The organism is Agaribacillus sp. DX54 (assembly GCF_056858335.1).
The window spans coordinates 1-54898 of sequence record NZ_JBXEQE010000040.1 but is presented as its reverse complement, the minus strand read 5'-3'; the positions used below and the strand labels follow the sequence as shown (position 1 = coordinate 54898).

Annotated in this window: 43 protein-coding genes, 1 tRNA gene and 1 pseudogene; 13 read left to right on the top strand and 32 right to left on the bottom strand. The window is 40.1% G+C overall.

All coding sequences use genetic code 11. From position 1 onward, the window contains the following. The 6 genes from istA to AC04NP_RS27105 all read right to left on the bottom strand — a co-directional run. On the bottom strand, positions 1-1298 hold a 1298-nt coding region (gene istA / locus AC04NP_RS27130), incomplete at its 3' end, for an IS21 family transposase (protein ID WP_482863217.1). Positions 1299-1342: 44 nt separating this feature from the next. Beyond that, positions 1343-1714, bottom strand: coding sequence for a DUF5712 family protein (locus tag AC04NP_RS27125; RefSeq protein ID WP_482863216.1), 372 nt, complete (start codon positions 1712-1714; stop codon positions 1343-1345). 5 nt (positions 1715-1719) lie between these two features. After that, positions 1720-2304 carry a BfmA/BtgA family mobilization protein gene (locus AC04NP_RS27120; protein WP_482863215.1) on the bottom strand — a complete coding sequence of 195 codons (585 nt, stop codon included), beginning with the start codon at positions 2302-2304 and terminating at the stop codon, positions 1720-1722. Positions 2305-2566: 262 nt separating this feature from the next. Next, complete coding sequence (locus AC04NP_RS27115) at positions 2567-3592, bottom strand: site-specific integrase (protein WP_482863214.1); 1026 nt, start codon at positions 3590-3592, stop codon at positions 2567-2569. Next, on the bottom strand, positions 3558-3803 hold the full coding sequence (locus AC04NP_RS27110; protein ID WP_482863213.1) for an Arm DNA-binding domain-containing protein: 246 nt from the start codon (positions 3801-3803) through the stop codon (positions 3558-3560). The genes AC04NP_RS27115 and AC04NP_RS27110 overlap by 35 nt, the downstream gene beginning before the upstream one ends. A gap of 217 nt (positions 3804-4020) precedes the next feature. Beyond that, a tRNA-Pro gene (locus AC04NP_RS27105) sits at positions 4021-4094 on the bottom strand. Between the two features lie 227 nt (positions 4095-4321). On the opposite strand from AC04NP_RS27105, the gene AC04NP_RS27100 reads away from it, so the two are divergent. Then, on the top strand, positions 4322-5671 hold the full coding sequence (locus tag AC04NP_RS27100) for a metallophosphoesterase family protein (RefSeq protein ID WP_482863212.1): 1350 nt from the start codon (positions 4322-4324) through the stop codon (positions 5669-5671). A gap of 23 nt (positions 5672-5694) precedes the next feature. Here AC04NP_RS27100 and AC04NP_RS27095 read toward each other — a convergent pair whose 3' ends face one another. Then, positions 5695-6948, bottom strand: coding sequence for an LruC domain-containing protein (locus AC04NP_RS27095; RefSeq protein WP_482863211.1), 1254 nt, complete (start codon positions 6946-6948; stop codon positions 5695-5697). Between the two features lie 232 nt (positions 6949-7180). On the opposite strand from AC04NP_RS27095, the gene AC04NP_RS27090 reads away from it, so the two are divergent. After that, the gene (locus AC04NP_RS27090) at positions 7181-8083 is read left to right on the top strand and encodes an IS982 family transposase (protein WP_482863210.1); all 903 of its coding nucleotides are present in this window, start codon (positions 7181-7183) and stop codon (positions 8081-8083) included. A gap of 20 nt (positions 8084-8103) precedes the next feature. Here AC04NP_RS27090 and AC04NP_RS27085 read toward each other — a convergent pair whose 3' ends face one another. The 5 genes from AC04NP_RS27085 to AC04NP_RS27065 all read right to left on the bottom strand — a co-directional run bounded on the left by AC04NP_RS27085 (position 8104) and on the right by AC04NP_RS27065 (position 11662). Continuing rightward, positions 8104-8817: a hypothetical protein gene (locus tag AC04NP_RS27085; RefSeq protein WP_482863209.1), complete on the bottom strand. Its 714-nt coding sequence runs from the start codon at positions 8815-8817 to the stop codon at positions 8104-8106. A gap of 148 nt (positions 8818-8965) precedes the next feature. Continuing rightward, complete coding sequence (locus AC04NP_RS27080; RefSeq protein WP_482863208.1) at positions 8966-10015, bottom strand: hypothetical protein; 1050 nt, start codon at positions 10013-10015, stop codon at positions 8966-8968. A gap of 114 nt (positions 10016-10129) precedes the next feature. Next, on the bottom strand, positions 10130-10441 hold the full coding sequence (locus AC04NP_RS27075) for a hypothetical protein (RefSeq protein WP_482863207.1): 312 nt from the start codon (positions 10439-10441) through the stop codon (positions 10130-10132). A gap of 120 nt (positions 10442-10561) precedes the next feature. Further along, complete coding sequence (locus tag AC04NP_RS27070; RefSeq protein WP_482863206.1) at positions 10562-10963, bottom strand: hypothetical protein; 402 nt, start codon at positions 10961-10963, stop codon at positions 10562-10564. 201 nt (positions 10964-11164) lie between these two features. Continuing rightward, on the bottom strand, positions 11165-11662 hold the full coding sequence (locus tag AC04NP_RS27065; RefSeq protein ID WP_482863205.1) for a ClbS/DfsB family four-helix bundle protein: 498 nt from the start codon (positions 11660-11662) through the stop codon (positions 11165-11167). A gap of 378 nt (positions 11663-12040) precedes the next feature. Here AC04NP_RS27065 and AC04NP_RS27060 point away from each other — a divergent pair, with 378 nt between their 5' ends. Beyond that, positions 12041-12319, top strand: coding sequence for a helix-turn-helix domain-containing protein (locus tag AC04NP_RS27060; RefSeq protein ID WP_482863204.1), 279 nt, complete (start codon positions 12041-12043; stop codon positions 12317-12319). Positions 12320-12484: 165 nt separating this feature from the next. Here the strand turns inward: AC04NP_RS27060 and AC04NP_RS27055 are convergent, their stop codons facing one another. The 7 genes from AC04NP_RS27055 to AC04NP_RS27025 form a co-directional block, all read right to left on the bottom strand. Further along, positions 12485-13930 (bottom strand): sugar porter family MFS transporter, encoded by a 1446-nt coding sequence (locus AC04NP_RS27055; RefSeq protein ID WP_482863203.1) that lies wholly within the window; start codon positions 13928-13930, stop codon positions 12485-12487. Further along, positions 13927-15123: an AGE family epimerase/isomerase gene (locus tag AC04NP_RS27050; protein ID WP_482863202.1), complete on the bottom strand. Its 1197-nt coding sequence runs from the start codon at positions 15121-15123 to the stop codon at positions 13927-13929. Before AC04NP_RS27050 ends, AC04NP_RS27055 begins: the two co-directional genes overlap by 4 nt. Positions 15124-15155: 32 nt before the next feature. Continuing rightward, on the bottom strand, positions 15156-17330 hold the full coding sequence (locus tag AC04NP_RS27045; RefSeq protein ID WP_482863201.1) for a hypothetical protein: 2175 nt from the start codon (positions 17328-17330) through the stop codon (positions 15156-15158). Between the two features lie 113 nt (positions 17331-17443). Continuing rightward, positions 17444-19153 carry a RagB/SusD family nutrient uptake outer membrane protein gene (locus AC04NP_RS27040; protein WP_482863200.1) on the bottom strand — a complete coding sequence of 570 codons (1710 nt, stop codon included), beginning with the start codon at positions 19151-19153 and terminating at the stop codon, positions 17444-17446. A gap of 10 nt (positions 19154-19163) precedes the next feature. Continuing rightward, a complete protein-coding gene (locus tag AC04NP_RS27035) occupies positions 19164-22607 on the bottom strand; it encodes a TonB-dependent receptor (protein ID WP_482863199.1) in 3444 nt (1147 codons plus the stop codon). Between the two features lie 175 nt (positions 22608-22782). Continuing rightward, positions 22783-23865: a FecR family protein gene (locus tag AC04NP_RS27030; protein WP_482863198.1), complete on the bottom strand. Its 1083-nt coding sequence runs from the start codon at positions 23863-23865 to the stop codon at positions 22783-22785. 273 nt (positions 23866-24138) lie between these two features. After that, positions 24139-24834, bottom strand: a complete 696-nt coding sequence (locus tag AC04NP_RS27025) for an RNA polymerase sigma factor (RefSeq protein ID WP_482863197.1) — start codon at positions 24832-24834, stop codon at positions 24139-24141. Positions 24835-24928: 94 nt separating this feature from the next. Between AC04NP_RS27025 and AC04NP_RS27020 the strand changes: the two genes are divergently transcribed. Further along, on the top strand, positions 24929-26266 hold the full coding sequence (locus AC04NP_RS27020) for an IS4 family transposase (protein ID WP_482863220.1): 1338 nt from the start codon (positions 24929-24931) through the stop codon (positions 26264-26266). Positions 26267-26563: 297 nt separating this feature from the next. On the opposite strand, the gene AC04NP_RS27015 is transcribed toward AC04NP_RS27020, so the two are convergent. From AC04NP_RS27015 to AC04NP_RS26990, 6 genes are all read right to left on the bottom strand, one after another. Then, positions 26564-26887 carry an IS66 family transposase gene (locus AC04NP_RS27015; RefSeq protein WP_482863196.1) on the bottom strand — a complete coding sequence of 108 codons (324 nt, stop codon included), beginning with the start codon at positions 26885-26887 and terminating at the stop codon, positions 26564-26566. Between the two features lie 22 nt (positions 26888-26909). Beyond that, complete coding sequence (locus AC04NP_RS27010; RefSeq protein WP_482863195.1) at positions 26910-29315, bottom strand: TonB-dependent receptor domain-containing protein; 2406 nt, start codon at positions 29313-29315, stop codon at positions 26910-26912. Further along, on the bottom strand, positions 29316-30689 hold the full coding sequence (locus AC04NP_RS27005) for an HTTM domain-containing protein (protein WP_482863194.1): 1374 nt from the start codon (positions 30687-30689) through the stop codon (positions 29316-29318). It lies immediately after the preceding gene. A gap of 15 nt (positions 30690-30704) precedes the next feature. Beyond that, the gene (locus AC04NP_RS27000) at positions 30705-31793 is read right to left on the bottom strand and encodes an imelysin family protein (RefSeq protein ID WP_482863193.1); all 1089 of its coding nucleotides are present in this window, start codon (positions 31791-31793) and stop codon (positions 30705-30707) included. Positions 31794-31863: 70 nt separating this feature from the next. Then, positions 31864-32952: a hypothetical protein gene (locus tag AC04NP_RS26995; RefSeq protein WP_482863192.1), complete on the bottom strand. Its 1089-nt coding sequence runs from the start codon at positions 32950-32952 to the stop codon at positions 31864-31866. A gap of 383 nt (positions 32953-33335) precedes the next feature. Next, entirely contained in the window at positions 33336-33569 is a 234-nt protein-coding gene (locus AC04NP_RS26990) for a hypothetical protein (RefSeq protein ID WP_482863191.1), read from the bottom strand. A 998-nt stretch (positions 33570-34567) separates the two neighbouring features. On the opposite strand from AC04NP_RS26990, the gene AC04NP_RS26985 reads away from it, so the two are divergent. Further along, entirely contained in the window at positions 34568-34795 is a 228-nt protein-coding gene (locus tag AC04NP_RS26985; RefSeq protein ID WP_482863190.1) for a hypothetical protein, read from the top strand. Between the two features lie 231 nt (positions 34796-35026). Here the strand turns inward: AC04NP_RS26985 and AC04NP_RS26980 are convergent, their stop codons facing one another. Then, positions 35027-35806 carry a hypothetical protein gene (locus tag AC04NP_RS26980; RefSeq protein ID WP_482863189.1) on the bottom strand — a complete coding sequence of 260 codons (780 nt, stop codon included), beginning with the start codon at positions 35804-35806 and terminating at the stop codon, positions 35027-35029. A 301-nt stretch (positions 35807-36107) separates the two neighbouring features. Continuing rightward, positions 36108-40196, bottom strand: a complete 4089-nt coding sequence (locus tag AC04NP_RS26975; RefSeq protein ID WP_482863188.1) for a HigA family addiction module antitoxin — start codon at positions 40194-40196, stop codon at positions 36108-36110. Between the two features lie 212 nt (positions 40197-40408). Here AC04NP_RS26975 and AC04NP_RS26970 point away from each other — a divergent pair, with 212 nt between their 5' ends. Continuing rightward, positions 40409-40786: a hypothetical protein gene (locus AC04NP_RS26970; RefSeq protein ID WP_482863187.1), complete on the top strand. Its 378-nt coding sequence runs from the start codon at positions 40409-40411 to the stop codon at positions 40784-40786. Positions 40787-41017: 231 nt separating this feature from the next. Here AC04NP_RS26970 and AC04NP_RS26965 read toward each other — a convergent pair whose 3' ends face one another. Further along, positions 41018-41257: a hypothetical protein gene (locus AC04NP_RS26965; protein WP_482863186.1), complete on the bottom strand. Its 240-nt coding sequence runs from the start codon at positions 41255-41257 to the stop codon at positions 41018-41020. Positions 41258-42247: 990 nt separating this feature from the next. Here AC04NP_RS26965 and AC04NP_RS26960 point away from each other — a divergent pair. Beyond that, positions 42248-42823, top strand: a complete 576-nt coding sequence (locus AC04NP_RS26960) for a M48 family metallopeptidase (protein ID WP_482863185.1) — start codon at positions 42248-42250, stop codon at positions 42821-42823. Between the two features lie 901 nt (positions 42824-43724). Here AC04NP_RS26960 and AC04NP_RS26955 read toward each other — a convergent pair. The 3 genes from AC04NP_RS26955 to AC04NP_RS26945 all read right to left on the bottom strand — a co-directional run bounded on the left by AC04NP_RS26955 (position 43725) and on the right by AC04NP_RS26945 (position 45674). Further along, positions 43725-44579, bottom strand: coding sequence for a helix-turn-helix domain-containing protein (locus tag AC04NP_RS26955; RefSeq protein ID WP_482863184.1), 855 nt, complete (start codon positions 44577-44579; stop codon positions 43725-43727). Between the two features lie 88 nt (positions 44580-44667). Then, positions 44668-44973 (bottom strand): putative quinol monooxygenase, encoded by a 306-nt coding sequence (locus tag AC04NP_RS26950; protein WP_482863183.1) that lies wholly within the window; start codon positions 44971-44973, stop codon positions 44668-44670. A 467-nt stretch (positions 44974-45440) separates the two neighbouring features. Further along, a complete protein-coding gene (locus AC04NP_RS26945) occupies positions 45441-45674 on the bottom strand; it encodes a T9SS type A sorting domain-containing protein (protein WP_482863219.1) in 234 nt (77 codons plus the stop codon). Between the two features lie 47 nt (positions 45675-45721). Here AC04NP_RS26945 and AC04NP_RS26940 point away from each other — a divergent pair, with 47 nt between their 5' ends. Genes AC04NP_RS26940 through AC04NP_RS26930 form a run of 3 tightly spaced genes read left to right on the top strand, consistent with a single transcriptional unit; the run spans position 45722 to position 49140 of the window. Continuing rightward, positions 45722-47149, top strand: a complete 1428-nt coding sequence (locus tag AC04NP_RS26940; RefSeq protein WP_482863182.1) for an RNA-binding domain-containing protein — start codon at positions 45722-45724, stop codon at positions 47147-47149. Positions 47150-47163: 14 nt separating this feature from the next. Beyond that, positions 47164-48762, top strand: coding sequence for a TOTE conflict system archaeo-eukaryotic primase domain-containing protein (locus tag AC04NP_RS26935; RefSeq protein ID WP_482863181.1), 1599 nt, complete (start codon positions 47164-47166; stop codon positions 48760-48762). A gap of 9 nt (positions 48763-48771) precedes the next feature. After that, positions 48772-49140, top strand: coding sequence for a helicase-related protein (locus AC04NP_RS26930; RefSeq protein ID WP_482863180.1), 369 nt, complete (start codon positions 48772-48774; stop codon positions 49138-49140). A 177-nt stretch (positions 49141-49317) separates the two neighbouring features. On the opposite strand, the gene AC04NP_RS26925 is transcribed toward AC04NP_RS26930, so the two are convergent. Beyond that, on the bottom strand, positions 49318-50106 hold the full coding sequence (locus tag AC04NP_RS26925; RefSeq protein ID WP_482863179.1) for a TlpA family protein disulfide reductase: 789 nt from the start codon (positions 50104-50106) through the stop codon (positions 49318-49320). A gap of 1755 nt (positions 50107-51861) precedes the next feature. On the opposite strand from AC04NP_RS26925, the gene AC04NP_RS26920 reads away from it, so the two are divergent. From AC04NP_RS26920 to AC04NP_RS26910, 3 genes and pseudogenes are all read left to right on the top strand, one after another. Next, positions 51862-52626: a BspA family leucine-rich repeat surface protein gene (locus tag AC04NP_RS26920; protein WP_482863178.1), complete on the top strand. Its 765-nt coding sequence runs from the start codon at positions 51862-51864 to the stop codon at positions 52624-52626. After that, positions 52580-54323 (top strand): annotated as a pseudogene (locus tag AC04NP_RS26915) (BspA family leucine-rich repeat surface protein). The gene AC04NP_RS26920 and the pseudogene AC04NP_RS26915 overlap by 47 nt, the downstream one beginning before the upstream one ends. A gap of 110 nt (positions 54324-54433) precedes the next feature. After that, on the top strand, positions 54434-54898 hold a 465-nt coding region (locus tag AC04NP_RS26910; protein ID WP_482863218.1), incomplete at its 3' end, for a type IX secretion system membrane protein PorP/SprF.

Sequence of the window (54898 nt, the reverse complement as noted above, 5' to 3'; positions counted from 1 at the left end):
ATAAAATCACGCGGGGTATCCTTAAAGTGATCCGTATAGATTTCCTTAACGGCCTTATCGGCACGATGTAAGGCCACACTGCCAGGCAGAGCCCCGGGCTTTTTGTGAAGGGTCTCAAGATAGTGCCCCAGCTCAATGATCCACTCATGCTTACCAAAGCAGCGCGCATGTTCGGCCACTACTTCCTTATCAGCATAACACCGCACCCGCCGGGCATAGACTTTAACACCAATCATTTTACCGACAAGATGGTCGGGCACCGAATAACGATTACTGCTTACAGTCACCGTTGCATATTTATCCACACGGCATTGTTCCAGACTACAACACTCAAACGGGGCCGGCACCGCATACAGGTGGCTGCTTTCCTGGTCCACCATGGCTGTTTGGCTGCGAGAGCCATTGAGCTGTACACAACGGCTTATAAGCCACTGGTTAGCCTCCTGAAGGGTTAAAAAGCTTTCCTGCCTGCTGAAGGCTTTAAGGCGAAGGTATTCTACGCTGCGCTCTACGTGACCCTTTTCATTGCCCCTGCCTGCATTGCAAAAACGGTAGTCGAATGTATAATAGGTAGCCAGTTGTAACAAGGCTTCGGTAGGCTCTTTTTCTGTGGGCCCCACAAACCTGCGCACAGCCACACGCATGTTGTCATAGACCAGTTGATGGTATACGCCCCCCAGGTGTCGAAAAAAGTTCACATGGGCCTGCTGAAAACTAATGCTGTCCTGACGTTCAAACAACTCTGCGTAACGGTAGTTGCTGTAAGCTGAGGTGAATACGGCCAGGTAATAGCTGCGCTGTCGTCCGTTTATCTGCAACTTTACCTCCCCCCAGTCAAATTCACAAACAGCGCCAGGAAGGTACTGCTGCCGTATATAAGCTTCTTTAAGCTGATGGCTTTTATAGCTGATGTAGTTGCATACAGTGGTGTAGCCAATCTGAAAGCCTTCCGATTGCAAGGCCTCATAAATGTCAATCTTTTTCATCACCTGTTTATGAAGGCCGCTCTGACGCTTACGAACATTCTCCCGAACAAACCCGTCAATACGGTGAGTGATCTCTACGGTAAGCCTGCGCTTGCCCCTGTTGCTCGAATCATACCTGCGTGGCGCCACTATGGAGTCTATCAGCTCTTCATGTTCTACTGAGCCTTTTAGCATTGCTTGATCATGTATCCGGCGGTAGGACTCTATATATTTCCTTACCCTCTTGCGACCGATGTGTAATTCACGGGATATCTGTCTTTGTGATTGACCATCTCTGAAATAGCGTAATATTATTTTTTGTTTAGTACTCATGGTTATCATTTGTTAGGTTTTGGGATCTTTAAAAAATCACAAAACTAAGCATTGGTAACTGGTACCTTTTTCAATTGAAATGTGGCGCCCTTTTCAATTAATATAGACAACCGATTGAACTTTCTTGTATATTCCCTTAGCATGTTGGGGTCATTGCCTATGGCCTTAAGCTCCCTTTTGTTGGGACTTACCACTATGGAATAGAATTTCGGGTCCTTCTGTCTCAGTTTGGCGGTATAGGCATCTATTTCCTCGATGACCTTTTCAGGACTTAGGCTATCGTTTTCTTGGTCAAAGAATTCCTCCCTCTGTTCGGGTAACCTATCCTCGTTCTCCTTTTCCAGATAGTCCACATAGTTCCCTACACTGGAGTTGTAGGTGCCGCCCATTTTCTGTGCTGATATGGTAAGGTACATGGTTGCTATTTTAATTGGTATTTCAAGCTTTCAAAGTCTCCGATGTCCATATTGATTTTTAGATAGGGCTTTCCCATCATCGGCTCCACCTTTTCAACGCTGTTGAGGATTTCATTGCAGTGTTTTTTATATTCATTGAATTCTCGCAGTATTCTATCATGATCCACTTTTGGAACGGTATTCCTTGGCTCCAAAAAATCCATTCGCTCTTGCTGTATTTTGACTGGTTCAGGTCTCGGTTTCCTCCCATCCTTTACATAGGCCTCGTAAAGAATGAGCACCATTTCATAGGTGGGCCGGATACTGGTCTTTTCCATGTTCTTGATAATGGCTATGATCCTATCAAATTTTTTCATCATCCTCACTTCCATCTTTTTGATACTGTCAAGGATGATCTTTGTTCCCTCTCCAAAAGGATCAAGTTGGTTCTCCTTGAAGTGGCGTATCATTCCATCCAATACCTCACTATGTGATTTGCTGAACTTTTTGGAATAAGTGTGAAAGCGCAAGGCCGTTTCTTTCTTTACCGTGATGTTGGAATAACCACCGACTCCTTTCTTTGTTCTGCCGTTTGTAGATTGCTTTTCCATAGGTGCGATTTTGTTTTTTCGTCAAATTGCGTCATTTTTTTCGTCAAAAATTTCCCGTGTTTATAGGGCTTCCCAAAGGGTTTACTGTAGATTTAGCAAAAATTTACTGTAACCTCCTTTTTTGTACAGTATCCCTAAATCATCCCAGTTAACTGGTTTTCAACGTGTTGAATACCCGAAAACAACCGTAATGGCGCAATCTGCGCATCACCCTCTTGCTATTCCTACGTCCCGCAAGCGGGACCGAATAAATACTACCTGATCATCCTTCGGCTGCTTTTTTGGTCTGCATATGATTTATCAGATTTTGCATGTCCTCCCCTATCTTATGCTCCAATACCCTTGCATAGATTTGGGTAGTGGACAGTTTGGTATGGCCGAGCATTTTTGAAACTGTTTCTATCGGGACTCCATTGGAAAGGGTTACCGTTGTTGCAAAAGTGTGTCTGGCTGAATGAAAGGATATGGTTTTGTAAATACCACAGGCCTTGGCAATCTCTTTTAGATATTTGTTTGTCTTCTGGTTGGAGAGCACAGGTAGTATTTTTGTATCGGTCTCTGGACTGTCCCAATACTTTTCAATGATTTCTTTTGCTTTGGGCAATAAGGGCAGTTTTACACTTTCCGATGTTTTTTCCCTCTTGGTATAGATCCATTGGTTTCCATCAATACCAAGTACCAATTGATTCTTTTCAAGTTCCCGGACATCAATATAGGATAGGCCTGTATAACACGCAAAAAGGAAAGCATCCTTGACCTTTTCATAACCTGCTCCAGTGAAATCCGTTTCTTCAATGTGCCTAAGTTCCCTTTCCGTAAGATAACTTCGTTCAGTTTTATGAAATCTGAGCTTATAGTTAATGAAGGGGTCTTTCTCCAACCATTCCAACTTAACGCCCAGCTTGACCATTTTCATCAAACGCTCTAAGTGTTTCATGGCCCCATTATTGGTACACTTCTTTCCCTTTTGCAGTTCCGGGCCGTTCAGTAGATAGTGTTCAAAATCGGTAATAAACTTATAGTTCAATTGTTTCAATCGGATGTCGGGGAGTTTGTATTTGGATTCCAAAAAACGAAGGAGATACTTTTTGGTCCCATAATAGTTCTTCATCGTTCCCGCTCGGAGTATTCCCTTTTGGGTATCATTATGGTATTGAATAAGTTCTCGAAGGGTATTGTGTTGCTCGTCCTGCCCTAGATAACGGGCCTTAATGGCCTGTGCCGTGATCACCTTTTCTTCCCGCAACAACACCTTATTGGGTGTCCATGATTGCAGCATAGACCTCATCAAGGTAGCTGTTCAACAAACGAGCCCTGTTGGTCAGACCATGGAGCCTTCCCTTGTTTTCGTACCATTCATTCACCGAAACATATCGTTTCAGACTGATTTCTGCCCTCTTCCCATTGACGGTGATACGGGCATAAATGGTCAACTTTTGGGGATTATTTGAAATGTCCCGCGTGAAGAGAAGTACTTTTAAAGTGTTGGAATTGCGCATAATACATAACTTTTGGGTTTGACAAAACAGGTTTGCAAAACACCCTTGAACAGCGTCAAACGCTATCTAAATTATGCACAATGAACGTACCGAACCATTCACCGAACTCTACACCTTTTATATGGTTTTAAATGAATTCAATTGAATACAATAAAAACAAAAAGCACTGTCAATCAGTCAGTTGACAGTGCTTTGATACCACCTATTTAGTGGTTCGTCGGGATGACTGGATTCGAACCAGCGGCCTCTTCGTCCCGAACGAAGCGCGCTACCGGGCTGCGCTACATCCCGCAAAATTGGGTGGTGCCCGGATTCAAAGATAAGACTTATATGGCTTGTTGTAAAGAATTTTAGATGGCAATTAAGCAGACAAATGTTATAACCCGGCAGTTATGAGATGGCTCTTGAGGCATGCTATGAATCCAGAAATTGAATTCTTAAAGATTTGTCAATAAAAACACATTGTTTTTAATCCTGAAAAGTTTTAACTAAGCGCCCAGAAATTAACCAGATATATAATGCGAAATACACCTATGCCAACTCAAAGCAATATTTTTAATTTTTTGCCTGTACTTCTTGCCGTGGTTCTATGCAATTTATCAGGCTGCAAATCCCAAAGTCCACCTGAAATAGCTAAGATCGATCAATCTGCACCAACCAATCCCTGGACAAACCTGGAATGGAACAACGATCCCACAAATTTCCAATTTGTGGTGGTTACCGATCGCACCGGCGGTATGCGCCCCGGTATCTTTGAGCAAGGGGTGGAAAAGGTCAATCTCCTGCAGCCGGAATTTGTGTTAAGTGTCGGTGACCTGATCCAGGGGTACACCGAAGACGTTGATGAAATTAAAAGGCAATGGGATGAATTCGATGAATTTGTAAACCGCCTGAACATGCCGTTTTTTTATGTCGTCGGCAACCATGACATCACCAATAAGGTAATGGAGGACATCTGGAAAGAGCGCTTTGGATCGACTTATTATCATTTTGTCTATCACGACGTGTTGTTCCTTTGCCTTAATAGCGAGGAGGGATTGGATGCACACCGCAGTTCATTCTTTTCTGAGCAGCAGCGGGCATATGTTCAGCAAGCACTTGCCGACAACCCGGATGTTCGCTGGACGATGGTTTTTTTGCATAAACCTGTGTGGCTGGCTCAGGAAAGTGAGGATCAAGATGTTAAACAAGAGATTGAAAAAAGCGGCTGGAGTGCAATAGAGTCAATGCTCCAGGGACGCAAACACACCGTTTTTGCAGGCCATATTCATCGATATACGCACCGGGCCAGAAACAACAGCAAATATATTACACTGGCCACAACCGGGGGAGGCAGCAGGTTAGGCGGGCCAATCTTTGGTGAGTTTGACCATGTGTTATGGGTGACGATGACAGATGAAGGCCCCGTTATGGCCAATCTGATGCTGGAAGGAATCTGGGATGACGATTTCAGTCGCGAAGATGTTGAAAACTACTTAACAATGGACTTAAAACGTAAGTCGGTACTTATTGAAAAGGATTTTGACGATGAGAAACCACTCGGCAATGAGTCATTCGATATCCGGCTCTTCAACGCTCATGAGGTGCCGATGGAAGTGACGGTGATATTTGACCAGGGAGAGCACATTAGTTTTAGCCCCGACAAAATTACAGTAACTGTTCCACCCAATTCGGTCGAAAAAACAGGCGTTCAGCTTAAAGTCAAAGCACTCGCTGTTGCATCCACCGAGGCCGCCAGCAGTGATGAGGAGCCTGCATGGGCAAAACTATGGGACGAATTGGAGGATCTTCCCGCGCACTGGGAAATCGCCTATGATTTTGAAAAATATGGTAAAATTTCAGTCAAAGGATCGGCTGAAATTTACTAATTCTCCATACTTTAATTCCATTATTAAGGCCTGTATATCTTGTTGCTATCTCTGTACCCAAACACATCAAGGTACCAGTCCTGGCGGCTGAATCCGTCACTTTGCACCCATTCTCCAAACCTTAAATGCACAGAGAGAATGTCTGCCTGCTCAATAGGATAATCAAAGGTTTCTGGGAAATTGATGGCCCAGGGAAGGTTGCCATTGGATTTATAATAATTTCCACCAATTAAATCGGTATTGTCAATACCGGTTTTAAAATATTGATTATCTACCAAAGAAGTAGGCGCATAACCCGGAAGATGCACTTCTTTCCTACGCTCTTTGTTCACGATCAAGAATGGATTGTATGGCGCCAATCCGGTGTTGGCGACGGATTGTGGGCTGGAAAGCCTGATGTTTATATTCAGCGTATCCGGAGTGACATGTGTGCCGGAAAGCTCGGTATTAACAAATTTCTGATTTCCACCCGGATGTCTTAAGATATCGTAGGCATTATCGAAAACAATAATAGTGGCCTTTTGCTGACCTAATTCGGTATTGTTTGCATTTAAATCAATAAAACCTTCTTTAAGGGAAATCCCGGTTACCCCGGCAACTTCGTTGGATGCCAGATCCATTTGAAATCCGAAACCATTTTTGAATCCTGCTCCAATTGCTTTAACAACAAACTTTGCATTAACCTCCGCCACTCCGTTGTTGCCATTGCTAATCTGGTTAAACTGATAATCTACCACCAGATCATTAAAGTCGTAATCTCCCTTCTTAGGCCATAGATCTTCAAAGGCGAGCGTACCGAAGGCATTTTCATTCGGATAATAATTGTCAAATGCTTTATCAATATCCTGCGGATAGTCATCAAAAACATCTACTACACCATCCCCATCGGAATCCTCCTGATCGGAAGTAACTGTTCGCAGGTTACCCCCGTCAATAGCAGAATAAGGACTGGCGGTGATATAAAACACCGCGTCATTAAAATCTTCATCGCTGTTTACATCTCTTTTCAAGTCCTCAAGGCCCAATAAAACAAGGTTTCTCCCATCATCTTTGAGCAAAACGTTGTGCTGTTTCAGAGATGGGTCGGTTTCCGGATTGAAGTCCGGATTTGAGTAAAAGATATTTTTCCCATCACCCACCGAGCTTCCATTCCATCCATTGGCTACGATAAACCAGCCAATGCCGGTTCCGGGCTCAAATCTTCCAAGTTTCACTTTATCGCCTGAGCTCAATCCGCCGCCGCTTCCGTTAAAAAGATGTATTCGGAAAAATAACATTAAGTGAAGTGATATCATCTGGTGTAGCAGGTGGATTGTCAATATCATAAGTGTAAAATCCCAGTACATTGCGATACCCTGCACCCTCGTGCACAAACGTTACCCAGATATCGGCTTTCTCCTTTAATTTAACCTGAGTTCGATATAATTCTGAGTTGATTATTAACAAAAATAAGCGGGGATTTAGTATATTAAAGTGTTGCAATTCAATATATTATCTAAATACCTGCTTATGCTATCTAGTTTTAAAATTACTGAAATTTTCTGTTCTATCGATGATTTTTGTTTAGATTTCTTGCCCACTTTCCAAAAGAGGCTGATCAGCAACAAGAGGCGTATGAGAGCTTCTAAATTGAACTTATCCGAGATAATGACTATCCAGGTGTTATTCCATTTCTCCGGTTATAGAAATTTTAAGACATTTTACAATGGGTATGTTTGCCAGCATTTACGATCCTACTTCCCCAATACGGTTAGTTATAATAGAATGGTAGAGCTAAAAAGAGATAGCCTGGTCTCCTTAGCTATTTACCTGAAGAGAATGGCTACTGGTCAGTGTACCGGGATCAGCTTCATTGATAGTACTCCGCTTAGGGTTTGCCACAACAGACGTATCCATTCTCATAAAGTTTTTGATGGATTGGCACAAAGGGGCCACTGTTCGATCGGCTGGTTCTATGGCTTTAAATTACATATTATTACCTCTGAGACCGGGGAAATCATTGATTTTATGCTTACCCCTGCCAATACAGATGATCGCAAACCACTGAAAATGGAAGGGTTTATCAAAAAACTATTCGGTAAACTTTTTGGTGATAAAGGCTATATTAGTAAAGAATTATTTAGCCAACTATTCTTTAGAGGTATACACTTGGTAACTAAATTGAAAAGGAACATGAAATCTAAGTCTATCACCACGGTAATGGACGCTATTTTATTAAGAAAAAGGGCAATTTGCGAGACCATCATAGACCAATTGAAAAACATCTTTCAAGTAGAACACTCCAGACATAGAAGCCACGCCAACTTCTTTAACAATATATTTGCAGCATTGATAGCTTATAACTTTTCTGAGAAAAAGCCTTCGCTTAAAAAACAGTTAAATGACACAAAACAACTCATCTTGCCAATATAAAGCATCATAGTACCTCGAACTCAGGTTAATTTAACGTCTGTTTCGGCACCTTCAGCCAGGTACTCAGGGTGGGCCTGCGGAACAGGATTTCTCTCCGGTAACGACTGGTTAACGTCGTACAGGAATATTGCATCTATTTCATCAGATTCTAATTCCAGGTAATCAGGTACACCCTGGCTGTTAAAATTCCCTAAAAATGAGTACTCTCTGTTTATTCGCGCCGTCGAATAGTTGTCCGGATAGCTTTGATTTATCCTCCCCTGGGCAGCGCTTTTCTGATCATTAATTTCTATAGTAACAGTTCTATTGTTCACCGGGGCCACGGTGACATCCGGAATCCCGATAAAATCGGTCTGTATATATACTTCTTCCAAATAGGCGGGCAGATGTATGTCTGATTGGTAAAACCCATTTTCATCGGTTATGCCTTTAACAAGTACACCCCCGCCTATGTTGGGATCCTCATTATACAAACTCGCCGGAGCGGAAGTATAAATCACCAACGGCACACCTGCGAGGGGGTTTTCCCCTATGGAGACCGTTACATTAATGTTTGTGGCCTGAATTGTTTCGTATTTGAAGTTGTCGTTGATCGTCAATCCTTCTATTCCCTCCTTTGCTTTATCCGGAGGGGAAATATCTTTGTCGGAAACGCAGGAAAAAAGAAAGGCAGCTACCAAAATCAAAAGATAAGTCACTACCTTGCCCTTGCTTAAATTATATATAACGCTCATGGAATTTCAATTTATTCCGTAAAATTAGGGGCTTATTCCAGGGCTTTCAATAGAGGTAATTCCAAAAAAATAAATTAGGAAATTTCCTTACTTTGGTAGAGGTATTTTTGTAAAAAATTCAATATCAGTAGGCTACTATATCTATTGGTTAAATATTGCCAAGCTTGCCAAAATGATTCAACACATAAATCGCAGCATAGGTGATCCATTTGCTGGGTTTTCCTTTTTGTTCTACATCTACCAGCATTTTGCCATTTAATGAGTTTTCCATATTCCAGGTAAAGTCCTGGTTCATTTTGTTTTCAATGATGTTAAGTGGGTTTTCGAGTCGCGAATTCATAGGTGCACCAACTTGTGCCAATGCATACATAACTTCCAGTATATCCGAATTATAATGTGATGGAAATCCAAACTTTAGCCAGCCGGGCTTCGGATCTCTATGTCCTATTCCATTTGATGCAATGAATGCCTCTTTTTGATCAAAAACCCAGTCTTTGACTGCCTTTTGACCCCCGGATAGATCCGAACGTTTTGGTGCTGTAGCCAATACTGCCTGCCATTTCTTGCGATTGCCGGGAACGTATTCGTGTATTTTATTCTGCAATAATGATTTGGTGACCAATTCAATGGCCCGGCTGATAACAGGAGTCCTCTTTTCCTGAGGAACCTGTCCAAAGCATAATAGCAATTTTGGAAGTGCCATTTGACAACGTGGAAGCAGGCTATAATCCATCATCGTACATTTTATCCCATGATCATCCAAAATGCGTTCGGCCAAAGTTGCTGTTTCTGCAACCACCACTGGGTGATCATCATAACCCAACTGCACCAGTGCCCGCAAGATATTTGCTGTAAGGCACTGCATACCCGTTTTGGAGATCCATTTACGGCTATTGAGTATATTGTCTGCTAGTTCCGCAACCTTGGGATATTTACCATCAGCCAAAAAATAACCAAGAAATATGAGTTGCCAATATTTTCCATTGTACTTCCAGGATGCCCGGTCGTCATCTTTTATAAAGTTATGAAAATGATCCAGTATTCTCTGAGTAACCTCATATTCTTTGATTTGCGACTTGGCATCTTTAACTTCCGAGGTGTCAGAAGACTTTTTCAGGATATTCGTTAAGGTAAGGTAACGAACCGGAGGATTATCCTTTTCCAAAAGCCAGGCGAGTGTTTTATGGTGTGGTTGCATATTTCCAAATAAGCAGATTCGTTGACAAAACTTCCATGATTTCTATCACTGCCCAAAACAATTTAACAGGCCATAGGCACTTAGATTAAAATCTTTAAATCAAAGATCGGATCTTTACAAGATCTTTTCATCACTTTTTAATCTACTATAAATATGTATCGGTTGTGCCAATCCAACCTGTTCCTTCAAAGTTTTGGCCAAACAAGCAAATAGCCAAACCTTGATTAATTCATTTTTATCCGATTTACTGGCTTTTGCTAAAGATTTAAGCGAATCATTCACTACTGAAAACTCTTTTTCAATAAATGTTTTGATATTTGAATTAAATGAACCACATCCCTCAAATGGCTCAACCGGTTTCAAACCGCCAATTCCCTGCAACAGCAAGTCAAGGTGAGCGGGAAAACTGTAATGACAAATGTCCATACGGCAAATTTGCGACTCAAACTCCTTATATTCTCCGCCAGACTGCAATTCTTCCAGTGATTTCCAGTCCCATAGCAACCTTGCCAATAACAAACGCACCAATCTTTCTTTATCGGGCGTTTATTCGCCCAGCCATTTTGTGATTTGTAAACCTGGTTCCTCATCATACCCACCCGGATCCCGGACCTGTGCGCTATCATCAAGCCAATGACTTAACGCCCACAAATACTTTTGTCCTGACAAACTCCGCCCCGTTTCATCCTTTTTCCAGGCATCTTGCCCGTTTTTAATATGATTTGCGCCTATTTTTTGTGGGTCGATGCCTAGCCTTAGTTGTAAGATTGAAGTTTTAACATTTTCAATATGATGTTGGTATTTAAAATGACACACCTCAAATCTTGTAATAAGCTCACGAATTTGCCTGACCTCAGGAGTCAGATCCCCCAACGTTTTTTCAAGCTCATCTATTTCGATAACCTCCGGATCTTCAGGCGAAATTTCTATGTTAGACCAGGTGTTCATTGGTTGTTATGCATTTTCAGTCGGCCTGTAAAGCCGGTAATACTTAATATGATGAATGATTTTAGGAACTTATTTAGGTTTATACTTTGCAAATTGTTAATAAACCCTAAAACATTCAATGACCTGAATCATCATATGAGATTCCGCTACAAATCCTGGCAATAATTTTGACTTAGCAGTTTTAGCAAATCGCAGTTTTCACTATTTTTTGCACCGTTTTATCAGCTTATATGCCCAGTTATAATGACTTGAAGTTGCCCCTATGAAATATGCACCAAGAGAGGTTGTCCCCGTCCACTTATATCTTTTCTTTTCAAAAAGCTCTTCGTCGCTATGCTTTTCAATGATTTTTTGCAGTTCGTTAAATGAATCGTCATACAACTTTCTTACCTGCTTCAAATCCGTATTGTTATATTTCTCCTGTATCTCCTTGTTAAGACCCGGAAGTGTTCTCCAGGTATATCCTTTGCCGGGGATGTCGGGCTTATCACCGGCCATACCGACTTTGTACCAATCCAACACCATCAAATGCCAATGGTGGAGATGTGCCAAAACATCTCTGATATTTCTGTTCAAGGTTCCCTGTGGAAATTCGGCATGCACTTCTTCTTCTGTAAAAGAGTCGACATACTTAAGCAACTTTTCGTAGTTTTTGTGACCGAGGTCTATCAACTCGGTTTTGTTTTTTGGTCGGGGCATATTTAATATTTTTTTAAGATTGCCAACGGTTTTTCACAAAAATGCTGGCTGTTTTTATTAAAAAATTTTATGAACTTTGAGACAAGACTCGTTAGCACCAAAATAAAGAATCACTGCGAAAAGGAGGTCAATCTAATTAAAAAAATTCATCAATTTTAAACCTTATTTAACATGCATTGTCTTTGAATAGAATAATGCAGAATCTGCCATGCGCTCTGACGACAATCCGTATTATCCCGACGTAAAGCTTTTTCTTATCCTTATACCGTTTATAAGTGCTTTCAAATGCTTTAATTAATTCTATGGGAGTCCATAGCTTATTGAGAGGATCAGGTTTTAAGGCTTCTGTACTTTCTATGGTAACTAAACCGCAATCATTTGCCGGACGACTTATCAATAGAAAGGCTTGCAGACCTGAGTAACCTATCAACTTCGAGATTTAAACACCGCTTTAAAAAGGAAGTGGGGATCCCCCCCGGAGAATTTATCTTAAGGAAGAAAATAGATTTTGCAAAAAGCTACAGTAGTCAATATAAATCTATTCAATCCCTGGCTTTTTCCCTTGGCTTTTCATCATCCAACTATTTTGCTTCGGTATTTAAAAAGTTTACAGGGAGTACACCTTCGGATTATTTTATGAAGCAAAAGCGAGGGTAAACGGAGTACACTATATTTATTTCACTATTCCGATCCTATAATTTAAGTTGAAAGTAAATTAGTAGAGCCAATTTATTATGGCCGTTTTTATTCGACTATGAACCATCGGAAAACAGTGACTCATCAATTTTGTCATTATAGTTCAAAAGGACTGTTTCTGTATTGTTACGTACCCCTGTTAGTCCCTGATTTTATTTTGATATGGTACCAATATCGTTCAATTTCTTCCAGACTTTTCCCTTTTGTTTCGGGGATCAACCGGTGAAAGAAAACGGTTGCCACCAGGCAAAAACCTGCAAAAGCAAAGAATCCGGCATTCATACCTATTTGTGCCACAAACCAGGGAAATATAAAGGCTGTGGCAAAGTTGGTGGCCCAATTGGCAAAGGTAGCAATGGACATGGCACGCCCTCTTAACCGGTTGGGATAAATCTCGCCTAGCAATACCCATATGACTGCGTTGATAGAAAAAGCAAGGCTGGCCATATAAACACATAACATAACTACTATCCATATTCCATACGCTCCGGACATGGAAAACAAAGTGCCAATTATTAGCAGGGATACACATACCGAGGCCATCCCTCCGATCAAAAGCTTTCGGCGTCCCCAAGTGTCGATTTTCCACAGGGCCAGGGCAGTAAAAACCAAATTGATCAGGCCAATGGCTACCTGGAATTTCAGGGCATTATCAAAATTGAATCCTGCATCTCGGAGTATGTCCGGGCCGTAATAAACAATAATATTTACCCCTGTGAACTGACCGAATATGGATAAACCCAGACCAGCTATCAATGGCAGCCGTAAATCCGGTTTGAGCAATTCAACTAATTTTCCCTGAGCTTTTGCTATGGAGTCATGTATGGCTTTTAACTCCGCTTTGGCTGCTGTTTCTCCACTTACCTTTTTTAATATATCAAAACCTTCGTCCTCTTTATTTTCTTTGATCAACCAACGGGGGCTATCAGGAATGGTCAGCAGCAAAAGGAAAAACAACGTTGCAGGGATCATTTCGGCTCCGAACATGGCCCTCCATACTTCAGATACCATCACCTGATGCAATATTCCGGAATCACCGAAGACGCCTTTATGGTTTTGCGAAAACCCCAGCAGCCACCAGTTGGAGAGGTAGGCCAACAGTATGCCCACAACTATCGATATTTGGTAAAGGGCAACTAACCGGCCCCTGGCTTTGGGAGGTGAAAACTCTGATATGTATAATGGCGCTACAACAGAGGCCATTCCTATACCGAACCCACCAATCAGGCGGGCAGGAATAAGCATCTCAAACGTTGGGGGTATAGTAGAACCCAGCGCCGAGAGAAAAAACAATATGGCTGAAGCAATCAACACCGGTTTGCGGCCGTAACGATCGCTCAATGCCCCTGCCACCATAGCGCCTGGTATCGCCCCTACCAGGGCTGAGCTTCCAAACCATCCCACGGCTATTTTATCCAGGCTGAATTGTGTTTCCACCATGGAAACTGTGCCGGAGATAACCGCTGTGTCAAAACCAAAGAGTATGCCCCCAAGGGAGGCAACAAAGCACACTAATGCAAGGAAGCGGGCGCTACCGGTATCATTGGCCCTCTTTTCAATAGTATCGGTCATATGCCGGCTTTAGTGTTTAACAATTGGTAACACCTGAATAATACTCTGGGCACATGAAAAAAGCCTTTCCAGCCGTTGGCCTTGGCACGCCAAACAGGACTGCCTTCGCGATTGAGGTAACCGTACCATTCTCCATATTTCTTATCAGGAAAATGGGTGAATGTATAATCATGTACTTTCTGATACCAGGCTTTCAGGTCTTCCCTGCCAGTATGCAACCATGACAATAACAGCGCATAAAGTGCCTCCCCATGGGGCCACCACAGTTTTAAGTCAGCCTCCAGCTCGTGTGTAGGAGTCCAATCCACATTGGTCATGTACCGGATACCCCCGAACTCATTATCCCAACCGTGTTCTAATGACGCAAGGGTAATAGCTATCGATGTATTCATTAAGGCCTGGTCATTTCTTTTTCTGGCGGCTTCCATCATCATCCAGGCGCTTTCAATGGCATGACCGGGATGGAAAAGCCTGCCTTCCGGTAAATCAAACATGGCAGACCCGTCCATGGCCACATTTTCCAAGAAATATCCTTTATCGGGTTTCCAATGGCGTGCAAGAATAGAATTAACGGACATGGTGATATCTCTTTCAAATTTTTCATCTGGCCACAGATCATTATACACATTGGCCACGGTGATACGGCACATATCATGGGCATGCAAATGAAATTCTCTGTTAAGAGGATATCCCAAAAGCGGGGTATCTGAGGGCCGTCCCAGCCTGGACAACAAAAAAACGTACATGGAATAGGCTTTTTCTTTTAACCTTTGATCTCCTGATAAACCGGCATATTCCGCGACTGCCATTGCGCCAAACACCTCGGTGTAAAGGCTCAAAACCGACGAGAGTGGTTTACCCTGACGGTCCAGTCGAAAGTACATTTTTCCATCTTCTCTGAATGCATGCTTTAGCATAAAGTCCAGACCGTGTTTTGCTAAATTTTTCCATGCCTCCTTTTGTTCATGATGATTGTAAAGGTGGCTGAACATCCAGATTTGCCGGGCGGTCATCCACATGTCTTTGTCGCCTGAATAAGCGCTGCCGTCCCGGTTCAGGCGCGTCAGATAACCTCCGTTCTCTCTATCCACCGAGTGTTTCTCCCACCAGGGAACCAGATCATCGAAAAGCGCTGCCCGATAGATCCCTTTTAATGCTTCGAGATGCTTTTTCTGTAACTTTTTCGGTGTCATTGGCTCTTTATTTGTTTGCGATATCCCGGATCTTATTTGCCGGGAAGCATTTCTTTTTTCAAGGCTTTGTGATGTTCTCCAACCTTAGATCCTTTGGTCAGATCCCAGACTGAGGTGTCCATTTCGCGAAGTGAAAGCACGGTTGTGATCCAACCCTGTGTCCAGCCACTTTCTATCGCCCAGGCTCCCCAACCGGCATCTGCGTTCGACCCCCAATGTTCAAAGCGCTCAAAATCAAAGGCGCGCATCCATCCTCCATGCAGTTCAGGATGATTTTCGGATTTAACCTGTATTCTGCAAAGGAATTCTGCCAGCTTGTCCACCGCCTTTTTTATGCGTTTATCCTTTGTGGAGTAGTAAGCTTCATGCAGGCCGAGAAAAGCAAAGTTGGTGGTGTACAGCAAATCACTGACCGGATCGCCATTTTTTGCGATCAAGGGAGCTTCATGCAAGCCGTACTCCTCATTTTTTCTGGTTGGGGGAAATACACCTTTTTCTATCCTTCCAAGTTCCTCTCTGATTGCGCCGCATTCTTCCTGTAGTTCCAGTAAACCATCAATGGCCTTGTAGAGCATTTTTCGGTTTTCCTCGGTATCTTCGATTCGGATCAGCCAAGAAAGCGGCAGCAATATCCTGGCCCGTTCTTGTGCAAGGCCATTCATCCATTTCCAACCATGAGGATAATTTTCCATAGTGGTTTTTATAGCCTTTTTTGTTCGTTCCAGAAAAATCGGATCACCTGTTTTGTCATAGGCCCATAAGAAACAGGCCCAGAGGTAGGCTTCAAAGTGTGGAGATATGTTGATGATGTCCCTGTTATAGTAATGTTGCCAACCATTTTTTTTGAGATCAGGCAGATCGATCCTGCCCCCTCTGAAACCATTTTTTCCCGTAGTTCTCACCTGCGCCAACAGAAGCCTCATCAATGTTTCTTCCCAATCTTTTTTTCCGGTAACTGCAGAAGTAACCAAAGCCCCCAATAGAAGTCGTGCATTATCATCGCCGTAGTTGGCTTTGTACCACGCATAGTTTTCCAAACCCCAGGCAACCAAGCCATAGGCCCCGTGATTGGGATCGCCATACTCATTTTTGGTAGCCGGCGAATTTTTCAAGTAGAAGTCAAGCAGGTTGTTGGCAATTTCATAGTTTTGTTCAAGCCCCAGTACTTTGCCTGCTGCGGCAAATGCCATGGCCGTTTCTGCCGTGCAGTCACCCCTGCGCACAATAGCAATGGGTTGATTTCCCCTTTCATCAATTTTTGAAAAAATGCCCTCAAAAACCCCTTTGCTTCCATCTCCTGCAGGTATAGCTTCATCCCAGGGTATATATCCATTATTTGTTTTTGGATTTAAAGCATTTTCAATCACATCGTTATAGTTATCCGGAATGAGCATTTTGGCGTTAAAGAACCAGTTGATCCCTCTTTCTATGCTTTTCCTTTGGTAATTTTGCGGCAGTATTTGTTTTTTTTCAAAGGTGGTTTCTACTACAGGTGTCCATGTAAGCTGGTCAATGGGATTATCCGGAAGAACATATTGGAGTATTCCCTTCCAAATACCCTTCCATTCCTGCCGAGGGGCATAGCGTCCTGTTACAAACCGGCTCAGGCTTGTTGTGGCCACCAGTCCCGAATACCCAGGCATCCGGAAAAGTAGCGGTGAGGTTTCTTCCGGTAATCCGTAGATCGCATAATCCAACCCGGCTACCCTCCCTGCCACAATGTGTGCATTGGCCACATTCGCCGGGACATAGGTCAACCCATTGATGGCCAGGATGGCTAGGCTATCGGGCCTCCCTGAAAAAAATGAGGAATTGACGATTGCCCGTTTGTATTTGTTCTTCATATTTTCCTCTTCTGTTTCAATCCCCGGTAATCCATCAGCATATTCGATGTAAAACCGTATGCCTTTTCGTTTTATTACATCAAAATTATTTTGTGATAACCGGATCCGTTCTTTTGGGTAACGATCGGCCAGGATCATTACCGATGCCCCGTCCTCTGCTTTTGACAATAGCTGATCGATTGAATTATACCTGATTGGCTTAACGCTACTGCCCGCTTGTAATACATTGTAAAGATCATTGGCTTCGTGGCAGTATACATGCACTACAGGCTGCCCATCTGCGCATTGGCAGAATAAAATAGGGGAAATTATTGATGTCAAGACCATGATAATGGATCTGTAGTGAAATTTAATCTTTCGCATTTCTTTTTTAATTATTGATTTTCACAAATGCAATACTGTAATTCATTAGACATAAAAAATAAGTGACCGGATTGTGGGCAGCCACTTAATTTTTAAACCCTTATTTAAGCTCTTCAGTATCCGGGGTTTTGCTCAAGGTTTGGATTTAAGGTTAATTCCTGCGTTGGCAGCGGGTTCAGGTAATGCTTTGACGGATCAAATTGCCATCCGGGCGTCTCCATCCACGGAAAGATATATCCATCAGTATCCACAGATATCTCTCCGAGAGGAGGTTCCCAGGTCAGTGCCTCAAACTGGGCAAATGACGCACCGCTGAGCGGCCTGTTGATCAGGTGGTGGGCCCTCCATCTCATCAGATCATCAAAACGGAAACCTTCGCAGGCTAGCTCTACTTTTCTTTCCCTCCTTATCTCATTGATCAACGGAGATAGGGTAGGAAATTCCCAGTCGGGATCCACAAAACCTATGGCTACGGTCATATGGGGCATCCCTACGCGATCCCTTAGTCTGTTTATTGACATATCCAATACCGCCTGGTCAGCTTCCCCAAGCTCAGCTTTTGCTTCAGCATAGTTCAATAAAACTTCCGCATAACGGAATATGGGATTGGCCGTGGTGTGACCAGGGCCACCGGGACCGGCATCGGGTGCCTCGGGCTGAGTCCCTTTAAACATTTGATAGCCGGTTGTATTCGCTTGAAGAGCGGGCATGTTTAAAAAGGGCTTTTGATATTTTATGGTATCGGCACCATCAATTTTTTGCGGATCACCTATTTGATAGATCGTTTGTGCCAGTCGGGGGTCGCGGTCTATTACAGCCTCCTCAACGGTGTTGTCACCCTGGTAAAGGCCGCTCAATGATATGGGCATACCGTTGATATCCAGGTATGAATCCACCAGTTGTTTAGAAACACTGGAATTAGCCCCCTCTCCAATAATGAGATTCTGGGCCTGATGGGTAATACCTAGCTCAAAATCGTAATCCCTCCACAGAATTACTTCAGGGTTCGAATCCAGACTTTCCTGGTTGAAAAGGCGCCAATAGTCCAAATAGGGTTCCCCTGTCGAATGGATGGAAAAACTCCCTTCATCGATCAGCCGTTTTGCCGCGTCTGCAGCTATTCTGAAATATTTATCGGGATCCGAACCCGGGGGAACAAAATTGGTTCCCTCGTGATACCTTTGCCATGAACCCTCATACAAAGCTACTCTGCTTTGGAATGCCAAGGCCGCATCCCTACTGATCCGGCCAGGTGCGGTTGCGTCAATGGGATCCAGAAATTCGATGGCATTGTCCAAATTGGCCAGGATAGAATCTGCAACCACATTTCTTGGCAAGCGAGGGTCATACAACTCCGGTGAATCTGTGGTCAACGGTTCGCTAAACCAAGGCAAACCTCCAAAAGACCTGAGTAATTCGAAATAGGTGTAGGCTTTGAAAAAATATATCTCACCTACATATATCCGAACGGACTCCCATGGGTCATTTGTTCTGGTATAGTTGGCCAGAAAATAATTGAGCCCCCGAATTGTACCCCAGCTCCAGCCCCCTCCGCTTTCAGGCACAACGACAACTCCTGATAATCTGGAATTTCTTGTAAAATCAGCATGGATCATATTATCGGAGTTTAAGTCTCCGAAAATCATGCTGGTAAAAGCCGGGAGGTTAGTATAGTACTGATTACTGTATAGTTCCATTTCAGTAATCGAAAAAGACAGTTCCTGGTCTGTAATGCTATCCAGGGGCGGTTTGTCCAAATGATCCTCGCAAGCCCCTGAAAGGAGCGCTATACCTATTATCATTAAAATGGATATATTTTTCATGTCACTCTTTTTAAAATTGAACATTGGCACCAAATGAAATGATTTTAGCCACGGGGTAGAGCTTTCCGGATCCCCAACGCCCGCCTATTACTTCAGGGTCAAAGTTTTCGTTGATGCCTGAAAATGTTAGCAAATTTTCGCCGCTGGCGAAAATCCTGACCCTTTGAAGGCCAAGGCGACTTACTAACTCAGCGGGAAAAGTGTATCCAATCTGGAGATTTTTTAAACGCATATAAGCGGCATTTTGCAAAAAGCGCGTCTGCACCTGCTGATTTTTCCTTATCTCCCTATCGGCATAGGGCCTTGACCAGTAAGCATCCGTGTTTTCAGGGCTCCAGTAGTCAAGTGTCGTCTTCCAAACCGCTGATCCGTAAGACCCCAGAAAACCCCAAAAATTGGTGCCGCTCAACCAGAAGTCCCTTTTAGCCACACCCTGAACAAACATACTCAGATCAAAACCCTTCCAATCTGCACCGACAGTGAAGCCATAGCTATACCTTGGATTGTTGTTGCCGATCACACTTAAATCACCGTGATCGTCCACCGTTAAGGAACCTCGTGTGATCTCACCATCCCCATCCAGGTCCTTATATCTCACATCACCCAGATTCCAGGTAGGAAAAAACAGCGATTGGTCAGGGGCATTTTGGATCTGTTCTTCTGTCTGGAACAGCCCATCGCTGGTATACCCCCAGATGTCACCTACGATCTGACCTTCAAATGTTGATAAAAGTCCTGTTGGATTGTGATACCTTGTTATCTCAGTGATATTGTCCGACATTACGAGGGTAATATTGTAATTTATTTCCCCTATTTTGTCTCTCCAATCCAGTCTCAGTTCAATCCCTTTTGTCTCCAGGTCAGCATTATTTCCTACAGGAACTGCCGCGCCTAAAACAGCCGGTAACGCTGCCTGTGGTCCGAGCATATCCAGTGTTTTTCTGATATACCGGTCAAATGAAACCATCAACTTGTCATCCAGGAAAGCGACATCCAGGCCAAAGTTGAGGGTCTGAACAGTTTCCCATGTTAATTGTGAAGTAACCAATCCAGGCTGGAGCAGGAAATTTGGCCTGGCATCTCCCAGCACGTACCCTAGCTGGTTTCTGATAGGCACCTGGGCGAGATACAGGTAATTAGGCACATCCTGGTTTCCCAATGAGCCATAGGATGCGCGTATTTTCAATTGATTGACCTTGTCTGTTGGCCAGAAATTCTCTTTAGAAATATCATAGCCCAATGACAATGAGGGGAAAAAACCATACCGGTCGCCCTCGGGAAACCTGGAAGTCCCGTCATAGCGGGCATTAAATTCAAACAAGTATTTTCCCTTGTAGTTATAATTTAAACGTCCGAATGTTCCTGACGCACTTTCCTGGGTCAGGGCATTGGAAAGAACGGGATCACCTGTTGCCACTGAGAAAGAAGCCAGCTCATCAGTGATCAGGTTCAAATTCGTTCCGGAAATACCGGTAGCATTCCAGTTCTCGATTTGTTGTCCGACCAAAAGTTTAAAATAATGCTCGCCAAACTCTTTTTCATAGGAAGAATAAAAATTCAGTGATCGATAATTGCTGGTGGCCAAGCGTCTTGTAATCCTCGAATTGGGTGTCACCGCTGATTTGGTGCCATCAATAAGAATTTGATAGATAGGGGTCATGTGCTCGCTTGAATTCCGGGTAATCTGGTTGGTTGAATATTGAATGTTTGTTTTCCAGCCTTTTATGGGTTCTAATTCCATATCACCTATAACCCAAAGATCCTTCTCCCTGGAGATGTCCCTTCCGGGTTGGGTAAACTTTGGTCTCATCCCTATCCAGGAAGGGTTTCCATCGGGGTTGATAAACGGCCAGGTGGGCCACCTCGTACCAGCCAGGTGAAACCAGTTTCCAGCCAGTGAAGGATAAGCATGCGGGTTATTGATTTCCCCATCTGCATATCGTGTTTTCAGTTCTATTCTCATCCAATCGGTAGGTTCTGCCCGTATGCTACTGGCTAAATTATTCCGCTTATACCGGTCATTGCCAAATTTAAGCTTGCCTCCCTGATAGAAGTGACCCACAGAAAGATAATAGGTGATCTTATCCGTACCTCCACTAATGCTTAAATCATGTTTTTGCGTTGGTGCCCAATCCCTTAAATACAGATCGTACCAATCTATATTGTCATTTCCTTCCACCCATCCCCACGCGTTTGGATTATCTGTCCGCGGTAGTGTTGTGGGAATACTGCCGGGGTTCTCCATATAGGTCCTGATACGATCTAAATGTTCATCGCTAAACAAGGGGTTAGCGCCTGAATTTGCCCCCGATTCGTTCGTGGCCAGGGCAAATTCCAAAGAGTTGGCCATTTTCGGGAGCGTGGTTGGCGCGCTCCATGCAAACATGTTGTTGTAATTTACCCTTACCCGGTCCTTTTTACCCGTTTTTGTGGTAACCAGTATTACACCAAAGGCCGCCCTGCCTCCGTATATAGCAGAAGCGGCAGCGTCCTTTAAAACGGTGACGCTTTTAACATCCACAGGGTTAATATTCTGCAGGCTTTCAACCGGCACCCCATCCACAACATATAAAGGTTCTCCCCCATTAAGACTTGTAAAACCGCGGATATTAAAATTGGCAGGTGTGCCTACACCGCCAGGATCGCCTACCGTAGTAATATTAAGGTTTGCGATCTGACCCTGAAGTGCCTGACCGATATTCTGAACAGGCCTGTTTTCAAGTATTTCTCCATCAACCTGAGCATAAGAACCCGTCACATTGACTTCTTTCATGGTACCATATCCAACCACGACAACTTCCTCCAAATGCGTTAAATCCGGGGTCATTTGAAAATTGATAATGGTTCTTCCGTCTACACCTACCTCCTCACTCAGGTACCCTATAAAGGATATGACCAACCTGGCACCTTCCTTAACACTCAATTTATAGTTTCCGTCGTTATCGGTAATGGTGCCATTCGTAGTGCCCTTTTCCCGGATAGAGGCCCCCGGAAGCCCCTGGCCATTTTCATCGGTAATTTTTCCGTAGATGTCGATGTCCGCGGGCGGATCAATATTTATGACCTCCTCTACGGGTCGGTCGCGGTGTTTAATGCGATTGACAAAAATATTTTTGTCAACTCTTTTAAATCTCAACCCATGGTTCTTTGACAACTCAAGCAGTATTTCGTATAAGGCTTTGTTTCCTGATCGGATACCTGCCTCCTCGTGCTTCTTTACCTTGTGATCATTGTATACAAACATGAAATTTGATTTTTTGCCAATCTCAACCAGCGCCTCTTCAAGGCTCAAACCTTCCAAATGCACAGAGATATAAATTTCATTGAGCCTTTTGGTCTGCGCCCCTCCGTTATTAGCAAAAGCAAACGTTAAAGCCATGCTTTGTAGTAGCATGCAATAGGTAGCGTATTTAGAGGTGATCAATAGTTTTTGGAGTAGAATTTTTTCATACATATCTTTATATGGTTTTTAGTGTTGAAAAACATTAAAAATTTGATTGCGGATGGTGTTCACTACGCTCGGCGGCAAACTGAAGCAGAGAACACCATTCCTTTTAGTCAGCCATTTGACTGGCTTGTTTTTTAACCTGTGTCAAATAGTACTACAGTCATAATTTTACTTTTTATACTCATTGTTTATTTGTTACAGAGACCAGCTTACCCTTTATCTCAAATTGTAGATCTGAAGAAAACATCAATCCTTTCAATACATGTTCGAGGCTCTTGTTTTTAAACCTTCCGTTCCAGTTTCCTTTTGGGTTTGCGCTTGGGTCCACCTGGAATTTAACCCCGTACCATCTCTCCAATTTTCTTGTTAACTCATCGAAAGATTCATTTTGAAATATCAATAAGTTCTCTTTCCATGACAGGATTGTTTCAAGATCGGCAGGCGCTTTCAGGATTTCCCTGGATTTCAAATTTATGGTAGCTTTTCCCTCGGGATCCAGTAAAAGCATTTCCGCGTTTTTAGTGTTCTCATCATATTTCCCCGGATAAACAGCCACCTTCCCGGTTTTTACGGCAATCTCTACGATATTGTCGGATGGATATGCGTTCACGTTAAAACTGGTTCCCAAGACCCTGGTGGTAGACCCGTTGGCGTATAGCAGAAATGGCCTTTTGACATCCCGTTTAACGTCAAAAAATGCCTCACCTTCCAAAAAAACCTCTCTTTTGCCCGCAGAAAACTTCGATGGATACGAGATCTTACTGGCTGCATTCAGGCTTACAAATGTGCCATCAGGCAAAATGTGCCCCTTCAATTTTTGACCGGGTAAGGTGCTTTTGGATACTCTTGCAAGCTCACTATCAGCAATTGACTGTTCAGAAGAAATACCTTTATCATTAAGTACATGTATTCCAACGAGCAACCCAATTAATAAAGAGGCTGCCGCAGCGTACCTGACCACAAATTTTTTCTTGACAAAGACTTTTTCCGGTTTTGGCGCTTTTAAAGAAGAAACGGATGCTCTATCATTTTTCATCACGTTTTCCAACACCTGCAGAAACTCCTCTTCCGAAGGCATGCGTTGATTTTTAGGATGGACCGAACTGATCAATTCCTTAGCCTTCAGCACGGTGTCTAACTTGTGAGGATGCCTGGACAACCAGGCGTTCCAGAAAAATGATTGATCCTCTGTGGGATTAGTAGCCCATTTTACAAAATTTTCATCCTTTAAAAAGTCCTCAATTTCAAATTCGTTGTAATCCATAAAGATCCGCTTATGACCTGATAAAGGATGGCCGATCTCAAAAACCCTCAATGTTTCGTGTTTTTTTTGGAAAAATTTTAGTGGTTTGGGAAAATCGAATTGGGGGACGCTTGACGAGAGGTTTTAACCAAATATTCTTCTTTCGAAATATTCGGTATCCATTGTTATTTACGAACAACAAATAACAGCGATCAAACGCACATGCTAAAACTTGTATTTAACCGGTTCAAACCAGGTGCGTCTGATAGACCAGGAAAAAGTAGCTTTTGAAATTTAGCTGATCTTTAAATATTTTATCACCATTATGGTAAAGGAAATTAAAACCATTATGACTGTTGTCATTAAAGCAATTTTCCCCTTTAGCTTGTCTATACCGCGATAAATTAATGTGCGGGCGTACTTGACCCTGGATAAACCCATAATCGATGCTATCTCTTCATAACTCAATCCATCATAGTAGTGATAGATGATCGCCTCTTTTTGTCGCTTGGTCAGCGTACCGAATGCCTTTTCTAATTTTAACTTTTGTTCTCCGTTAATTTGTCTGTTGATCAAAATGGATTCCTGCGAAAGAGCGATCTCAAAATCAAATGCTTTTTCCAAATTGTAACCGTAGATCATCCGGTTTTTCCCGGACAGAATACGCAGCAATTCGCGTCTTACAGATTTATAAAAATATGCTTTGATAGAGGTGGTTTTCCCTAATTTACCCCGATTATTCCGTATTTTGATAAAGAAATCCTGTATGACATCTTTTATAAGTTCAGTGTCGGTGGTAAATTGATGGCCATAACTATACAGTACGGGAAAAAATCGCTCATAAATTCTGGCAAAAGCAGCGTCAGATCCTTCTCTGAACTCATTCCACAAACGAATTTCGTTTTTAGTTTCCTGATTCGAGGCCTCCGTTGCGTGGCCGGGAGCTTTATGACCATGCCGACTCTCAATGTGTACTTTTGGATCAGTCATTGATATTTTAAAAGTCGCAAATCATTAGACTTACAAGATATATATACATTGAATTAGTATTCAATGCCGTTTACTTAAGCCATAAGTTTCTGTAATTCAACAATTTTATTGTAAAAAAAGGAGTTTCCCAGTTGTAGGAACCCCCAAAATTTGCTATTTTAAAGCAAATGTTTTACACAACCTCAAGATACGGATAAAAGATGAAAAATTCATTAACAGTTTTAGACTGTTAGAGGAAAAATTTATCCGTAACAGAAAGCTTCCTTTTCACAAGTTGGCGCTGTTCTTGTTGCTGCACAGTGGCCGTTCGTTGCAGCGTGAGATTGATTTGTTTTATGAAGGGTTGGGGTATAGTAGCAGTAAGCTGGCTTTGACCAAAGGGGCTATCTCCCGGGCAAGGTCAGCGCTTTGTCCGCAGGTTTTCAAAGCCCTCAATCAGGAAAGTATCCGGGCTTTTTATCAACAGGGCAAAGTAAAAAGGTGGAAAGGGCATATCGTAAAGGCCATCGATGGGTCTACGACCATCTTGCCTGAAAGCCATCCGAGCATCAAGCAGGCCTTTCCTGCTCATGGGTTCGGCCCCAAAGCAGCCTGTGCACGGCATATGGCTTATCTCTCCCAACTGTATGATGTATTCAATGGGGTGGTGTGTGATGCACAGATGGCCCCTTATGCCACTGATGAGATGACCCTGGCCAAAGCGCACCTGAAGCATTGTTCGAGCGGAGAGGTATTGCTGTTAGACCGCTTCTATCCAAGTTATGGACTATTTGTCGAACTTCTACAGCGCAAACTTCATTTTTGTGTGCGTATGAAAAACGGGTGGTGGAAGCAGGTTCGGGAGTTGGTGGATAGTCATGATAATGACCGTATTGTGGTCTTTGAACTGCCTAAAGCACACCATCATTATGCACAAAGTATTAGATTGCGGTTAATTAAAATGAAAGATAAAAATGGTAAAATCCGGGTATTCTGCACCTCTTTGCTGGATGAGAAACAATACAGTAGGTTAAGTATCAGCAACTTGTATAAAAAAAGATGGCGTATAGAGGAATGTTATAAAACCCTCAAACAACGCCTGCAACTAGATCAGTTTACAGGGATTACCTCTTGGGCCGTCCGTCAGGATTATTATGCTAAAATATTGCTCATTTCCCTGTGCAGGATCATGGCTTTTGACATAAAACCAACTCGTAAAGCTGGGCAAAAAACCAATTCAAAGAAAGCAAAACCACTGAAAATCAATTATACATACGCTTTGAGCAGAGTGAAGCAGGTCATCATACAAATGCTCCAAAATGCAGACCTGGTCCCATTGGTGAGGGAATGTCAAAAACGGATAGCGCTCATATTTGAACCCTCTAAGGAAGGAAATCATAATCCAAGAATTTTTAAAAGAAAAGTGTGTAGAACAAATTACAAACCCCTATGAAAAACCTTAAGTAAACGGCATTGAATTAGTATTGTTCAATATAATACTGTAGCATTATAATATTTCTGCAAGCTATTCATCAGCTTCTGAAGCAAGATTATAACTAGCTTGCTTATCTAATGCCTTAGCTTCTAATTCACCTAATGACAGGAAACATTCAGCCGTGCACATTTCGTAAATCAGTAGAACTGATGACAGGATCTTTAATAGTCTCTAATGAAATTTAACCGTCCTGAATATGGAGGAGATGAATTTATCAACAAAGCAGAAATGGCCAGATAACTTTGGTGTAAGCCACTAGACTTTGCGCAAAAAGCGCGAAGAAGTGGAGAACATGGCAATGCGCTGTGCCGTCTCATGTAAGCCGGCAAACAAATAGTTACGCTTTTCCAGAGCCAATGCCCTGATCGCATTTTCTACCAGGTTATTAGCTAATTCCAGCAGGCCATCTTTGGCATATAGACAAAGTTTGTCCCATCTGGACAATGCATAAGCAATGGCTTTGCGGATGGGACTTTTGGGCAGTACCTCACTGATTTCTTTTTTCAACCATTCACCCATGTCGGTTAATATGTCCACAGCATGTTGCTGCCTTAGTGCCAGCCTTTGCTCATCAGTCATCGGTTTTTATTGGGAAATTAAGCTAAATCCGAACACCTAATGAGAAATAAAAACTTCGGATAGTAGCGGGAATTATTCCTGGTCCGGGATAGCTTTCAGCCCTACGCGTAAAATATTTTTCATTGGTAAGGTTATTTGCGCCAGCCGTGATCTTATACCGGCGGTAATGATACGCCAATGATAAGTCCATCACATTGTAAGCGGGAATAATGCCTGTTAATGCATTGGGGTTAAAATCAGAATTCGTGGCATCCGAGAATTGTTCTCCCAGGTAGGAAAACTGATACGTTGCCTTAAAATCTTTCCATCGGTAATTTATTCCGGCACGGATCATAACTTCCGGGACATACTCGACCCTACGATCACGGATGGCTGTGATTTCGGAATTCACATAGGTGGCATCTGTTACTGCCAGGTTCAAAAACACTGCCATATTTGAGTGCTTGGCTGTTTTTCCCACCAATTTCCAAAGGTCCAACTCTGTAAATGATTCAATGCCGATGTGCCTTGAATCACCTATGTTAGTACGGAATAGGGTCGTGGAGCCAGGTAATTCATATAACCCTATCCTTTCATTATATTGCATCAGGAAGGCGCTGATATCTATATTAAGCCAAGGTAAAAGTTTACCGCGAATACCAAAGTCAGCATTATACCCACGCTCATCTGTGATAAGACTATCTAACTGAAAATTAGGATTAACCACCCTGAGATCACTAAAAGTTATGGATCGGAAGTTCTGTGAAATGTTACTGTAGAGGCTCAAATTATCATTGAGGTAATAACTTAGCCCAACACCAAATAGAGGGAATGTACGTACTTCTGATGAGGCATCGGTATTTTCTGTCGATGAGACCAAATTGCCTGCAAAATTAAAACGGTTGAGCTTCCATGTACCTGCTGCATCTGTTCGAATGTGCTCCAGCCGGAAACCAGTGGTAATACTGAGGCGTGGAGTAATATCAAGAAGGTTTTCAGCAAAAAAAGCATAATTCCTACTTGGGAACTCATAATCAAACTCCTCCGGATCATTTGGATTCAAAAATTCAAAATCAGCCCTATCACTTGCGTTGGCATCCCCTTGCTTTCTGTCCGTTAATCCATGGTAGTATCTCGCTCCCAATACCAAGGCCGAGTTTTTACCCCGCACGTTATAACGATGCAGCAGGCGAATTTCGGATCCGAAATTCCTGAACACATCTCTTATAAGTGTGCGATTTTCGTTCGGGTTATCCGGCACGCCTATCTGCTGTAGGTTTCCTAAGGCATCACGTTGAGAAAAAAGCCCGAAGCTTTTGATATTAAATTGTGTATTTTTAGAAAAACTGTAATCAGCAGTAGCGGCAACTAAATTCCATGAAACCCTGAACCAATTTCTGTTACGAACAGACTGTTCCGGATCCCCACCTTCGAACCGATCATCGGTCAAGCCGCCAGGCTGCTGTGCCTCATAGTAAAGCAACGAGTATTCTACGCCCAGTTTAAGCCTATCATTCGCCTGCCAGCCTATTCGCGTAAAGGCAGTGTGTGCATCAAAACCGGAGTTTTTTCTCCAGCCATCTCCTCTGCGGTATTGGTAGTATCCATAGTAATCTAAGTTTTCTCCTCTTCCGCCTATACTTGCGAAAGTATTGATCAATCCAAAGGACCCAACGGCTTGTTCTAGATTAAATTCGACAGGCTTATCCGGGGCTTCCTTGAGTCTAAAATTTAACATACCACCAAATTGTGTCCCATACTGCAACGAGGCCGCTCCCCTGACAATTTCAATTCGATCTACTGCCTGCATTGCAGGTAGATAATAACTTTCGGGATATCCCAATGCATCTGCACTCATATCGTACCCATTTTGCCTGGTATTGAAATTGGCAGTTCTACCAGGGCCTAAGCCTCTCGCTGCTATATCCAACTGCAACCCGGCAAAGTCACTCTCCCAAATGTTTAATCCGGGTACTTTTGCAAATATTTGTCTGGCGTTATTATTGACCTTATTGGCAGCAAAATCGTCGAGTAAGATCAATTCATTCTTCTTCGCTTCATAAATACCAAAATTTTCAACGGCCCTTAATCGGGATATTCCCGTTTGGTTTTCAAGACTATCATTAATCTCTACTTCCTCGAGATTTTCTGAGAGTTCCACTAAATAAAAGTCTATGATGAGATCCTGGTCAACGGAAATGGCCCTGGTGGATACCGCCATCCCCAGGCTAAAAGCTTCAATCGTATAATCCCCCTTAGGCAATGTTAACTGGTAATTTCCCAGGCTATCCGTAGTTGAATTCAAGTTCAACGACCGGATAAAAACCGTAGCCTCTTTGAAGGGCTCCGGTGAAACCTGAGATACCACTTTGCCGGATACACTATAGGTTTGGCTATAAAGTGCGCTAAAAGGTGCGAACAGGAGTAATGAAATAATCAGCTTTTTCATTTAATGATCATCAAAGGAAGTGATCCAATCTTTTGGCTCCCATGTATCACTTATGGTACTTAGATCAACTGTTGGGTCAATCAACAAACGCGCAGGCCGGGCGTTCAATGTCACCCAGACTTCCGCCCTAACGACAGGGTCTGTCATACCCCGGGTCCGGTAATATTCATCGAGGAAGTGCGCAAACTGCAAAATAAGATCCGGTTGCATGGCCATCTGTTTCTCCTGATGTGGATTTAAAAACTGATGGTTGATCACAGAGCCTTCTCTGCCGTTCTCTCCGTCTTTCACATAAAATGTGGCTGTCCCTGCCTTCTCCATCAGCATTACCCGCCAGGCAAACCGATAACCTTCTTCTGTCCAGAAGATATTACCCGGATACAGCAGGTACCTCCAGGGAAATACAAGCTGGAAAACGAAAAAGAACGTCAAAAAACCGGTTAGCCATTTACCTGTTTTTATAGGTAGCGCTTGGCGCGAAGTATTATTCCGTAGCAGCCTGTTCGGTCCTTTCAACAGTCTTGCTATGCCATTCAGTAGTTTTTGATGAAAAGCGCCGGGAAAAAATATAGTTACTGCAAAGATCATAATAATAGGAAATACCCCGATTTGAAACAGAACGCCCGTAAGTACGTGGAAGATGACAACCGCTACATAAGCTAGCCACCTGGTCCTTCTGAACATCAGACCAAAAATGATAAAAGTATCGAATAACATACCCATCCAACTAAAGAGGTAAGCTGTGGTTTTGTACTGAAAAATGGGGCCGATCAGAGGCACACTTGTTTTTGCAGGAAGCCATATTGATAGTGGTAACGCTTTGACCAACCAGTCATGGTTGATCTTAGCCAGCCCTGCATAACAGTAAACAATAGCTATTTGGAGTTTAAAGATGTAGATTGTCCATCTCGGTACCTCAAGCAGCGTCAGATCAGGGTTTCGATTAACATCGAGCGAGAAGTATCGATGGGCAGGAACTATTATCATTAAAAAAGAAATAATGCTGACAAAATAATAATGATTCAGGTAATAGGTAATATCGATGAGTTCCACATACGAAAAACACAAAAAGAAAAGTATGGCAGCTATCCGATAATACCAGCCTAAAAGGATCCCTATACAGGAAAGTGCCATCAAACAAAACACGGCATACATACCCAGGCGGGGAAGTGGCTGTACCCAATCGAAACCGTAGTAACTAAAATGTAGTACCGGATTTACTAATTGTGTATCTACCCAACCCATCCGGACATAACGAGCGGTACTGAGCAGCATTACCAGCCCAAAGGCAATCCGAAAAACAACCAAAGGGGCAATCGACATCGATTGCCCCAGATAATTCTTAATAAAACGATATGAAAATTTTTTAGTCAATCAAAAGCTGAAATATTAGTCACCATCACCAGAATTAAAAGTAATACTTATTCCAAGCAATGAACTCATGGAGCTTTTGAAGTTAGCCGTATTATCTTGAAGCAAATCCCTCAAAGTAGCCACTTCTGTTGCATCGACCTGATCAGAGAGTCTTCCCTGAGGTAGATTGGCAATAGCGTTATCAATTTGTTTTATAGCTTCCAAAGTAGTTGTAATTAACTGAGGGCCTCCCTCAACAGAGGCGAGGTATTCCTCAAAGCCGATAATTTCCTGCCCTCCTTTTGAAAATCCGAGATAAATGTTTTTTGAATTTTCAAAATGCTCTACGATCAGATCGCGGCTGATACCACTGTAAAACGCTTCTACCAGCGTGCCATCCGAAGCAGTCTGTCCGGCGGAAAGGCCGGCAGGTAGTTCCAATTTGAAATTTTTGAGATTCTCATAATCCTTTACAAATTCATTGTATAATAATGAGACAGAACTACCGGCAGCGGTACCTTCACTGGCAACGAACTCCTGAAGATAAGAGGTATTCCATTCATTCGCAATATTATCGAAATTGGTTTTTAATTCCTCGGTTATTAAAGTCAAGTAGTCTTTCCGCTCTCGATCAAAACCAGCGATTAATTGAGCATCTGTTTGTCCATTTCCATAGATCAGATATTCCACTGCGTAAAACCCTCGCAAGTCCCGGTCAAAACTACCTGCCAGGTTGAAATCCGGGTTAGTTATGGCAGATTCCACTTTTGATTCGCTGACGGGAAACACTCCTAACACGGAGGCATATGGTCCCAATGATAAATTCGCAGGCCCAAACCCAAAGGCGGAACAATGCTGATGATCGGTCACCGCGTTTACCCAGGCCTGCCGCACGCTTGACAGGTTAACTTCATGAGTATTTGCAACGAAGTCGTTAACTGCGGAATGCAGACCATCAACACTGGTCTGCAATGTTTCAAAATTCGGTATAATGAGATTCTCAGCCAGGCTTTGCAACATCTCAGCACGATCAAAGCCCAGTTGATCGTTGCTATCATCGTCGTCGGTACATGAAACAGCAAAAAACAAAAGGATTACCAATAAGATATTTATGCGCTTTTTCATGTGATTTACTTTACTGAAAGTGTATTAATAAAATACCCCTTGCCAAAGTAACGGACAGGGTGCATAATTTTTATTCAGGGTCGTTAACAAAAAAAGTATTTACCTCGGCATCCGTGAAACCATAAATGCTCTGAAGATCATCAACGATTTGATCCAGATTAGCGATCAAAGAGGCATCGTTCAAGAAACGGTAGCTTTCAGGCGTTTCGCCTTCGGGAGCCAACAATAATTCCAGAACAGCATCGATTTGCGCATCGGTAATTAACTTATTGCTTACTCCCTTGAATCCATGTGCAAAGGCGACACCTTCGGCGTAAGCATGTAAAGCATTGCCTAAAGCTGTTTCATCATTACCTGCTGCTTGAAGTTGTACTTTTGTAGCATTGCAGTAGTAAATAACGGTAGCAAAATTTGACTTTTCCCAAGCCAGAAGATAATCATCCAATGCCTGATCCCGCTCTTCATTAAAAGCGCTACCGCCTTCGATGGCTGCTTTGGCGGTAATTAAAGCAGTTCTGATGTCATAGAAGGTTCCGGTTTCCGTGGACTGTCTGGATCTTCTGCGTGAATAGGTCGCTGCCGCAGTTGTATTGGAAGGATCGAAATCCGGTCCTGTACCATGTATCTCCACCAATTTGTCAATAACCGAGCTATTAGTCAAATCTCCATTAATTACAGTAAGGGCATGGTTGTAAAGTGCAGCTCCAAAAGAACCTTTTTGTACCATTTGCTCTAATTCAAGACCATTCTCGTCTAATAAACGCGTACCTAATAGTCCTCCCTCTTCTCCATCTGCCGGCGTTCCTGTGCCAGGATTTTGAAATCCATCATCATCATTGGCTGACTTAACCAATTCTTCCAACCAATCCTCAACCAAAGCTCTGTAAGCTGGTAAGGTCACTGATGATAGTGTGGAAGGATAAGGTATGGCTGCCACTGGTGTTGCTCCCTGAGCGTTAGATTCTGCATCGTTTGCGGCACCGGTCATTGTGGCTAATTCATCAATTACGGTATTCTCTGCTATAACATTGGCATCATAAGAATCTGATACATATTCCGTAGGTATTTCCAATTGGGGGGTAGTGTCTTCATCATCATCTCCACAACTTGCTACTAAAAAGGCCGTTACAAAAAGAAATAGGGAATTTTTTACTTTCATATGTTTAGAATTTAGTGTATGAGCTGCCAAATGTAACCTATTTAAAGTTGAGTTTGTCTAGAATTAGTCTAAATAAAATAAAAATCACTAGAAGTAGTGATTACTTTAGCCGGTCTATCGAGATGGTGAGATTAATTTCAAATCACTGGTCGGTAATATCTGAACAAAAGAGAAAAGTTAAAACCGATGATAGCCGGTTTTACAAAAAGATAGTTGGTTTTACTCCTGAAATCCCCCGTCTATACCTTGAAAAAGACTCAGCATTTTGGGTAAATATGGAAGTTAGCTTACTTTAAATTAATGCTATGAAGCTCAGAATTACGGTTTTGAAATCAAAACTGTGGATGGATAAGTTAAAGGTAAACATCGTAAGCTAAAACCAACTAGCGTACCCACGAGGCCACACGTCCACAATCAAAAAAATCCAAATGAAGGTTTTGGTGATTTCTTTGGTCTGAAACCCCTTTTTCCATGGACTCTATGCGACTTTTTATCGTCCTTTCGGTGGTAAAGTCTGTAGAGCTGACAATTATATATACACCTCCCTCCCGGATAAGAGTTTTTATCTCATCCCTCAAATCACCATTTGGTCGCATTTCTTTAATAATTTTGGACATAACCTCCCGTAACTAAATAGATATAAGTCAAACACATGGGATAGTAAAGCCACACTCTACAGCTTCCATGCAAAATTGAAAAATTAAGGGGTCAATTAACTCCGATTTTGAAGATTTTTCAAGCCGAATTTTCCTGCTTTTGCCTGTGTCGGCCAATGGAAGGAGGTTATTTATTCGCTTTGTTTAGCAAATTATAATTTTACTTATTAGACCTAAATACCAAATATTGGATATTGAATTATTCAGCTATGCAAAAGAAACCGGAAGGTCTTGGGCCAGCTTATGAAAATTGACTAAAAATTCGAAATGTGAATGAATGAAATAAACCCAGTTTACACATGGCTCACTTAACCGGACTTCGTTATTTACTGTGTTTGCTCGGCCATCAAATCCTGCAGTAAAATCGGATGAATCAATTACAAATAATCTAAACTTTTAACTAATTCACCATTTTGTGTGTAAATCGTATGAAAATAAAAAAGAGAGTTACAAAAATATTTCATGTAACTCTCTGATAATCGAGTCGGGATGACTGGATCCAAATCGAACTTTTTGATGGAGGATTTGAAAAGGTTGGAGAAGTATTTTGAGTTATTCAATTGATGATTGATAATATAACCTTACTTCTTTTTCTGCTTAGGCCAATTCGGGATGATAGTACCATATTTAGCCATTTAGCATGGGTTCTCGTTTTCCATTTGAGGTTCACTTAATTAACCCGGATCACAATCCTGCTAATCCGTCTTAAAAAAAACACTTTTTAACCTCACTTTTATCAGTCTCTTGTTTGTTGGCATTCAGGCTATTTTAGCCTTGGATTTGTCGGGTTTTGAAGGATTGAATATCACCTCTTTATTTTGGGTATTAGGTATTTGCACAATGCTATTATTAGCCTTTTTAATTGTGCAAGAATTTCGTCAGATTATATAGAAAGAAAAAAAATCAGGCCTCCGATACTTGAAAATTCATTATCTTTAGAAAGAATAATCTATATAATTATGGATATACAAGCGGAGAAAACGGCTTTAATAAAACGTCTTGAACAAATTAATGATATATCTCTTATCAGAGCTTTGAAACATATGGTTGACTACGGTGTAAAAAGCTCAAAGAACCCGATTAGTATACAGCAATACAACGAGGAACTCGATCAGGCGGAGGCAGAAATAGAACGCGGCGAATCCCTTGAACATGAGTCATTGAAGAAGCAAATGAAAGGATGGTAAAACAAGATTTACCATCCATTATATGGAATAAAAGGGCTGCAACTAATTTACAAAAAGCTTACGAATATATAAAAGAAGATTCTCCTGCTAATGCCCGAAAGGATCACAGATGCTGCGCATCTGCCTTAAAAAATAAAAGAATGTGGAAGATTCTACGCTCAGTTACTTCTTTTTTATGAAAGATGTAGCCTTACTAGCAATGACCGATATTCATTTTTGGCAACAGTAATTTCATTTTCTTTGTCTTTGTCCAATATAAAAAAGGTTGTTTATTCGTTTAGGGAACTCGCCTAATTTATATAGTTCTTCAATTGTCGTAGCCACCTCCCTGTCTAATGCAAGCAGATTTTCATAAAGTTCAATAGAATATTCCAACAAGTCTAAATCCACTGAAAATTCAAAGCCATCGACTTCTCTTATATTTGGGTTTACAGGTATTTTACACCACATTTTCCAATAATCCGTCTGTCTAATCAGCGTAACATAAACTCGATTGTCTACAGGAGTATAATGAACAAAACAATCACGATAATCTTTAAGCCTATTTATCCACTTTTCTTTAGATTCCCTAAAAATATCAACCAATCCAGTCAACTCTTTTTTGCTTGAAATTTTATTTAGAGATACAGGAGTTTGTTGCTCATAAGCCACACCGGAAATTCTGGCCATTAAATCAAGAGAGGCGTTTAGAGCTCCTAATAATGCCTCAAAATCCCAATAAATTTGAAAGCTATGGATTGTAGATGCTGATAATTCAAAACAGTCTTTTAAAGAATTATTTTCAACAAATTCTGCCTTATGTAATTCATAAAGATCTGATATCGACCGAAGTCTAAATTTAATATTATCAATGTGATATCGATAAAATCTGGGATATTCTCTTGCGAACCAATAAAATTCTAAATATTCGTTTCCTTTCTTTTTAATCTCGTAGCGAATACTATCTAAGACCTTAACTACTTCAGGTGATTCAAGTTTGAAATCAGGAATTATCGGTGTATTAAAAATCATTTTTTTCAATTTTATTGATCTTCTTTTTCAATTGTTTATACTGAAAATCAAGTAACTCTTTAATTCTTTCTTTTACTGACGAATGAAAATAGCCTATATTTACTTTCAAGTCTAACCCTATTGTTTTCGCTTTATCTACAATTTCAGACGGAAATTATACTAGAAAATAGATTTTTCTTTTTCTAATTATAAAGTATAAATAGATCTTTGGAATTTCAGATTACAGCACAACATAAGCATCTCATTATTTACTTTTATTTAACCTGTAATAGGTTTTTATACTCTGTATTCATAGATTGCTTTAAAATTCGGTACGCTTTTGAATATCTTCATGCGTATCCCAATAATTTGCACTGTGATCATAGGATTTGGCTATATCTTCCAATATTTTGGATACGTAAGGGTATTCATATGATAATTTTTGCGACCAACTACGATATTTGTGTGCAAGCTCGCGTTCTTGATCACCTCCATCGCCTCCGCGGATACTAGCTCCGCCTGAATTAAATATACCTACAGAGACGCCTCGTCCTATATGCTCCGATCCAATATCCTCAAGTGCCTCTCTTACCGGCTCACATGGCCAATTGCCATCTTCACCTACTGGTGCATTAGAAAGTAATTGTCCTATTGACAAGTCACCAGTCTCTTCTCTTGCATGTTCAAGACAAAGTAAACGTACACCAGCTATCCATTGCTTCAAGGAGGTCAAATCGACCTCTCCATTATCATTAGTTCCTGGTACACGCTTCATGTTATGCAAAAGTGAATAAGCCCTTGAAGCCAATTCTGAATGATTTTTTAGCTCTGTTCCAAAAAGTTCTACTAAATCGTCCTTTCCATCCCTGCGCTTGTAAATAAGAGCTATAGCTTGCATAAATAGTCTAGGTGAATTTGAAATTTGTCTTTCAAGATTTGGTAAGCCGTAACGACTTCTCTTAAGAAAATCAATATATAAAAATTCCAATTCTGCAATTTCATCCTTTGAGACTTCCGATCTTTTGTCGAGCGCTTCAAATGCACTAGATATTTCAGAGGATGAAATACGATAATTTTCTGTTGAATGATCAGACGAAACAATTTTTTTAAGCAATTGCAATAACTGTTGAGACTTAACATGCTCCCATTTTGGATAAACAGCCGCAAAGGCCGCTATTGGACGATTTACCACTAATAACTTGTTTACAAACTCTCCGATCTCAGAAGTACTTTGTCTTGATCTGCGAGGATTGACTTCATCCCAGTACTGCTGTTGCATTTTTTTTGAAAGTCTGTTGACATGCCACCAAGTTTCTTCATAAAAGGGGGCACATTTTAACAATCGAACAATTCCATTTTTTTTAAGCCCTTTGTTCTGTTTCAAGTTTTTAATCACGTTATGGATTAAAGTTTTTCGTTCCTTTACCCCCAATGTACCTAAAAAACCGCCGATACACTCATCAATCTTACCAATTAACTTATCTGACTCCACTGAAATTAGGCCGAGTATGAAATCATTTTGATCGTTTGTTGGAATTACATTTTTAGCAAGTAGCCAACCAATAACACTAGCCGCATCACCAATCTGAAGAAGCTGTTGTATACCCGATAGTCCTTGCACATTCCAAATGTCTTTGAGTGCATCAGATCTCTGTTCTGCTACACGCTTTTCTCTTTCTTCGAAATCAATATCCTCTTGCATTTCATCCAAAGATTCTGCCACCCAACTTTTTAAAAAAAGCCATTCATGCTGAATAACAAGGTTTTTTGGTTTCAATAAGCGGTATGCAACTCTTGCCTCATCCCTTTGTTCTTCATTTAATTTTTTAAGTCTTCGTTTTGTAAAAGCATAAACTCTTATGGTTTCACGTAACTTACTTTTCTTTAAATCGTCAGGCTTAGTTTCATTCCAATCGGATATAAGTTTCCAGACTTTTCTTATATCTTCTTCTGGTAGCATTTGAAGCCTTGTAACAAGGTCTCCTAAAGAATTTTCATCATGATGTTCTCTCTCCAAAGCCAAATCAAGTGCCTTACGCCTAAATTCAAAGTTCTCATAGTTCGTAACAGGCTTTCCAAATTCTGCTGAGTCATTTCGCCATTGCGGCCTGTAATTATAATGTCCAATTGTGGATCTCGGGTCAAATTGATCAATGCATACTTTCCATCCTATGTCAGGATATTTTCTTACAAGATATTCAATGGCAATTTTACGTTCTTCAATATCTGCTGCCGTTTGAGGCAACCATGATCTGAAGATTGAAAATAAGCTATTAATAGGCTTGTTAGCCCAGTTATCATCAATTTTAATTTGAGAAAGTCTGGCCAAAATAGCTGTTACGCGTGTTAGTCTCTTTGGTTTCCATGCAAGCAATTCAAGGGCCCATAACAAGCCTGTCCGCTGGCAGTATCCAAAGATTCCGGTATCTGCAGGTGTAAAGAGTGCAAAAATTTGTGGGGCGTCACTTTTGATATCCCGTTCCAAAATATTGAGAAATTCCTCCGGTGCGGCCTCGGCATAACTTGGTAAGTCATTTTGCTGAGATAACCATGTTCGCGAATCAAATGGCTCTAATAAAGATCGTATTAACAAGTCCACATTTGATTTGATATCAATACCTAACCTTTTTTGAAACAAATTATTACCATGAGTCGATAGTAAAACTAATGTTTCGCAAACTCCTTTTCTTAATGTTGCAGAATGATTTCGTGTCTTTTCATAGAGATTTGCGGCCCACCTTTGATGTTGGGGTAAATCAAGTGCTGGATCATCCTCTGAAAGTACATATTTTGCAATATCGAAAAATAACTCAATATCTCTCGTAGTAAAGGATTTCTCAGAGCAAAATAAAGTATCAACTTTCGAAACTAATCCACGATGACGATCTATTGACCAACCAGGGGATTCCTCCAATTTTAAGATATCTGAAAAAGATTTTTCAATAATATCGTAATTATTCTCTTGTGTTACATAGCACAGGATATCTTTATCCGCCTGATTATTGCTGTCCCAAGTGCCAACTAAAATTATAGGAATCAGGCGTTTAATTGCATCTCCATTTTGTGACCAAACTGGATTTTTTATTGATGGAACTTGAGAGAGCAATCTTCTCAAAACGGTGAGTGATTGGCCTGATGCTCGAGAATAATATTCAACCTCCTGGTTTCTTATACCCATTAAGGCAAGGGTAGCCCTAAAGGTGTCATTTTTTGGTATAGCAAGGTTTATATCGGGTTCACCTTGAAAGTTACTTTTATGGCTCACAATAATTGTATAGATAGATTTATGAAATCCACCAAGGATTTTTTCCACATCTGGTGAGGCAATTATTGCTATAAACTTTGCTCCTCTCTTGCTTATTTTTTTAAATGCATCTTCCGAACGAATCACAACAACTTGATCGAAATATTCAAATGGGAGATTGCCAATATCTTCAAACACACAAGAAAGAAAGGCCAAGGCTTCCATATCAGAATCAGCTGTTACAGTAAATGGACGCTCTAGTGCGTGAGTGATCCAATCATTTAACTTTTTTCTATGAGTTTGAATCGCATCTTTAAAAAATTCTTTACTAAGCTTAGGTTTGGTCACATATGCCCATCGGTGCCAACTCTCCTCAAGGGACAACATGTTGGTATCACTCGTTCCTAATTGGGCCTTAAACCAGTTTTGTGTGGGTATGGATTGCTCAAGCCATTGTTCAAGGTCATTCGCGTCATACACCCTAACATCTTTCCAATCATTCTGTTCTTTTTTAACTTTGATCCAATCTTTTTTTTCGGACCAATTTCTTGGTGTAATAAAAACAAATGTGGTGTCTTTCCTTTCCTCAAAGGAAACATTTGCAACACGTTTCTTATAATCGTCATTGGCTTTTCTTTCAAAATCTTTACTAACACCGAATTCCCAGCCTGATTTGCCTAGAGGTATCCATTGTGTGGCAAGACTTGCCTTGATTTGACCATCCCAACCAGGTCTTTGAGAGTTGTCATATGCCGGAAAATCAACTTCTGATAAACTTGTTCCTGTGGTGTTTACAAGTCTTCGTAAGAGAGCAGCAAGCGTTGACCTTGCTTCATCTTTATCAGCCCATGCCTCAATCTGAGTGGCACGAATATCTAAGAAACTTGGCGCATAAGTACCAACAATGATATTATCTTCTTTCTTTAGTGCTTGAAATTTATCAAACTGCATTTGGAGTTTCAGTAACTTTGAGCTCTCCGCACCAAAGACTTTCTCTAGGCGTAAAGCCATTTCGGTTGAGAGCGAAGCATTGCCATTAAGCAGGTTTGATAATGCTGGCCGACCTACATCTAGTAGTTCCGCTGCCTTTTTAACAGATATATCTTTTGGCAGGACCGAGTCCTTTATAAATACACCTGGATGCATGTTTTTAGTACCCTTATTCATAATAAGCCATTGCTAATAATTGATTTTTGTAGCGCAACACAATACAAATATAGGAGAATTCATGAGAATAAGAGAAAAAAAACAATATTTTAATAGATTTTTGAAAATATTCTTTATGTTAATCTAATGATGAAGTTACTTTAACTATTTCAAGCAGGACAATTGTCCATAGTTGTTTCTAGTTCCTAAGCGGAATTGATGACCTTGAAATTTTGATGAATTATAAGGCCTTTAAAAGATGGAAAAGTAATTCAAGAAAATATGAGATAGGTGAGCACTCATTGCAAAGACATTTAGTGGAAGTTATGAAAACTGTTGGTCAGGATTTGAGAGGTGCTTGTGCATCAAATTTAATCTTTCTTCGAAGTCCAGGTCATTATGGAGTTAAATATCCTGATTCTACTAAAGCTTGTTGGGGGATTCATGAGATGATTTTAGAGATTGTGCAACCTCGTATCATTCTAGCATTCGGAAATGGCCAGCGATCTCCTTATGATTTTCTACATCGCCAATACAACGTTTATGAGAATGAGGAGATCGATAGCGAACATGGTAACTGGAAGTGCCGTTTTTTTAAAACCAACATATAAGATAGAGAGATTTTGGTGATTGGATTACCCCACTTAAGCCGCTATTCGATCAAAAATAAAGATATGGTTATAAAATGGATTAAGGGTTTGACAACCTAGAATATTGAATAGAGGCTGAGGCTACGTTGCATTTGCATCTAACTCACGTTTTTTAACTACCAGTTCAACATAAAAATTAAAAGCCTGATCCAGAAATTTTTTATCATCTTCCGAGTCAATTTTTTCAACCAATTACGTTTGCCGGTCGAAATAACATTCTCTAAATTCATCGGTAAAGTTTTTGTCAAAACCCATAATATCTAAAATCAATGCACTAAAATCCAGAAAGCCGGCATAGGTATCAATTCCTTTATTATTCAAATCATTCGTAAATTTCACATTTTTTAATTCCAACTTAATCAGGAATACTGTTAGCTCAATTTTTGGCGGGAGATTAATTAATCGCAAGCTTTTAGGGATTTTGATTTTCATAGCTTCTTGATATTTATTTGGGACTTTTAAATCATACTACTATAGTGGTGTGTTAAAGTTTTTGTTCCTGGATGTGAATCTGTCTTACAATTCCAGATGCAGGAGTAACTTGTAAACTGATTTTAGATTATTTATCAATTCCGGGTTGCAATCATCAATTTCGATCTTCTTAAGCAACCGCAGAATGGCATTTTTATAATCATATAATTCCTGAATTCCCGATTAGCGATATTTATTGGCAAAAATAAATCAACCTATTTTAGGTTTAGAAAGCATATGAAACCGGCTAAAATGGTTTTGGAATGTCCATTAAGTCCCGAAGGTGAAGTAAATAGATAATCAAATTTGCAAGGCTGACGGCATCACAATGAAGTTGAATATGGTGCGTTAATTATTTTTATCCGGTTGGATTTGTATCATTGTTCTCATTAATAATATAGGCAATTTAATTATATGCAAATCGTGAAACACTTCCTAGCATTATTCCTCCTTGTCCCCATGCTGATAAATGCGCAATCAAATCCTTTTAAATCACTAAAATATGATAAAGTAGTGGCTTATGAATTTCGTGGTGATGGGGGAAGAGTAATAGAACACTGTCTAAAAAATGATAAAAAAAGGATTTCAAAATCTGTCGAGCTTACGACTAAGTAAATTCAAGATTTAGAAAGTATTTTGACATCAAATTCGAGTTATGGAAGCACAAAAGCATTATGCTTTGATCCTCATTTTGGTGTTGTGTATTACAATAAAAATCAGATAATTGGTTCAATCGACATATGTTTGGATTGTAATTATTTGGCAGCCTCAGAGGACATCCCTGCTACCAGAATTAAAATGATCGGCGTATCCGATAATTACTCTTATCCTGCTGACGGATTTAGCAAAGAAGCACGTAGGTCAATAGATGCGTTTTGCAAGAAACTTGGATTTATCAAATATTTGAAGCCACTGTCTTCAATATTTGATCAGTAGGAAAATTTGGCAAACGTGAGATTAAAATATGAGGTTGAGTTTCCGCTTCGTCCCGATAGCTGTCGCAATAGACTAACTCCTACCGGTTTCCTTTCCTATCATCCATTGACACCATCAAGGCAGTATGTTAATGGAGAAACACATCTCTATTTGGGCAGGCAGTACAAGCTGAGAATTGAGAAAGCCCCACAAAATGACGTGAAGTTGTTGCGTGGAAGGTTGTTGGTTTTCAAAAAGAACAATACCAAAGCTGAAACGTTGGTCACCGATTGGTACAAAGATAAGGCGAACCTTCATTGCAAGGTTACCTTACAAAAGATATTGCCCCTCTTTTCCAGATATGGCACTAGTGAACCGAAATTACTGATCAGGCACATGCCAACCCGTTGGGGAAGTTGCACACCACAAGGCAAAGTAATCCTCAACCCGGAATTGATCAAAGCTCCGAAAGGAAGCATTGAATACGTGATCATTCATGGGTTGTGTCACCTGATTCACCATAATCATACAAAAGCCTTTTATGAGCTGCAGGAAACCATCATGCCAGATTGGAAGAAGTGGAAGGAAAGATTGGAAAACACCTTGAACTAATCGATCTCATTTAAATAGAGAAGGTTGGCGAGATATAGGAAAGCAATTTCGTAAGTTCGGAAAAATCAGTTAGTCTATATTTCTGATTCAACCAACTATCAGTCAACATCATACTTTTTCTACTAAAATTTACAAAAACTGGCAGGCTAAAAGGGCATAAAATTAATTCCACGCTACACTTTTACTCTACGGCAATTGAATATTTATCACAACAAATTGATTATCAATTATTTAAATTTTGAGAGCGGCAAGTTTATTTTGATGAAGATTTTAGATATCCGCAATAACTTGCTTATTATCAAGTTGTTGCGGACAAGTCGGGATGACTGGATCTCGATCGAACTTTTTCATGGAGGATTTGAAGAGGTTGGAAAAGTATTTTGATTTATTCAATTGATGAGATCTCTCTGCATATTGTTTAGACCTAATAGCCCGTTTATTCATTCTTTGGTTGACAATCAAATCTTTAAGTTCAAAAAATGGAGCTGAATGCTTTTCCCATTCTTTTGAGCTATTAATTCGACAATTAATACCCTTTTTCTGATCAGTCCATTTAAAACTAAAATCTTGAGGTTTATCGGGATTTTTCCATCTGGTTTTTACAACTATTAATCCATTATCTGATAGATAAGTATTTAATTCATCAAAGTATTTGCTCGGAAGGATACTAATATTTCAACGTAAGGAGATGTATAAATTCTTGATAACGTACTCGATAAAAGACTCGATTGGAGCTTTAATAAGGTAGTTACGGTTAACCAATCAATCAGGCTGCTGTGATGATTTAAAATATATTTCAGGATTTATATCACGGTATTTATCGGTGGGCATTCGCTAATGCATTGTGATGAGCTTTTGTTCCAACCAATCAACTTTGATATATGGTGATTTTTTCAAAAATTTATGTTTCTTGTCTGGCAAAACCAACAGTATTTCGGTAAGTCAGAGGCGAAATACCAGCTTGTTTTTTAAAGAATCTACTAAAATAATATTCATCTCGATAACCAAGTAGAAAGGCAATTTCTTTGACTGATTTTGAGGTTAGGTACAATTCTCTTTTTGCCTCCGTCATTATACGTCGTGCTATTAAATCCGTCAGTGTTTTGCCAAAATGTTTTTTAACCAGCTTACCTAGTGCATTTGGTGAAATATTTAATGAATCTGCATAATCGCTGGCTGAATGCTTTTCTTTGTAATACTTTTCAATTGTATTTATTAATTTTTGTAAAATACCTGGCCTGCTATTTTCCTCAATCTTTTTAGTTATTCCGCTAGAATTACTAATTCTTAAAGTTAGGATAAGAAATATTTTTAAGTATGACACAAGTAATTCGTGTTGGGCAAGTCCGGGTTTTTCTATCTCCTGCATCATTTTGTTGAGAAGCGCTTCCAGAGGCTTTTCATCGTCAACTTTGAAAAAAGGAGGTTCAAAGATGTTATTGAATAAAATGCCTTCAGTTTCTATTTCGTTCTGATGTTTATAGGTACAAAAGAAGTCGGGATGAAAATTTAAGGCAATTCCTGAAATTTCATTGGTAGACTTTATCGAATAGGGTTGACATGGTGATAGGCAAGCTATAGTTTTATATGCTATTGTATACTCCGTTAAATCTACATATAACTCAAAATCTCCTTTAAGAATTAAGATGACCGAATAATAATTATGACGTTGTATATGATCAAAATAGCTGTCATCCTCAAAGTAAAAAATTTTGAATGCCAACTCTCCGTTTTGACGATCAATTAAAGTGTACACATTTCTTTTTATAGTAATTTAAAGGCTAAAGATAAGTTTTTTTACTTATTGTTTAGCCTTTTGTTGATTCAACGCGATATTGCCAGGTTTACGAATTAGGCAGTTTTACAGCCAATAGCTGTACTTGCTCAATTACCGGATCTTTTGCCAACAGTTCAGAGGCATTGGCCATAAGAGCCTTGGCAATTTTACCAGCCAAGTGTGCTTTTCGTCCTTCTTCACTAGGAAAGGTATCGAATATTCCAAAAGTTGAATTGTCAATCTTGATAGCATACCAAGTAATGGTGTCTGGTTCTTCTTGTGCCAAAGTAAGAGCTCCTTTAATAAAATTTTCTACTTCTAACTCTTTTCCCGATTTAGCTTCTAACCTTACTAATAATGCGAATTTTACCATAATGTTTGAGTTTTATTAATTAATAGGACAAACTTACAGGGCTTTTGGAGTCATTAAAATGGAGTTTTAAAGCCTTGGGATGGATAATTTTGCCTGCATAGCAGCAAGAGTGTGAGTAGCGAGCAACAGATTCAACTGTTGTCATGGCTGGTGCTCTTGCTTTTTTTGATTGACCGGCATGACTAATCCGGTTTTCAGGAATTCTGGGAAGGTGTAAATTAAGGTTAGGCAGATAATACCCTAGGACGAGTAATTGTATGCCTACCTTAACAAACTACCTGATTATCCAATTAATAAAACCAGCGATTTGTTGCCCTGCAATATATCTTTCGAAAACAAAACACAGTGGTGCAGTTTACCGGACGGATTCCGGACTTACCCCGATTTCCATAATAAAAACAAAAGGATCCCCATGATTAGAAATCCTTTTGTTTCAATGCGATACTATAAAGCTTAAAATTAATTGCTTACCTTTTTATAATGTTGAATAGCTGTTGCTTGTCATAAGAAAAGCATTGAATATGATAAATACCAGGTGACAGATAAAAAAAATCAATTTCAGTTCGTTCTTTAAACGTATCTTGTTTTATAGATATTAGCTGTCCTACCGAATTATAAATTTCAATCTTTGTTATTGCTTCATTTGATTCAATGATTAATTTATTGTTTACCGGGTTAGGATAATATTTAAATCCATCAATACCAACTTGTAGTTCAATTAAATTAAAATACTATAAAATTAACTTAAATGATCCCTCAGGAGCTTGAAAAAATATTGCAACAAGGCGAAGGCATAGAGATAGAATTTAAAACCTCACAGTTTGAGCTGAATAAGGATGCCTTCGATTCCATTTGTGCTTTTCTTAATCGGAGAGGCGGTCATTTACTGTTGGGAGTGAAGAATGATGGTGCTGTGGAAGGTGTTTTAGAAGACTGTGCGCAAGATATCATGAAAAATATTGTGACCAATGCTAATAATTCGCAGAAGCTCAACCCTCCGTTTTATCTTTCTACTCAGGTTATTGATTATAAGGGTAAAAAAGTAATTTACGTTTATATACCAGAAAGTTCTCAAGTACACAGCATCAACGGAAAAATATTTGATCGAAATGAAGACGGAGATCTTGATATTACTAGACAAAGTGAACAAGTAACCCAACTTTACCTTCGAAAACAAACCACCTATTCAGAAAACAGAACCTATCCCTATCTCAAATTATCGGATTTCAAACAAGAACTTTTTAGCCGGATACGAACCATGGCTAAAAATGAACGAGCTGATCATCCCTGGCAGGATATGACAGATAAAGAAATGCTTCGCTCTGCCGGATTATATAAGCATGATCATCAAACCGGAAAAGATGGCTATACATTGGCAGCCGTATTATTGTTAGGAAAGGATGAGGTGATTCAAAGCGTACTTCCTCACCATAAAACAGATGCTATTCTCCGAGTTGAAAATATTGATCGTTATGACGATCGTGATGATATCCGTACTAATCTAGTTGAAAGCTATGATCGCCTTATGTCATTTGTCCGTAAACATTTGCCAGATAAATTTTATCTCGAAGGTGAACAGCGCATAAGTCTTCGGGACCGAATATTCCGGGAAGTGATTGGAAACCTTATCATTCATCGTGAATATGCCAATGCTTTCCCGGCTAAACTAATTATTGAAAAGGACCGTGTGCTTTCTGAAAACTGGAACAGACCACACACTAGTGGCGTGATCGATCCAGCCAATTTTTCACCCTATCCAAAGAATCCTATTATCGCAAAATTTTTCAAGGAAATCGGACGGGTGGATGAACTGGGTTCTGGTGTCCGTAATACATTTAAGTATTGTGGCATCTATACTCCAGGAACCAATCCGGAGTTTATTGAAGATGATATTTTCAGAACAATCATTCCTTTGAAACACAATGAACATAGAGAAATTACTACTACTCCCAAATGGCTTGAGGTTCGGAGAAAGTTCGGAGAAAAGTTCGGAGAAAGTTCGGAGAAAATTGCAAAGCTAATTTTTGAAAATAAAAATATAACCATATCGCAAATGGCCGAATCAATTGGAATAACCGAAAGAGCTGTAGAAAAGCAATTGGCAAAACTGAAAGAGGATGATATAGTTGTCAGAATTGGCCCGGACAAAGGAGGATATTGGCAATTAAATCTTTAAGAAAGGTACTGAATATGGAAGAATATTCAGAAATTGAAAAACTCACCATCTTCAAACATTTGTTTAGGGGCCGTGAAGACGTATTTGCCTTACACTGGCAAAAAGAAAATAAAAGCGGATACATGCCGGCTTATCAATACGATCCATACATGTATCGACTCCATAAGATGAAAGGTGGAATTTTCAAAGACTACAAAGACAAAACTTTCAAACCACTAACTGACCAACAACTTCTAAAACACCTCAACGGTAAACAGCTAATTGGGATTTATCCATTATTAAAAGATAATACGTCCTATTTTATTGCAGCAGATTTCGACCAGAAAAACTGGAAAAAGGAATGTATCAGCTTTCTTCAAAGTTGCGAAAAGGAAAACATACCTGCCTATCTGGAACGCTCCCGTTCCGGAAATGGAGGTCATGTCTGGATTTTCTTTGATCAAGCTTATCCTGCTTTAAAAAGCCGGAAGATTTTGACCACTCTTTTAAAAAAGGTTAGAATCTCTTCCGTATTTGATAAATCCTCAAGCTTTGACCGTTTATTTCCTAATCAGGATTTTCATTCCGGAAAAGGGTTAGGAAACCTGATTGCTTTACCGCTAAACAAAGCTGCTTTTGAAAAAGGGAACAGTTGCTTTATTAACGAAGATTTTCAAATTTATCCTGATCAATGGGATTTCCTACAATCTATTAAAAGGGTATCTGCATCACATCTGGATGCGATTTATGATCAATTGTCATTGGATATTCCTAAAGATATAAATACTATTCATTCGGATAAACTGCATATTCGGCTGAATAATAAAGTCCACCTAAACCGTTCGGGATTATCGCCAAAACTGATCAACTTTCTCAAAGACGAATTGAATTTTGCTAATTCTGAATATTTCATTAAACAGAAAACTGGTAAAAACACTTTTGGAACCACAAGATATTTTAATCTCATAGAAGAGTCGGAAAATGAAGTAATCATACCAAGGGGTTTTATCGGGAAACTTATCCGCTTTTGTAAAAAGCTTAAAATTGATTTTAAATTTCTCGACAAAAGAAAAAAGCTTAGTCTTGTTGATTTCAATACAAATTTCACAATAAGACCACATCAGAATTTAGCCATTGAAGCAGCTTCTCAAAAAGATTTTGGTGTTATCACATCACCGCCAGGCTCTGGTAAAACGATCATTGCTCTAAAGATCATTGCCGAAAAGAAACAGCCAACCTTGATCGTAGTCCACCGCAAGCAACTATTGGACCAGTGGATTGAACGGATCCAAACTTTCCTTGGAATCCCTAAAAAAGAAATTGGCAGGATTGGACAAGGAAAGACTAAAATAGGAAAATCAATTACCGTGGCCATGATCCAGAGTTTGGGGAAATATCTTGAGAAACAGCAAACCAATGAATTTACATATTCTTTCGGTACTATTATTATTGATGAATGTCACCATATCTCCGCGGAGACATTTCGGAATACTATCTCCAATTTCAACACCTACTATCAATACGGATTAACCGCTACTCCATTTAGAAAGGGTAACGATGGAAAATTGATTTTCATTCATTTGGGAGGGATTATCGCAGAAATTAAGCCTGCGTCCATTAAAGATTATAAATAAGCAAGGATAGTGGTAAGAGAAACCTCATTGGATGTTCCATTCAATCCGAAAACCGATCCATTTGAGATCTTGTCAAAGATGTTGGTACATGACACCACCAGGAACAAATTGATCCTAAATGATATTATTGCAGAATTAAACAATGGTAGAAAAGTGGCGATTATTACCGAACGGAAAGAACACATTGACATCCTCCACCAATTCCTCAAACAATCTTTTGAAACCATTACGTTGAGTGGAGATGATCCGGAAAAGAGCCGAAAAGCAAAGTGGGATTTAATCAATAAAGGAGAATACCAGGCTTTGATTACCACCGGACAGTATTTTGGTGAAGGTACGGACTTGCAAAATGCATCATGCCTATTTTTAGTCCTATGAATAAAAATGCGTCCACTTAGTTTTTCGTGTCATTTTATATGCCCGACAACGGCCCTGGCTAAGAAACATGCGGATTTTGGAATATGTCTCTGTCGACAAAGAGCCAAATTTTACTTATGTGCCAAATTTCATTTTACCTGTTAGCCCGCATGTTTTCTTAGCCCTTGCCAGTAGTTTTTATTTTTCAAGTAATTTTTTAATTTCGGTTGCTAATTTATCAACATTTCCATCTGCATTTCCAATTGAAACATATTTTATAATCCCATTTTGGTCAATTAAAAAACTTTTCGGAATAGCTCCAGTTGCATATTTATCCCAAATCTCTTTTGTTGGGTCAACACCTACATTGAAGTCAACTCCGTATTTTTTCATTCTATTCATTTTTTGTTCCACCTTTTCCTTACTTTCACCAATAGATATGGCTATTAAAGTAAAATCTTCATTTTTATAAGGTTCAAGTATTTTTTCTGGAAATTCAGCAAACTCCATTAAGCAAGGTGCACACCAGGTAGCCCAATAATTTACAAGAACTACTTTACCTTTTAAATCAGAAAGACTAATTTTTTCTCCATTAATCATTTGTACTGTAAAGTCACTTGCAATATTGTCAATATTTAACTTTAACTCATCATTACGATTCCTTTTTTTAATTGTCTTTTCATTATTTGAAAATGTTTGATTTTGACGTTCTGCTTTTTCTTTTTCGGTAAATAAATCTATCGTGATTATAAATTCTCTATCTCCAATTTTATCTCCAAACTTTTCTGCAAGTTCATTTCGTTCTTTTTCAGTAACTCCTTTGTTCATTCCTTTAACAAGTCCTTGCTGACCTAATTCTGTAAGTCTTTCTTTAGTTATAATTTTATCATTGGCAATGATTACGTATTCTGGTTTTTTAATTTCTTTTTCCTGAGCAAAAAGGGTAAACCCATATATTGTGAAGATTAAAAAGAATTTTTTTTTCATAATTAATTTGTCAATTCTTAAATTACATTTCGATGTCCATCAAATTACTGGCAACAATTGGCTATACACCACAATGTGGTGCTTATATTTATTTTATCAAAACCTTAATCTAATGGATTTTTGATAAAATTCATATCGGTATTGGCTACATGGGTGTATATTTCTGTAGTTCTGATTAACTTATAGCCTGCTAGAAAAGTTTTTTTATTCTCATGGTCAATTTTTGACCAATTTAGCTTTATTGTCTAAATGCTCCCATCACATACAAAGACAATGAATTACAGGCAATATTAAACGGTTTCAAACCAGGTTGGAATGCAGATGACTAATCACATCTTAACCAAGCCGGGTCGCACCCGACGCAGTCCACCTGGGGAATTAAAAGTAAAACTTCTTTGAAGGAGTACATAAAGAAGAAGTCCGCCATCGCTCTTCGAGCTACGGCGGGCGGAGTCGGGATGACTGGATCTCGATCGAACTTTTTCATGGAGGATTTACAAAGGTTGGAGGAGTATTTTGGGTTGTTTGATTGACAAGGTCTCCTCATATTGTTTAGACGGTTTACACAATAATTGCAAAAAACGCCATAAAAGTCAGTCCCAATGCTCCGTTTAACAATAGTGCAATTCCAATATAGAAAAGCATGTCGTAAGTTCTTTGATTCATCCAAATGGCACACAACGGTAAATGTTGAATAGTGCTACTTTTCGCAGCATGATTTCATACATAATGTTGTGCTTCCGTTTTTCAAAGTGCTAATTCTTCGATGTATTCTTTTATGATTTGATCTATCGTCATTAATCTTGAAGAAGCAGTTGAAGTGGGCAAGGTTTCAAGCACATTTCTGCAGGTGATCAATTACATTGTATTTTTTCCAAAAAGTGTTTCTTATTATGGCTCTTTAAATGGGAAAGATTTTAGGCTTTTGGGAAAGGTGACCAATGAAAGCCCACTCACTCCAGATTGCAAAATCAATGATATTCAATATTTTAACTCAGAATTCAATCCCATCAAAATCAAATACCTGAAAGTACTCGCCGACAACATGGAAACCGCGCCCGTATGGCATTTTTATCACGCTTTATGATCCTGCAAATAGCGGCAACTTCATGCTGAAGATCTTTATATGACAACATCATTGAGTGGCTACTCAGAATTAAAAGGAGGTATTTTTAGGTAATGTGCCTTTCAAGATTAGAAATATCTCAATTAAAAAGAACATTTGATGTTTAAAGATATTTCTTGTACCGGTTCAATGGGAGATTTTGAAAATATAAGCCGGAATTTGTAAACCAAATCCCATCTTTTATGTGGATTATGCAATAAAAAGCCGTTTTTGATGAAAGAATTAAATATTATTATCTGCACGTAGGGTTTGACAGAATTTTTGAAATTATTTACCCATTTCAAAAGAAACACCCGCATAAATGACACCTGGGAATTGAACGTGACGGTTACATATTGTTACCCGGAAGTGATTAATACATACATTTTAGGTGAATAATTTTTTAAATATTGTGACAATGGCTATTAATATAACTAGCCATTTTAATATTAAATTGTATGATTTTTTTAAAATTACAAATGGATCATACGGCGTTTTAAGACAGCTAAAAACTTTTTTTAATAATAAGCTGACATAAAACGAAGCGGAACCAGAAGATATTTTTATGTAAACATACGATTTGAATAATGGGGCTATCAGGGTGCTATTCAGATTTTATATTCTGAGTTTTTTTTTAAAATTTTTGCCATATGAGTGGTTTTTACCAAAAAATTATAGTATTCGTATTAGTATTTTTTCCTGCCATTGCGGTTCATGGACAAGGTTTTGTCACCACCTGGCAAACCACTACACCTAATGAACAAATTACAATACCAACAACCGGAGGTGTTTACAATTACACAGTAAATTGGGGGGATGGTAGTATAGATACCAATGTAACGGGTAATGCCTCGCATACTTATGCGTCAGCAGGCAATCATACGGTAACAATTACCGGTGACTTTCCTCGTATCTATTTTAATGATATAGCCGTTGATAAGGACAAGATTCTCGAGATAAACCAATGGGGGGCTATTGCATGGACCAGCATGGAAGGGGCATTCCATGGTTGTACCAACCTGACTGTACCGGCAACAGATGCGCCCGATCTGATTGGGGTAGTTTCTATGATCAGTATGTTTGAAAAATGTGGGGCTTTTAATGAACCGGTAAATCACTGGGATGTAAGTAACATTACTGACATGACCGGCTTGTTTAGGGGCGCCTCGTCATTTAATCAGCCATTGGATAACTGGGATGTAGGAAATGTCAGATTGATGGATTGGATGTTTAATGCAGCTTCATCTTTTAACCAGGATATAGGGGGCTGGAATGTGGGGAACGTGACGAATATGCAGCACATGTTTCATCGTGCCATATTGTTTAACCAGGATATTAGGGAGCTGGAATGTGAGAAATGTGACAGAAATGCAATCCATGTTTCAGAATGCGACAATTTTCAATCAGAACCTTGAAGCCTGGGATATGAGTAATGTAGTTAAAACACTTTCAATGTTTGCCTTTGCCCGATTTTTTAATCAACCATTGAATGGGTGGAATGTGAGCAATGTTACTGATATGGGAGGTATGTTTGCCTTTGCCGAATCTTTCAACCAGGATATTGGAGCCTGGAATGTGAGCAATGTTACTGAAATGGGGAATATGTTTTCGAGCGCCTCAGATTTTAATCAACCACTGAATGCATGGGACGTTAGCCTTGTCACAAATATGGATAACATGTTTGAAGATGCCAGTTCATTTAATCAGTATTTAGGCAGTTGGACATCCAATGCTATAAATAGGAATAACATGTTTATTAACAGTAGTATGGATTGTAACAATTATTCGGCTACCCTTGTCGGCTGGGAAACCAACACTAGTGCAAATAATGTAATACTGGATGCAGGTGGTCTTCAATATAGTACCAATGTAGCTGATGTTGTTAATGAATTAGTGAACAATCGCAGTTGGACAATCAATGGACATACCCCATCAGCTGGTGAGTGTAGACTTTTTGAAATTGATGCCATCGCTAATGCCAACGTCAATGAAAATTCCGCCTATACTTCGGTGACTCCTAACCTTAGTGGAGGCACGCCAATAGGCAATGTGACCTATACTATCAGCGGTGGGGCAGATGCGGCGGACTTTACGATCAATGGCACTACCGGCGTGGTCAGCATGGTAGCCAGGGATTTTGAGTCGCCTGTGGATGCCAATACTGACAATGTATATGAAATTGAAATCACCGCTACTGATGATGATAACAACTCGGATACAGAAACCTGGACGGTTACCGTAATCGATGATGTAACTAATAATTTCAGCCCACCGACGGGCTTGAGTCTATCCAATCAGCAGATTAATGAAAATGAGCCGGCCGGAACATTCATTGGTATTTTAAGCGCGCAGGATCCTGATACAGGTGATAGCCACACGTTTAGTTTATTAGGAACCAATGCATCATTATTCACTATACAAGATGATTCACTGAAGGCCGCCGGTCCTTTCAATTTTGAACAACGAAATGCTTATACCCTGACCATACAGGTTGAAGATGCACATGGATTAACATTTTCAAATCAATTTGAAATCCTTGTTCTGGATGTAAATGAATCTCCGACAGAAATTATTCTTTCAAATAATACGGTAAACGAAGAGGATATTGTCATTGACGTCGGCATACTATCGACAGTAGATGAGGACGTGGCAGATACTCATAACTACACCATCCTGACAGGCGATCATTCCTCATTTTTCGATATAGCTGATGATAGATTAATTACAGATGAATCATTAGCATCGGATAATGGAACACAATATATTATTTCTGTTCAATCTGAGGACAGTCAGGGATTAACAATAACAAGAGACTTTGAAATAACAGTTACCCGTAAAGTAGATAATGAGTTTAATTTTCCTAATGCCTTTACGCCAAACGGAGATCATGAAAATGATACATGGGAAATTCCGTTTCTTGACCTGGTAGATGATTGTAAAGTACTCATAATGGATAGGGATGGAAATGTAGTTTTTAACGATAGGCTACGATATTCCCTGGGATGGAACCTATGGAGGCAACAAACTTCCGAAGGGCACATATTTCTATATAATACGGGAAAGTCGCCAGGGAGAAAATAAGATTCATAAAGGCTATGTAGTAATTCTATAGTATAGTTAAGGGAAAACATAAAAAACTATTGATGAAGAAGATATTAATTATATTATGCTTGTTTTTATCAGGAAATGCAATTGGTCAAAACCATAATTTGATTAGTCAATATTTTCAGGTTATGCCATTTTTATGCGCCTGGATTAACCGGTGCAAATGATTTTCTTGATATCAGAACCGGAATAAGAAAGCAGTGGACTGATATTGATGGCGCCCCAATATCCTACTTTATTGGAGGGGCCGGAATACTTAAAATTGGTCGGCATAATCCAAATAAATATAATTCTGTCAGGGTGGGCAATGATTCACCTTATCATAGGAAAACTACAAAGTTGGGAGTTGGGGGGTATATTTTTGATGAGACAATCGGAGCTGCCAGGCAAACTGGCGCCATGATTTCCACGGCCGTACATGTAACGATCACTAATAGTGCTTACTTGTCGCTGGGAGTCACTACAGGATATCATAATACCAGATTCAATCCAACCAAACTTAGAGTGTTAAACCCCAATAATGATGTTCTTTATCAGGAATTACTCAATAATGGGGCAAGTGAGAGTTATTTTAAATTAAAT

Bases quoted from the DNA above. Each gene is read 5' to 3' on its own strand.
- AC04NP_RS27010 (WP_482863195.1), bottom strand. From the start codon at position 29,315: ATGAAAAAGCTGATTATTTCATTACTCCTGTTCGCACCTTTTAGCGCA.
- AC04NP_RS27030 (WP_482863198.1), bottom strand. From the start codon at position 23,865: ATGGATTACAACGAATTTGAAATTGAGGACTTTTTAAAGGATGAAAAT.
- AC04NP_RS26980 (WP_482863189.1), bottom strand. From the start codon at position 35,806: ATGATTTTTAATACACCGATAATTCCTGATTTCAAACTTGAATCACCT.
- AC04NP_RS26920 (WP_482863178.1), top strand. From the start codon at position 51,862: ATGAGTGGTTTTTACCAAAAAATTATAGTATTCGTATTAGTATTTTTT.
- AC04NP_RS26995 (WP_482863192.1), bottom strand. From the start codon at position 32,952: ATGAAAGTAAAAAATTCCCTATTTCTTTTTGTAACGGCCTTTTTAGTA.
- AC04NP_RS26990 (WP_482863191.1), bottom strand. From the start codon at position 33,569: ATGTCCAAAATTATTAAAGAAATGCGACCAAATGGTGATTTGAGGGAT.
- AC04NP_RS27070 (WP_482863206.1), bottom strand. From the start codon at position 10,963: ATGAACACCTGGTCTAACATAGAAATTTCGCCTGAAGATCCGGAGGTT.
- AC04NP_RS26925 (WP_482863179.1), bottom strand. From the start codon at position 50,106: ATGAAAAAAAAATTCTTTTTAATCTTCACAATATATGGGTTTACCCTT.
- AC04NP_RS27090 (WP_482863210.1), top strand. From the start codon at position 7,181: ATGCTATCTAGTTTTAAAATTACTGAAATTTTCTGTTCTATCGATGAT.
- AC04NP_RS27045 (WP_482863201.1), bottom strand. From the start codon at position 17,330: ATGCGAAAGATTAAATTTCACTACAGATCCATTATCATGGTCTTGACA.
- AC04NP_RS26950 (WP_482863183.1), bottom strand. From the start codon at position 44,973: ATGGTAAAATTCGCATTATTAGTAAGGTTAGAAGCTAAATCGGGAAAA.
- AC04NP_RS27120 (WP_482863215.1), bottom strand. From the start codon at position 2,304: ATGGAAAAGCAATCTACAAACGGCAGAACAAAGAAAGGAGTCGGTGGT.
- AC04NP_RS26940 (WP_482863182.1), top strand. From the start codon at position 45,722: ATGATCCCTCAGGAGCTTGAAAAAATATTGCAACAAGGCGAAGGCATA.
- AC04NP_RS27125 (WP_482863216.1), bottom strand. From the start codon at position 1,714: ATGTACCTTACCATATCAGCACAGAAAATGGGCGGCACCTACAACTCC.
- AC04NP_RS27015 (WP_482863196.1), bottom strand. From the start codon at position 26,887: ATGACTGATGAGCAAAGGCTGGCACTAAGGCAGCAACATGCTGTGGAC.
- AC04NP_RS26965 (WP_482863186.1), bottom strand. From the start codon at position 41,257: ATGAAAATCAAAATCCCTAAAAGCTTGCGATTAATTAATCTCCCGCCA.
- AC04NP_RS27055 (WP_482863203.1), bottom strand. From the start codon at position 13,930: ATGACCGATACTATTGAAAAGAGGGCCAATGATACCGGTAGCGCCCGC.
- AC04NP_RS27025 (WP_482863197.1), bottom strand. From the start codon at position 24,834: ATGACTGATCCAAAAGTACACATTGAGAGTCGGCATGGTCATAAAGCT.
- AC04NP_RS27080 (WP_482863208.1), bottom strand. From the start codon at position 10,015: ATGCAACCACACCATAAAACACTCGCCTGGCTTTTGGAAAAGGATAAT.
- AC04NP_RS27115 (WP_482863214.1), bottom strand. From the start codon at position 3,592: ATGAGGTCTATGCTGCAATCATGGACACCCAATAAGGTGTTGTTGCGG.
- AC04NP_RS27100 (WP_482863212.1), top strand. From the start codon at position 4,322: ATGCGAAATACACCTATGCCAACTCAAAGCAATATTTTTAATTTTTTG.
- AC04NP_RS27095 (WP_482863211.1), bottom strand. From the start codon at position 6,948: ATGTTATTTTTCCGAATACATCTTTTTAACGGAAGCGGCGGCGGATTG.
- AC04NP_RS27000 (WP_482863193.1), bottom strand. From the start codon at position 31,793: ATGAAAAAGCGCATAAATATCTTATTGGTAATCCTTTTGTTTTTTGCT.
- AC04NP_RS27085 (WP_482863209.1), bottom strand. From the start codon at position 8,817: ATGAGCGTTATATATAATTTAAGCAAGGGCAAGGTAGTGACTTATCTT.
- AC04NP_RS27050 (WP_482863202.1), bottom strand. From the start codon at position 15,123: ATGACACCGAAAAAGTTACAGAAAAAGCATCTCGAAGCATTAAAAGGG.
- AC04NP_RS27075 (WP_482863207.1), bottom strand. From the start codon at position 10,441: ATGGACATTTGTCATTACAGTTTTCCCGCTCACCTTGACTTGCTGTTG.
- AC04NP_RS26935 (WP_482863181.1), top strand. From the start codon at position 47,164: ATGGAAGAATATTCAGAAATTGAAAAACTCACCATCTTCAAACATTTG.
- AC04NP_RS27065 (WP_482863205.1), bottom strand. From the start codon at position 11,662: ATGCCCCGACCAAAAAACAAAACCGAGTTGATAGACCTCGGTCACAAA.
- AC04NP_RS27110 (WP_482863213.1), bottom strand. From the start codon at position 3,803: ATGCGCAATTCCAACACTTTAAAAGTACTTCTCTTCACGCGGGACATT.
- AC04NP_RS27040 (WP_482863200.1), bottom strand. From the start codon at position 19,153: ATGAAAAATATATCCATTTTAATGATAATAGGTATAGCGCTCCTTTCA.
- AC04NP_RS26975 (WP_482863188.1), bottom strand. From the start codon at position 40,196: ATGAATAAGGGTACTAAAAACATGCATCCAGGTGTATTTATAAAGGAC.
- AC04NP_RS26985 (WP_482863190.1), top strand. From the start codon at position 34,568: ATGGATATACAAGCGGAGAAAACGGCTTTAATAAAACGTCTTGAACAA.
- AC04NP_RS27035 (WP_482863199.1), bottom strand. From the start codon at position 22,607: ATGTATGAAAAAATTCTACTCCAAAAACTATTGATCACCTCTAAATAC.